57 protein-coding genes and 3 pseudogenes (2 of these 60 only partly in view) are annotated in these 54,950 nt (G+C 60.0%); 39 read left to right on the top strand and 21 right to left on the bottom strand.

From position 1 onward, the window contains the following. The 6 genes and pseudogenes from ACQY47_RS10295 to ACQY47_RS10270 form a co-directional block, all read left to right on the top strand. Positions 1–553 carry the 3' portion of a glutathione S-transferase N-terminal domain-containing protein gene (locus ACQY47_RS10295; RefSeq protein ID WP_017138266.1) on the top strand. Its footprint begins 65 nt before the window's first position, so only the last 553 of its 618 coding nucleotides appear in the window; its start codon lies beyond the left edge, outside the window; it ends in the stop codon at positions 551–553. A 17-nt stretch (positions 554–570) separates the two neighbouring features. Next, entirely contained in the window at positions 571–990 is a 420-nt protein-coding gene (locus tag ACQY47_RS10290) for a ClpXP protease specificity-enhancing factor (RefSeq protein WP_428557044.1), read from the top strand. Between the two features lie 158 nt (positions 991–1,148). After that, entirely contained in the window at positions 1,149–1,898 is a 750-nt protein-coding gene (locus ACQY47_RS10285; protein WP_170036261.1) for a FadR/GntR family transcriptional regulator, read from the top strand. 274 nt (positions 1,899–2,172) lie between these two features. Beyond that, positions 2,173–2,280, top strand: a pseudogene (locus tag ACQY47_RS10280) (GntR family transcriptional regulator); the annotation flags it as partial. 274 nt (positions 2,281–2,554) lie between these two features. Beyond that, positions 2,555–2,662 (top strand): annotated as a pseudogene (locus ACQY47_RS10275) (GntR family transcriptional regulator); the annotation flags it as partial. A 274-nt stretch (positions 2,663–2,936) separates the two neighbouring features. Further along, a pseudogene (locus ACQY47_RS10270) lies at positions 2,937–3,044 on the top strand (GntR family transcriptional regulator); the annotation flags it as partial. Between the two features lie 293 nt (positions 3,045–3,337). On the opposite strand, the gene ACQY47_RS10265 reads toward ACQY47_RS10270, so the two are convergent. Continuing rightward, positions 3,338–4,492 carry a phospholipase gene (locus tag ACQY47_RS10265; RefSeq protein ID WP_428557043.1) on the bottom strand — a complete coding sequence of 385 codons (1,155 nt, stop codon included), beginning with the start codon at positions 4,490–4,492 and terminating at the stop codon, positions 3,338–3,340. Positions 4,493–4,728: 236 nt separating this feature from the next. On the opposite strand from ACQY47_RS10265, the gene kdgD reads away from it, so the two are divergent. The 5 genes from kdgD (at position 4,729) to ACQY47_RS10240 (ending at position 11,371) form a co-directional block, all read left to right on the top strand. Beyond that, positions 4,729–5,640 carry a 5-dehydro-4-deoxyglucarate dehydratase gene (gene kdgD / locus ACQY47_RS10260; protein ID WP_138452542.1) on the top strand — a complete coding sequence of 304 codons (912 nt, stop codon included), beginning with the start codon at positions 4,729–4,731 and terminating at the stop codon, positions 5,638–5,640. 54 nt (positions 5,641–5,694) lie between these two features. After that, a complete protein-coding gene (locus ACQY47_RS10255; protein ID WP_428557042.1) occupies positions 5,695–7,140 on the top strand; it encodes an aldehyde dehydrogenase family protein in 1,446 nt (481 codons plus the stop codon). Positions 7,141–7,313: 173 nt separating this feature from the next. Further along, positions 7,314–8,678, top strand: a complete 1,365-nt coding sequence (locus tag ACQY47_RS10250) for an MFS transporter (protein ID WP_017138259.1) — start codon at positions 7,314–7,316, stop codon at positions 8,676–8,678. Between the two features lie 11 nt (positions 8,679–8,689). Then, on the top strand, positions 8,690–10,243 hold the full coding sequence (garD, locus tag ACQY47_RS10245; protein ID WP_428557041.1) for a galactarate dehydratase: 1,554 nt from the start codon (positions 8,690–8,692) through the stop codon (positions 10,241–10,243). Positions 10,244–10,429: 186 nt separating this feature from the next. Then, positions 10,430–11,371 carry an AEC family transporter gene (locus ACQY47_RS10240; RefSeq protein ID WP_017138257.1) on the top strand — a complete coding sequence of 314 codons (942 nt, stop codon included), beginning with the start codon at positions 10,430–10,432 and terminating at the stop codon, positions 11,369–11,371. Between the two features lie 112 nt (positions 11,372–11,483). On the opposite strand, the gene ACQY47_RS10235 is transcribed toward ACQY47_RS10240, so the two are convergent. The 6 genes from ACQY47_RS10235 to gatC all read right to left on the bottom strand — a co-directional run bounded on the left by ACQY47_RS10235 (position 11,484) and on the right by gatC (position 16,703). Then, on the bottom strand, positions 11,484–11,864 hold the full coding sequence (locus ACQY47_RS10235; protein ID WP_017138256.1) for a carboxymuconolactone decarboxylase family protein: 381 nt from the start codon (positions 11,862–11,864) through the stop codon (positions 11,484–11,486). After that, positions 11,861–12,907 carry a calcium/sodium antiporter gene (locus tag ACQY47_RS10230; protein WP_138449103.1) on the bottom strand — a complete coding sequence of 349 codons (1,047 nt, stop codon included), beginning with the start codon at positions 12,905–12,907 and terminating at the stop codon, positions 11,861–11,863. The genes ACQY47_RS10235 and ACQY47_RS10230 overlap by 4 nt, the downstream gene beginning before the upstream one ends. A 56-nt stretch (positions 12,908–12,963) precedes the next feature. Continuing rightward, positions 12,964–13,335 (bottom strand): septal ring lytic transglycosylase RlpA family protein, encoded by a 372-nt coding sequence (locus ACQY47_RS10225; RefSeq protein ID WP_428557040.1) that lies wholly within the window; start codon positions 13,333–13,335, stop codon positions 12,964–12,966. A gap of 156 nt (positions 13,336–13,491) precedes the next feature. Next, positions 13,492–14,937 (bottom strand): Asp-tRNA(Asn)/Glu-tRNA(Gln) amidotransferase subunit GatB, encoded by a 1,446-nt coding sequence (gatB, locus tag ACQY47_RS10220; protein WP_017138253.1) that lies wholly within the window; start codon positions 14,935–14,937, stop codon positions 13,492–13,494. Positions 14,938–14,947: 10 nt separating this feature from the next. Further along, positions 14,948–16,399, bottom strand: coding sequence for an Asp-tRNA(Asn)/Glu-tRNA(Gln) amidotransferase subunit GatA (gene gatA / locus ACQY47_RS10215; RefSeq protein ID WP_065911562.1), 1,452 nt, complete (start codon positions 16,397–16,399; stop codon positions 14,948–14,950). A gap of 16 nt (positions 16,400–16,415) precedes the next feature. Next, on the bottom strand, positions 16,416–16,703 hold the full coding sequence (gene gatC / locus ACQY47_RS10210; RefSeq protein ID WP_003188556.1) for an Asp-tRNA(Asn)/Glu-tRNA(Gln) amidotransferase subunit GatC: 288 nt from the start codon (positions 16,701–16,703) through the stop codon (positions 16,416–16,418). A gap of 210 nt (positions 16,704–16,913) precedes the next feature. Between gatC and mreB the strand changes: the two genes are divergently transcribed. The 8 genes from mreB (at position 16,914) to tldD (ending at position 28,115) form a co-directional block, all read left to right on the top strand. Beyond that, the gene (mreB, locus tag ACQY47_RS10205) at positions 16,914–17,951 is read left to right on the top strand and encodes a rod shape-determining protein MreB (protein WP_002555108.1); all 1,038 of its coding nucleotides are present in this window, start codon (positions 16,914–16,916) and stop codon (positions 17,949–17,951) included. 138 nt (positions 17,952–18,089) lie between these two features. Continuing rightward, positions 18,090–19,202 (top strand): rod shape-determining protein MreC, encoded by a 1,113-nt coding sequence (mreC, locus tag ACQY47_RS10200; protein ID WP_080593785.1) that lies wholly within the window; start codon positions 18,090–18,092, stop codon positions 19,200–19,202. After that, entirely contained in the window at positions 19,202–19,690 is a 489-nt protein-coding gene (mreD, locus tag ACQY47_RS10195; protein ID WP_017138250.1) for a rod shape-determining protein MreD, read from the top strand. Before mreC ends, mreD begins: the two co-directional genes overlap by 1 nt. A 51-nt stretch (positions 19,691–19,741) precedes the next feature. Then, the gene (locus ACQY47_RS10190; protein ID WP_017138249.1) at positions 19,742–20,338 is read left to right on the top strand and encodes a Maf family protein; all 597 of its coding nucleotides are present in this window, start codon (positions 19,742–19,744) and stop codon (positions 20,336–20,338) included. Between the two features lie 71 nt (positions 20,339–20,409). Next, entirely contained in the window at positions 20,410–21,867 is a 1,458-nt protein-coding gene (gene rng, locus ACQY47_RS10185) for a ribonuclease G (protein ID WP_010213134.1), read from the top strand. Between the two features lie 76 nt (positions 21,868–21,943). Beyond that, complete coding sequence (locus ACQY47_RS10180; RefSeq protein ID WP_428557039.1) at positions 21,944–25,759, top strand: YhdP family protein; 3,816 nt, start codon at positions 21,944–21,946, stop codon at positions 25,757–25,759. Between the two features lie 48 nt (positions 25,760–25,807). Further along, the gene (locus ACQY47_RS10175; protein WP_017138248.1) at positions 25,808–26,656 is read left to right on the top strand and encodes a carbon-nitrogen hydrolase family protein; all 849 of its coding nucleotides are present in this window, start codon (positions 25,808–25,810) and stop codon (positions 26,654–26,656) included. Between the two features lie 16 nt (positions 26,657–26,672). Beyond that, positions 26,673–28,115, top strand: a complete 1,443-nt coding sequence (tldD, locus tag ACQY47_RS10170) for a metalloprotease TldD (RefSeq protein ID WP_064450712.1) — start codon at positions 26,673–26,675, stop codon at positions 28,113–28,115. Positions 28,116–28,160: 45 nt separating this feature from the next. Here tldD and yjgA read toward each other — a convergent pair whose 3' ends face one another. Further along, positions 28,161–28,682 (bottom strand): ribosome biogenesis factor YjgA, encoded by a 522-nt coding sequence (gene yjgA / locus ACQY47_RS10165; RefSeq protein ID WP_017138246.1) that lies wholly within the window; start codon positions 28,680–28,682, stop codon positions 28,161–28,163. A gap of 108 nt (positions 28,683–28,790) precedes the next feature. Here yjgA and pmbA point away from each other — a divergent pair, with 108 nt between their 5' ends. The 6 genes from pmbA (at position 28,791) to ACQY47_RS10135 (ending at position 34,031) form a co-directional block, all read left to right on the top strand. After that, positions 28,791–30,137, top strand: a complete 1,347-nt coding sequence (gene pmbA, locus ACQY47_RS10160) for a metalloprotease PmbA (RefSeq protein ID WP_138449094.1) — start codon at positions 28,791–28,793, stop codon at positions 30,135–30,137. 134 nt (positions 30,138–30,271) lie between these two features. Next, a complete protein-coding gene (locus ACQY47_RS10155) occupies positions 30,272–30,667 on the top strand; it encodes a FagA protein (protein WP_138449097.1) in 396 nt (131 codons plus the stop codon). After that, positions 30,660–32,036, top strand: coding sequence for a class II fumarate hydratase (locus tag ACQY47_RS10150; protein ID WP_236446196.1), 1,377 nt, complete (start codon positions 30,660–30,662; stop codon positions 32,034–32,036). Before ACQY47_RS10155 ends, ACQY47_RS10150 begins: the two co-directional genes overlap by 8 nt. A gap of 27 nt (positions 32,037–32,063) precedes the next feature. Continuing rightward, positions 32,064–32,492, top strand: a complete 429-nt coding sequence (locus ACQY47_RS10145) for a hypothetical protein (RefSeq protein WP_017138243.1) — start codon at positions 32,064–32,066, stop codon at positions 32,490–32,492. A gap of 1 nt (position 32,493) precedes the next feature. Then, positions 32,494–33,105 carry a superoxide dismutase gene (locus ACQY47_RS10140; protein WP_017138242.1) on the top strand — a complete coding sequence of 204 codons (612 nt, stop codon included), beginning with the start codon at positions 32,494–32,496 and terminating at the stop codon, positions 33,103–33,105. 32 nt (positions 33,106–33,137) lie between these two features. Further along, a complete protein-coding gene (locus tag ACQY47_RS10135) occupies positions 33,138–34,031 on the top strand; it encodes a ZIP family metal transporter (protein ID WP_428557038.1) in 894 nt (297 codons plus the stop codon). A 37-nt stretch (positions 34,032–34,068) separates the two neighbouring features. Here the strand turns inward: ACQY47_RS10135 and ACQY47_RS10130 are convergent, their stop codons facing one another. The 10 genes from ACQY47_RS10130 to ACQY47_RS10085 form a co-directional block, all read right to left on the bottom strand. After that, on the bottom strand, positions 34,069–34,341 hold the full coding sequence (locus ACQY47_RS10130) for an HPr family phosphocarrier protein (protein ID WP_017138240.1): 273 nt from the start codon (positions 34,339–34,341) through the stop codon (positions 34,069–34,071). A gap of 16 nt (positions 34,342–34,357) precedes the next feature. Continuing rightward, positions 34,358–35,215: an RNase adapter RapZ gene (rapZ, locus tag ACQY47_RS10125; protein ID WP_017138239.1), complete on the bottom strand. Its 858-nt coding sequence runs from the start codon at positions 35,213–35,215 to the stop codon at positions 34,358–34,360. A 2-nt stretch (positions 35,216–35,217) separates the two neighbouring features. Further along, positions 35,218–35,682 (bottom strand): PTS IIA-like nitrogen regulatory protein PtsN, encoded by a 465-nt coding sequence (gene ptsN, locus ACQY47_RS10120; RefSeq protein ID WP_017138238.1) that lies wholly within the window; start codon positions 35,680–35,682, stop codon positions 35,218–35,220. Positions 35,683–35,694: 12 nt separating this feature from the next. Further along, positions 35,695–36,000: a ribosome hibernation-promoting factor, HPF/YfiA family gene (gene hpf / locus ACQY47_RS10115; protein ID WP_017138237.1), complete on the bottom strand. Its 306-nt coding sequence runs from the start codon at positions 35,998–36,000 to the stop codon at positions 35,695–35,697. A gap of 75 nt (positions 36,001–36,075) precedes the next feature. Continuing rightward, on the bottom strand, positions 36,076–37,569 hold the full coding sequence (locus ACQY47_RS10110) for an RNA polymerase factor sigma-54 (protein WP_428557037.1): 1,494 nt from the start codon (positions 37,567–37,569) through the stop codon (positions 36,076–36,078). A gap of 184 nt (positions 37,570–37,753) precedes the next feature. Beyond that, positions 37,754–38,479: an LPS export ABC transporter ATP-binding protein gene (gene lptB / locus ACQY47_RS10105; RefSeq protein WP_016974288.1), complete on the bottom strand. Its 726-nt coding sequence runs from the start codon at positions 38,477–38,479 to the stop codon at positions 37,754–37,756. Then, positions 38,479–39,051, bottom strand: coding sequence for a lipopolysaccharide transport periplasmic protein LptA (lptA, locus tag ACQY47_RS10100; protein WP_099548390.1), 573 nt, complete (start codon positions 39,049–39,051; stop codon positions 38,479–38,481). The genes lptB and lptA overlap by 1 nt, the downstream gene beginning before the upstream one ends. Further along, complete coding sequence (lptC, locus tag ACQY47_RS10095; protein WP_017138234.1) at positions 39,038–39,610, bottom strand: LPS export ABC transporter periplasmic protein LptC; 573 nt, start codon at positions 39,608–39,610, stop codon at positions 39,038–39,040. The genes lptA and lptC overlap by 14 nt, the downstream gene beginning before the upstream one ends. 8 nt (positions 39,611–39,618) lie before the next feature. After that, positions 39,619–40,143, bottom strand: coding sequence for a KdsC family phosphatase (locus ACQY47_RS10090; protein ID WP_017138233.1), 525 nt, complete (start codon positions 40,141–40,143; stop codon positions 39,619–39,621). Next, positions 40,144–41,118 (bottom strand): KpsF/GutQ family sugar-phosphate isomerase, encoded by a 975-nt coding sequence (locus tag ACQY47_RS10085; protein ID WP_017138232.1) that lies wholly within the window; start codon positions 41,116–41,118, stop codon positions 40,144–40,146. 287 nt (positions 41,119–41,405) lie between these two features. Between ACQY47_RS10085 and ACQY47_RS10080 the strand changes: the two genes are divergently transcribed. The 10 genes from ACQY47_RS10080 (at position 41,406) to hisC (ending at position 49,469) form a co-directional block, all read left to right on the top strand. Continuing rightward, entirely contained in the window at positions 41,406–42,215 is an 810-nt protein-coding gene (locus tag ACQY47_RS10080; protein WP_005784851.1) for an ATP-binding cassette domain-containing protein, read from the top strand. Further along, complete coding sequence (gene mlaE / locus ACQY47_RS10075; protein WP_017138231.1) at positions 42,215–43,012, top strand: lipid asymmetry maintenance ABC transporter permease subunit MlaE; 798 nt, start codon at positions 42,215–42,217, stop codon at positions 43,010–43,012. Before ACQY47_RS10080 ends, mlaE begins: the two co-directional genes overlap by 1 nt. Beyond that, the gene (gene mlaD / locus ACQY47_RS10070) at positions 43,012–43,479 is read left to right on the top strand and encodes an outer membrane lipid asymmetry maintenance protein MlaD (protein WP_010170575.1); all 468 of its coding nucleotides are present in this window, start codon (positions 43,012–43,014) and stop codon (positions 43,477–43,479) included. The genes mlaE and mlaD overlap by 1 nt, the downstream gene beginning before the upstream one ends. An 11-nt stretch (positions 43,480–43,490) precedes the next feature. Beyond that, positions 43,491–44,144: an MlaC/ttg2D family ABC transporter substrate-binding protein gene (locus ACQY47_RS10065; RefSeq protein ID WP_017138230.1), complete on the top strand. Its 654-nt coding sequence runs from the start codon at positions 43,491–43,493 to the stop codon at positions 44,142–44,144. Then, positions 44,141–44,446 carry an STAS domain-containing protein gene (locus ACQY47_RS10060; RefSeq protein WP_428557036.1) on the top strand — a complete coding sequence of 102 codons (306 nt, stop codon included), beginning with the start codon at positions 44,141–44,143 and terminating at the stop codon, positions 44,444–44,446. Before ACQY47_RS10065 ends, ACQY47_RS10060 begins: the two co-directional genes overlap by 4 nt. A gap of 114 nt (positions 44,447–44,560) precedes the next feature. Next, a complete protein-coding gene (locus ACQY47_RS10055; protein ID WP_017138228.1) occupies positions 44,561–44,800 on the top strand; it encodes a BolA family protein in 240 nt (79 codons plus the stop codon). 23 nt (positions 44,801–44,823) lie between these two features. Then, complete coding sequence (gene murA / locus ACQY47_RS10050) at positions 44,824–46,089, top strand: UDP-N-acetylglucosamine 1-carboxyvinyltransferase (RefSeq protein ID WP_017138227.1); 1,266 nt, start codon at positions 44,824–44,826, stop codon at positions 46,087–46,089. A 241-nt stretch (positions 46,090–46,330) separates the two neighbouring features. Continuing rightward, positions 46,331–46,966 carry an ATP phosphoribosyltransferase gene (gene hisG, locus ACQY47_RS10045; RefSeq protein WP_003188599.1) on the top strand — a complete coding sequence of 212 codons (636 nt, stop codon included), beginning with the start codon at positions 46,331–46,333 and terminating at the stop codon, positions 46,964–46,966. A 127-nt stretch (positions 46,967–47,093) separates the two neighbouring features. Further along, entirely contained in the window at positions 47,094–48,413 is a 1,320-nt protein-coding gene (hisD, locus tag ACQY47_RS10040) for a histidinol dehydrogenase (protein ID WP_017138226.1), read from the top strand. A 3-nt stretch (positions 48,414–48,416) separates the two neighbouring features. Beyond that, complete coding sequence (hisC, locus tag ACQY47_RS10035) at positions 48,417–49,469, top strand: histidinol-phosphate transaminase (RefSeq protein WP_428557035.1); 1,053 nt, start codon at positions 48,417–48,419, stop codon at positions 49,467–49,469. 69 nt (positions 49,470–49,538) lie between these two features. Here hisC and ACQY47_RS10030 read toward each other — a convergent pair whose 3' ends face one another. Together ACQY47_RS10030 and upp are read right to left on the bottom strand one after the other, a co-directional pair. Beyond that, positions 49,539–50,813, bottom strand: a complete 1,275-nt coding sequence (locus ACQY47_RS10030; RefSeq protein ID WP_017138224.1) for a uracil-xanthine permease family protein — start codon at positions 50,811–50,813, stop codon at positions 49,539–49,541. Positions 50,814–50,815: 2 nt separating this feature from the next. Then, on the bottom strand, positions 50,816–51,454 hold the full coding sequence (gene upp, locus ACQY47_RS10025; protein WP_017138223.1) for a uracil phosphoribosyltransferase: 639 nt from the start codon (positions 51,452–51,454) through the stop codon (positions 50,816–50,818). Between the two features lie 164 nt (positions 51,455–51,618). Here upp and ACQY47_RS10020 point away from each other — a divergent pair, with 164 nt between their 5' ends. The 4 genes from ACQY47_RS10020 to ACQY47_RS10005 all read left to right on the top strand — a co-directional run bounded on the left by ACQY47_RS10020 (position 51,619) and on the right by ACQY47_RS10005 (position 53,646). Beyond that, positions 51,619–52,176 (top strand): hypoxanthine-guanine phosphoribosyltransferase, encoded by a 558-nt coding sequence (locus ACQY47_RS10020; RefSeq protein ID WP_003216150.1) that lies wholly within the window; start codon positions 51,619–51,621, stop codon positions 52,174–52,176. A 3-nt stretch (positions 52,177–52,179) separates the two neighbouring features. After that, positions 52,180–52,647 carry a WbuC family cupin fold metalloprotein gene (locus ACQY47_RS10015; protein WP_428557034.1) on the top strand — a complete coding sequence of 156 codons (468 nt, stop codon included), beginning with the start codon at positions 52,180–52,182 and terminating at the stop codon, positions 52,645–52,647. 35 nt (positions 52,648–52,682) lie between these two features. Beyond that, positions 52,683–53,168: a hypothetical protein gene (locus ACQY47_RS10010; RefSeq protein WP_177033655.1), complete on the top strand. Its 486-nt coding sequence runs from the start codon at positions 52,683–52,685 to the stop codon at positions 53,166–53,168. Positions 53,169–53,358: 190 nt separating this feature from the next. Further along, positions 53,359–53,646: a PA4642 family protein gene (locus ACQY47_RS10005; RefSeq protein WP_428557033.1), complete on the top strand. Its 288-nt coding sequence runs from the start codon at positions 53,359–53,361 to the stop codon at positions 53,644–53,646. Between the two features lie 92 nt (positions 53,647–53,738). Here the strand turns inward: ACQY47_RS10005 and mqo are convergent, their stop codons facing one another. After that, positions 53,739–54,950, bottom strand: the 3' portion of a protein-coding gene (gene mqo / locus ACQY47_RS10000) for a malate dehydrogenase (quinone) (protein WP_428557032.1). Its footprint extends 297 nt past the window's final position; 1,212 of the gene's 1,509 nt are visible here — the last part of the coding sequence; the start codon falls outside the window, past its right edge; the stop codon is at positions 53,739–53,741.

Below are 54,950 nucleotides of genomic sequence, written 5' to 3'. Positions count from 1 at the left end.
CATCGTGCTCGCAGAGAAGGGTGTCAGCGCCGAGATCATCAGTGTGGAGGCAGGTCGTCATCCGCCGAAACTGATCGAAGTGAACCCTTACGGCAGCTTGCCCACCCTGGTCGATCGTGACCTGGCGTTGTGGGAGTCAACCGTGGTGATGGAATACCTGGATGAGCGTTACCCGCATCCGCCTTTGCTGCCGGTGTATCCGGTGGCGCGTGCCAACAGCCGCCTGCTGATCCATCGGATCCAGCGTGACTGGTGCGGGCTGGTGGATGTGATCCTGGATACGCGCAGTAAAGAAGCCGTTCGTGTGCAAGCGCGCAAGGAATTGCGCGAGAGCCTGACCGGCGTTTCGCCGCTGTTCGCCGACAAGCCTTTTTTCCTCAGTGAGGAACAAAGCTTGGTGGATTGCTGCCTATTACCCATACTCTGGCGCTTGCCGATCCTGGGCATTGAACTGCCACGGCCGGCCAAGCCGTTGCTTGATTACATGGAGCGCCAGTTTGCGCGTGAGGCTTTCCAGGCGAGTCTGTCTGGTGTCGAACGCGACATGCGCTAAGGCTTAAGGAGCCGCTGATGAACTCCAGTCGACCCTATTTGGTCCGCGCGCTCTATGAGTGGATTGTGGACAACGATTGCACCCCGCACATGCTGGTCAACTCTGAATTTCCCAAGGTTGACGTGCCGCAGGGTTTTGCCAGTGACGGGCAGATCGTGCTGAACGTATCACCGAGTGCAGTGCGTCACTTGCACATGGACAATGAAGCCGTCAGCTTCGAAGGGCGTTTTGGCGGCGTGCCGCATACGCTGTTCGTGCCGATTGGTGCCATCCTCGGGATCTATGCCCGGGAAAATGGCCAGGGCATGGTGTTTGATCTGGAATCGCCTTTCGAGGGCGACGAAACGATCGAAGGCGAGGACGGTGATGATGTACCGCCACCGGACTCCGAGCCGCCGCGTCCAAGCGGTCGGCCAAGCCTGAAAGTGGTGAAGTAAGCGGCGTTCACCCTTGGGTGAAGTCTTAAAATGCCTCGGCCTGTGCCGGGGCATTTTTTTGCGCAAAGGATATGGATGAAAGTCGTGACAGACCGGTGATCGTACAACCGCCATGGGCTATGATGCGGACTCAAGTTCGCCGAGAAAGATCATTCGTCATGGAAAACGCCAACATCGCCCCTCGTCTTCCCCGCAAGCGCCGCAGCCTTGCCCAGGAATTGGTCACGGTGTTGTCCGAGCAGATCCGCGACGGCCAGCTCAAGCGTGGCGACAAGTTGCCCACCGAGTCGGCCATCATGGAAGCCCATGGGGTCAGCCGCACGGTGGTGCGTGAGGCTATCTCACGTTTGCAGGCGGCGGGGCAGGTGGAAACCCGCCACGGTATCGGCACCTTTGTGTTGGACACGCCAAGCCCGAGCGGTTTCCGGATCGACCCGGCCACGGTGGTGACGCTGCGGGATGTGCTGGCGATTCTTGAGTTGCGTATCAGCCTGGAAGTGGAATCGGCTGGCCTTGCCGCGTTGCGCCGCAGCGACGAACAATTGGCGGCCATGCGCGCAGCCCTTGATGCGTTGAATGAAAGCGCGGCCCACGCAGGGGATGCGGTGGCGTCAGACTTTGCGTTCCATCTGGAAATTGCGCTGTCCACCGGCAACCGCTACTTCACCGACATAATGACCCACCTGGGCACCAGCATCATTCCGCGTACCCGCCTGAATTCGGCGCGCCTGGCCCATGATGACCAGCAGCACTACATGGGCCGCCTGAGCCGCGAACACGAAGAGATTTATGAGGCGATTGCCCGCCAGGATTCGGATGCGGCCCGCGCGGCCATGCGCCTGCATTTGACCAACAGCCGTGAGCGGCTGCGCCATGCCCATGAAGAGGCGCAAGCACAGCGCGGTTAACCGCCAAACACGCCCTAGCGTGGGAGCTGGCTTGCCTGCGATGGCTGAGTGTCAGGCAACTGATACTGTGTGCACGCACCGCTATCGCAGGCAAGCCAGCTCCCACATTTTGGTCTCTTTGGCCTGGAGTTGATCGTTCCCGCGCTCTGCGTGGGAATGCCGCCCTGGACGCTCCGCGTCCCGATGTGCGCGAGTATCTCAAGCCCCGTGCAAGGTGACGCAGAGCGTCACAGGATGTATTCCCACGCAGAGCGTGGGAACAATCATTCCGCGTGCCCGCCAGGATTCGGATGCGGCCCGCGCGGCCATGCGCCTGCATTTGACCAACAGCCGTGAGCGGCTGCGCCATGCCCATGAAGAGGCAGAGGCGCAGCGCGGTTAACCGCCAAACACGCTCTAGTGTGGGAGCTGGCTTGCCTGCGATGGCTGAGTGTCAGGCAACTGATACTGTGTGCACGCACCGCTATCGCAGGCAAGCCAGCTCCCACATTTTGATCTCCTTGGCCTGGAGTTGATCGTTCCCACGCTCTGCGTGGGAATGCCGCCCTGGACGCTCCGCGTCCCGATGTGCGCGAGTATCTCAAGCCCCGTGCAAGGTGACGCAGAGCGTCACAGGATGTATTCCCACGCAGAGCGTGGGAACAATCATTCCGCGTGCCCGCCAGGATTCGGATGCGGCCCGCGCGGCCATGCGCCTGCATTTGACCAACAGCCGTGAGCGGCTGCGCCATGCCCATGAAGAGGCAGAGGCGCAGCGCGGTTAACCGCCAAACACGCTCTAGTGTGGGAGCTGGCTTGCCTGCGATGGCTGAGTGTCAGGCAACTGATACTGTGTGCACGCACCGCTATCGCAGGCAAGCCAGCTCCCACATTTTGATCTCCTTGGCCTGGAGTTGATCGTTCCCACGCTCTGCGTGGGAATGCCGCCCTGGACGCTCCGCGTCCCGATGTGCGCGAGTATCTCAAGCCCCGTGCAAGGTGACGCGGAGCGTCACAGGATGTATTCCCACGCAGAGCGTGGGAACGATCATTCCGCGTGCCCGCCAGGATTCGGATGCGGCCCGCGCGGCCATGCGCCTGCATTTGACCAACAGCCGTGAGCGGCTGCGCCATGCCCATGAAGAGGCAGAGGCGCAGCGCGGTTAACCGCCAAACACGCTCTAGTGTGGGAGCTGGCTTGCCTGCGATGGCTGAGTGTCAGGCAACTGATACTGTGTGCACGCACCGCTATCGCAGGCAAGCCAGCTCCCACATTTTGATCTCCTTGGCCTGGAGTTGATCGTTCCCACGCTCTGCGTGGGAATGCCGCCCTGGACGCTCCGCGTCCCGATGTGCGCGAGTATCTCAAGCCCCGTGCAAGGTGACGCAGGGCGTCACAGGATGTATTCCCACGCAGAGCGTGGGAGCGATCAGTGGCAGGTCGGTTGGTACGATCAGTGTCAGGCCGGCTGGTTGGGCTTGTAGTCCTTGAGCAGCAGGTAAGTGCTCCAGCCCCACCAATCATTGGTCCAGTGCTTGTCGTTCAGGTCATTCACGTCCTTGCGGCGCAGCACCTTGTCACCCTCCATCTTGAACAGCGGCGAAAAGTTGTTCGCCGGGTTCTGCGCAGCATTCAGGTCCGGCACATACAGCGGTGCCTTGAAGCTGGCCGGGGAGGGCGCAACACCGCTGATAAAGGTCTCGAAGATCTCATCGGCCGAGGCCTGCACTGCACGTTTAACCATGGCCCGATTGTCCGCGTCGATCGCATCGAAGTAGCGCTTGTCCCCATAGGCCTGCCATTGATCACCCTTGGCATTTCGTACCTTGAGCCCGAACTTGCTGTCTTCGTCGTGCATGAAGCGGCTGATCAGTGAGCCCAACTCTCCTGGCGTGACCACCGCCGCCAATTGCTTGCGCGGCACGCGCAGGTGGCCGGCAGAAAACAGATCGGTCAAAAAGTGATCGGCAAAGCTGTTCATTGCATACGCCAGTTCCAGCGCCTGGTCGGTGCCAGTCTGGTGCGCGATGACCGCCTGTTGCAGTGCCGCCGTATGGCCGGCCAGGTACGCCGACAGCGCCCATTCGCCAAAGTGGTCGGCGTTGTCTGCTGCCAGCTTCAAGTAACGCCCCAGTGGAATCAGCGCCGAAACCGCACTGCCGCCGCCGGTAATGCGGTTCCATTCTTCGGACAACGTATCACCCAGCGCGTCATAGGCTTCATGGGGTTGTTTGCCGTCGCGGATGGCCTGGTTGACCGCGTTGATCTCCTTTTGCATGACTGCGAGGATTTTCCCGGCTTCTTCACGCGAGGCCGGTAGCACCGCCAGTGAGTTGAAAGCGGCGGTAAAACGTTGCACACGCTCGGCCGGGGAGGCGCCATCGCTGATGGCCTGGCCGGGAATGCCATAGAAATCACCGCCCAGGGCAATCACTTGGCCGTAGGTCAGCGCCAGGCCGTTGGGCAGGTGCAGTTCGACTTGCCGCGCAGGAATCGCCGGGGCGTCCTTGACGAAACGCAGCAGCGTGTCATCGCCGATGGCAGTGTGTTCACCGCCTTCAAAACGTAGGGTGGGCGGTGTTTTTTCGGGTGCTGCGAGTTCAAGACCTGACATGTTAGCTCCTTGCTATGTCGTAGGAATCTTCCGTAATAACTGTATATGCATACAGTCATTCAGAGCATAGAGGAATAATTTCCTACGTCAAGAAGCTGCGTTTAAACACGTGCCTGCGGATGAAGCCCGATGAATTGCAGTTGACGAATCATTTTATAGTTGTACGATGACGTACGACATCATCAAAACCAACAACAACCTTTCGACAGAAAGTCTTCATCCAGGGTGTTCGAATAATGAATCCACAAGAACTGAAGTCCATCCTCTCCCACGGTCTGCTGTCTTTTCCGGTAACCGATTTCAATGCCCAGGGTGACTTCCACCAGGCGGGCTACATCAAGCGTCTGGAATGGCTGGCCCCTTATGGCGCCACCGCCTTGTTCGCCGCCGGCGGCACCGGTGAGTTTTTCTCCCTGGCCGCCAGCGAATATTCCCAAGTGGTGAAGACCGCCGTTGATACCTGCGCCACCAGCGTGCCGATCCTCGCCGGTGTCGGCGGTTCGACCCGTCAGGCCATCGAATATGCGCAGGAAGCCGAGCGTCTTGGCGCCAAAGGCTTGCTGCTGTTGCCGCACTACCTGACCGAAGCCAGCCAGGACGGCGTCGCCGCCCACGTTGAGGCCGTGTGCAAGTCGGTCAAAATCGGCGTAGTGGTCTACAACCGCAATGTTTGCCGCCTGACTGCACCCTTGCTCGAACGCCTGGCCGAGCGCTGCCCGAACCTGATCGGCTATAAAGATGGCCTGGGTGATATTGAGCTGATGGTGTCGATTCGCCGCCGTCTCGGCGACCGTTTCAGCTACCTCGGCGGCCTGCCGACTGCCGAGGTTTACGCCGCTGCCTACAAGGCCCTGGGCGTGCCGGTTTACTCCTCGGCGGTGTTCAACTTCATCCCGAAAACCGCGATGGACTTCTACCACGCGATTGCCCAGGACGATCACGCCACTGTTGCCAGGATCATCGACAACTTCTTCCTGCCTTACCTCGATATCCGCAACCGTAAAGCCGGTTACGCGGTGAGCATCGTCAAGGCGGGCGCCAAAATTGCTGGTTACGACGCAGGCCCGGTGCGCACGCCGCTGACCGACCTGCTGCCGGAAGAATACGAAGCCCTGGCCGCGCTGATCGACAAGCAAGGTCCGCAGTAACTTATCAACAAGGCCGCTGAGTAATCAGCGGCCTTTTGCGTCAGGAGAAGATTTGTGTCCCAAGCCAAACGTTTTGAAAACTACATCAACGGCGAGTGGGTGGCCGGTGCCGACTACTGCAATAACATCAATCCGTCGGAGTTGTCCGATGTCATTGGCGAATACGCCAAGGCCGATGTAGCCCAAGTCAACGCTGCTATCGATGCTGCCCGCGCCGCGTTCCCGGCCTGGTCGACGTCCGGCATCCAGGCACGCCACGATGCACTGGATAAAGTCAGCAGCGAAATTCTCGCCCGCCGCGAAGAACTTGGCACCTTGCTGGCTCGGGAAGAGGGCAAGACCCTGCCCGAAGCCATCGGCGAAGTGACCCGCGCCGGTAACATCTTCAAATTCTTTGCGGGCGAATGCCTGCGCTTGTCTGGCGATTACGTGCCTTCGGTGCGCCCAGGCGTGAATGTGGAAGTCACCCGTGAAGCCCTCGGTGTGGTCGGCCTGATCACGCCGTGGAACTTCCCGATTGCCATCCCTGCGTGGAAAATCGCTCCGGCCCTGGCCTACGGCAACTGCGTGGTGATCAAACCGGCAGAACTGGTGCCGGGTTGCGCCTGGGCCTTGGCCGAAATCATCTCCCGCGCCGGTTTCCCGGCCGGTGTGTTCAACCTGGTGATGGGCAGCGGCCGTGTGGTCGGCGATGTGTTGGTCAACAGCCCGAAAGTCGACGGCATCAGTTTTACCGGTTCGGTTGGCGTCGGGCGTCAGATCGCGGTCAGCTGCGTGTCGCGCCAGGCCAAAGTACAGTTGGAGATGGGCGGTAAAAACCCGCAGATCATCCTCGATGACGCCGACCTCAAACAGGCCGTCGAGCTGTCGGTACAGAGCGCGTTCTACTCCACCGGCCAGCGTTGCACGGCCTCCAGCCGCTTGATCGTCACCGCCGGTATCCACGACCAGTTCGTCGCGGCCATGGCCGAGCGCATGAAGTCGATCAAAGTCGGCCACGCGCTCAAAAGCGGCACAGACATTGGCCCGGTGGTCTCCCAGGCCCAGTTGGACCAGGACATGAAGTACATCGACATCGGCCAAAGCGAAGGCGCGCGGCTGGTCAGCGGTGGCGGCCTGGTGACCTGTGACACCGAAGGTTACTACCTGGCGCCGACGCTGTTTGCCGACAGCGAAGCCGCCATGCGTATCAGCCGTGAGGAGATCTTCGGCCCGGTGGCCAATGTGGTGCGTGTTGCGGATTACGAGGCGGCGCTGGCCATGGCCAATGACACCGAGTTCGGCCTGTCGGCGGGCATCGCCACCACCTCGCTCAAGTACGCCAACCACTTCAAGCGCCACTCCCAGGCCGGGATGGTGATGGTCAACCTGCCGACCGCCGGTGTGGACTACCACGTGCCGTTCGGTGGGCGTAAGGGTTCATCCTATGGTTCGCGTGAGCAAGGTCGCTATGCGCAAGAGTTCTACACAGTGGTGAAAACCAGCTACATCGGTTCGTAATACCTGGGAGCCCTGCTTGTGTGGGAGCTGGCTTGCCTGCGATAGCATCACTGCGGTGTACCTGACACACCGCGGTGCCTGTATCGCAGGCAAGCCAGCTCCCACACAAAGCCGGTCCCGCATACAACAAGACCATTACCCGCAAAAAAAATAATTAGTGGGAGTACATCTTCATGCAAGCGACCAAGCCGACTCACGTCCGCTATTTGATCCTGCTCATGCTGTTCCTGGTGACCACGATCAACTACGCCGACCGAGCCACTATCGCCATCGCCGGCTCCAGCCTGCAAAAAGACCTCGGCATCGACGCGGTCACCCTCGGTTATATCTTCTCTGCATTCGGTTGGGCCTACGTGGCCGGGCAAATCCCCGGTGGCTGGCTGCTGGACCGGTTCGGTTCAAAAAAAATCTACGCGCTGAGCATCTTCACCTGGTCGCTGTTCACCGTGCTGCAAGGCTATGTGGGTGAGTTCGGGGTTTCCACCGCGATTGTTGCGCTGTTTATGCTGCGCTTTTTGGTGGGCCTGGCTGAGGCGCCTTCGTTTCCCGGAAACGCCCGTATTGTGGCGGCGTGGTTTCCTACGGCCGAACGCGGCACTGCTTCGGCGATTTTCAACTCGGCGCAGTACTTCGCTACGGTACTGTTTGCACCGCTGATGGGCTGGATCGTCTACAGCTTCGGCTGGCAGCACGTGTTTATCGTGATGGGCGGCATCGGCATCCTGTTCTCGCTGATCTGGCTGAAACTTATCCACAGCCCGCGCCAGCATCCGATGATCAACGAAGCCGAGTTCAACCACATCGCGGCCAACGGTGCGATGGTCGACATGGACCAGGACAAGACCAAAGGCCAGAAAACCGACGGGCCGAAGTGGGATTACATCCGCCAACTGCTCACCAACCGCATGATGCTCGGCGTGTACCTGGGCCAGTACTGCATCAATGGCATCACCTATTTCTTCCTGACCTGGTTCCCGGTGTATCTGGTGCAGGAGCGTGGCATGACCATTCTCAAGGCGGGGTTCATTGCATCCTTGCCGGCCATCTGTGGGTTTATCGGCGGCGTGTTGGGCGGTTTGATTTCCGATTACCTGTTGCGCCGGGGGCATTCGCTGACCTTCGCGCGCAAGGCGCCAATCATTGGTGGCTTGCTGGTGTCGTGCAGCATCGTGGCGTGCAACTACGTGGATATCGAATGGATGGTGGTGGGCTTCATGGCTTTGGCCTTCTTCGGTAAAGGCGTTGGCGCACTGGGTTGGGCGGTGGTGTCCGACACCTCGCCGAAACAAATCGCCGGGCTCAGTGGCGGCTTGTTCAATATGTTTGGCAACCTGGCGTCCATCAGCACGCCGATCGTGATTGGTTACATCATCGCCACCACCGGCTCGTTCAAGTGGGCGTTGGTGTTCGTCGGCGCCAACGCGCTGTTGGCGGTGTTCAGCTATTTGGTGATCGTCGGCCCGATCAAGCGCGTGGTGCTCAAAGAGCCGCCAAGCAAAGGGCCGGAACTGACTAACCTTACCCAAGCGCACTCCTGAGGGGCGATGTAATGCAGTTGATTGAACATGCCGACTCGCCGCGCTCGATTCGTTTGCACGCGCGCGACAACGTGGTGATCGTGGTGAACGACCAGGGCGTGCCGGCCGGCACCGAGTTTCCGGACGGCCTGGTCACCGTGGATTTCATTCCACAGAGCCACAAGGTGACCCTGGAAGATATCCCCGAAGGCGGTGAGATTATTCGCTACGGCCAGACCATCGGCTATGCGCTGGCGCCGATTCCGCGTGGCAGTTGGGTGCAGGAAGACCAATTGCGCATGCCCACTGCGCCGCCGCTGGACAGCTTGCCGCTGTCGACCGAGGTGCCAGCAACCCAGGTGCCGTTGGAAGGCTTCACGTTTGAGGGCTACCGCAACGCTGACGGCACCGTGGGCACGCGCAATATCCTCGGCATCACCACCACGGTGCAATGCGTCACTGGTGTGCTGGACCATGCGGTCAAGCGCATCAAGGACGAGTTGCTGCCCAAGTACCCGCACGTTGACGACGTGGTGGCGCTGACCCACAGCTACGGCTGTGGCGTGGCCATCACCGCGACCGATGCCCACATCCCGATCCGCACCGTGCGCAACCTGGCGCGCAACCCGAACCTGGGCGGCGAAGCGCTGGTGATCAGCCTGGGCTGCGAAAAGCTGCAGGCCGGGCAGGTGATGCACGACAACGACAGTTCTGTCGACCTCAGTGAGCCTTGGCTGTACCGCTTGCAGGACTCCAGCCACGGGTTTACCGAAATGATCGAGCAGATCATGGCGCTGGCCGAAACCCGCTTGAAGAAACTTGACCAGCGTCGCCGGGAAACCGTGCCGGCGTCCGAGCTGATCCTGGGCATGCAATGCGGCGGCAGTGATGCGTTTTCCGGCATCACCGCCAACCCGGCGTTGGGCTATGCCTCGGATTTGCTGCTGCGGGCCGGGGCGACGGTAATGTTTTCCGAAGTCACTGAAGTGCGCGACGCCATCTACCTGCTGACGTCGCGCGCCGAGAGCAAGGAAGTTGCCCAGGAACTTGTCAGGGAAATGGACTGGTACGACCGTTACCTGGCCAAGGGTGAGGCGGATCGCAGCGCCAACACCACGCCGGGTAACAAGAAGGGCGGGTTGTCGAACATTGTCGAGAAGTCCCTGGGCTCCATCGTCAAATCCGGCAGCAGCGCGATCAATGGCGTGCTTGGCCCGGGTGAGCGGTTCAAGGGCAAGGGCCTGATCTTTTGCGCCACGCCGGCCAGCGACTTTGTCTGTGGCACCTTGCAACTGGCGGCCGGGATGAACCTGCATGTGTTCACCACCGGGCGTGGTACGCCGTATGGGCTGGCGATGGCGCCGGTGGTCAAGGTCTCAACGCGCACGGAACTGGCGCAGCGCTGGCCGGACTTGATCGATATCGACGCCGGGCGTATCGCCACCGGGCGTGCGACCATCGAGGAGCTGGGCTGGGAGCTGTTCCACTTCTACCTGGATGTGGCCAGCGGCAAGAAACAGACGTGGGCGCAGCGGCATAAACTGCATAACGACATCACCCTGTTCAACCCCGCGCCCATCACCTGAGACCAGCACGGACTCTGTGGGAGCTGGCTTGCCTGCGATGGCGGTGTATCAGTAACGAATGCATCGACTGACACTGCGCCATCGCAGGCAAGCCAGCTCCCACATTTGCTCGGGGTTGCCCAGACGAACCGGGCTGCATGGCTTATCATTAGCCACCTGACGACACCCACCAAGGTTCTCCCCGGCATGCTGGCTATCTTCCTCACCACCCTGACCATCACCGCGCCGGTGTTTGCCATGCTGTTTTTGGGGGTGCTGCTCAAGCGCATCAACTGGATCAACGACAACTTCATCCACGTTGCATCGTCGCTGGTGTTCAACGTCACCATGCCGGCGCTGCTGTTTCTCGGCATCCTCCACGCCGACCTGCATTCGGCGCTCAAGCCCGGTTTGTTGATCTACTTTGCCGTTGCCACGCTGCTGAGCTTTGCCCTGGCCTGGGGCTGGGCGATCTTTCGCTGCCCGCGTGAAGACCGTGGCATCTATGCCCAAGGCGCGTTTCGCGGTAATAACGGCGTGATCGGCCTGGCGCTGGCGGCCAGCATGTACGGCGACTACGGCATCTCCCTTGGCGCGATTCTCGCGGCGCTGGTGATCCTGTTCTACAACACGCTGTCGACCATTGTGCTGGCGGTGTACAGCCCGGTGATCAAGTCCGACCCGTGGAGCATTTTCAAAAGCGTGATAGCCAACCCGCTGATCATCAGTGTGATCGTCGCCGCGCCGTTCGCGATCTTCAAGATCGGCTTGCCGGGGTGGCTGGAGTCGTCCGGGCAGTATCTGGCGGACATGACCTTGCCGCTGGCGCTGATCTGCATCGGCGGCACCTTGTCATTGGCGGCCTTGCGCAAAAGCGGGAGCATGGCCTTGAGTGCCAGCCTGGTGAAGATGATCGGCCTGCCGCTATTCGCGACATTGGGCGCGTGGCTGCTGGGCTTTCGTGGGCCGGAATTGGGGATTTTGTTTCTGTATTTCGGCGCGCCGACGGCGGCGGCGAGTTTTGTCATGGCCAGGGCGGCTGAGGGCAACCATGAGTTGGCGGCGGCGATTATTGTGATCACCACGTTGATGGCGGCGGTGACCACCAATATCGGGATTTTTGTGTTGCAGGCGGGTGGTTGGATCTAGGGTTTGTGGTGTGCTTGAGGGCCAATCGCAGGCAAGCCAGCTCCCACACTTGAACTGTGAATACATTCAGAATGTGGGAGCTGGCTTGCCTGCGATTGCGATCTAACAGTCACTACTGGTCTGCCTGATACGCCTCTATCACTTCCTGCGCCGCCCGAAACGCATCAATCGCCGCCGGCACACCCGCGTACACCGCGCAATGCAGCAGCGCTTCGCGAATCTCCTCCACCGTGCAGCCATTGTTCAGTGCGCCGCGCACGTGGCCCTTGAGTTCCTGTGGGCACTTGAGTGCGGTCAGGGCTGCAAGGGTGATCAGGCTGCGGGTCTTTAAGGGCAAACCCTCGCGATTCCACACGCTGCCCCAGGCATGTTCGTTGACAAAATCCTGCAGCGGCTGGGTGAACTCGGTGGCGTTGCCCAGGGCGCGATCGACGAACACGTCGCCCATCACCTGGCGACGCATCTCAACCCCGGGCTTTCTCTGATCGGTCATTGCGCTTCCCTCTTGTGTTGGCGACGCCAGGCTCGCAGCGTGCTGAGTACCAGAAACGCCACCAGCGCCGGCAGGACGTAATACAGCATCAGTTTTTCCAGCCGGGTAGCCAAGGGCATGCCGAACGTGAACGAGACCACATGCAATGCGTACACCAGGTACAGGCCCAGAAAGACCAGGCCTTCGGCGCGGGTGACTCGGTAACCGGTGTAGAACACCGGCAGGCACAGCGCCACCACGCCGAGCATTACCGGCAAATCGAAATCGAGGGCGTTGGGCGATACCGACAGCGGTGACGGCGCTACCAACGCGGTAAACCCCAGCACACCGAGCAGGTTGAACAGGCTGCTGCCGATTACATTGCCCACGGCAATCTCGCGCTCGCCGCGCACTGCGGCAATCAGCGAAGTGGCCAGGCACGGCAACGAAGTGCCGACGCCGATCAAGGTCAGGCCGACGATGCGCTCCGACAGGCCCAGGTCGCTCGCCACGTCCACCGCCGCGCCCAGCAGCAAATGCCCGGCCAGCACCAGAATCAGCAGCCCGCCGAGCATCAGCAGCACGCTGCTCAACCACGGCGCTCTGGCCACGGTGTCCAGCGTCCGCGGGCGCCGGGAATGGCGGGTCTGGTAATGCAGCACACCCAGGTAGGCCACCAGCGCTGCGAGCAGTACCAGCCCGTCAACGGGCGTTAAACTTTCATTGGCCGACAGGGTAAACACCAGCAGCGCGGCGCAAATCATCACCGGGATGTCCAGGCGCACCAGTTGTCGCGACACCCGCAGCGGGATGATCAGCGCAGACAGGCCCAGGGTGACGAGGATGTTGAATATGCTGCTGCCGATCACGCTGCCCACGGCGATATCGGTATTGCCGGCCAGTGTGGCTTGCAGGCTGACGGTCATTTGTGGCGCGCTGCTGCCGAAGGCGACGATGCTCAAGCCGATGATCAGCGGCCGCACCTTGAGGCTGGCCGCCAGGCGCACGGCGGCGCGCACCAGGATTTCGGCGCCGAGAATCAGCAGCAGCAGGCCGCTGACCAATTCGAGCAGGCTGAAGGGCGAGAGGGCGGTGAGTACGGAAATGGCCAAGGCTCCTGTCAGTTGCTCAGCGCTTGCACGCGAACCCGTGCGGTGCCGCTGCCCAGCATACCGAGTTGCTCAGCCGCTTTGCGGGAAACATCGATCAGACGGCCACGGGTGTGCGGGCCGCGATCATTGATGCGCAGCACGACGGATCTGTTGTTGTCGAGATTGGTCACCTTGACCCGCGTGCCGAAGGGCAGGCGCCGATGGGCGGCGGTCAGGGCGTATTGGTTGAAGGGTTCACCGCTGGCGGTTCTATTGCCATGGTGCTTGGCGCCGTAATAGGAGGCGGTGCCGGTTTCGTCGTAGCCGTTGGGGTCGATGAGGCCGCTGGCGCAACCGGCCAGCAGAGAGAACAGGGCCAGGAGGCCGAGTAGACGCTTCATGTTCAACAAACCCCCAATTTGAATGTGGGAGCTGGCTTGCCTGCGATGCAGGCACCTCGGTATTTCAGTGGCACCGAGGTGATGCTATCGCAGGCAAGCCAGCTCCCACATGAGGCCGAAGTGTTTATGGAATCCCACTCCGACCGTTCACCGCTGTCAGCCTTCGAGCTTGCTTTTGAGCAGTTCGTTCACCTGTTGCGGGTTGGCTTTGCCTTTGGAGGCTTTCATCGCCTGGCCGACAAAGAAGCCGAACATCTTGCCGCGCTTGGCTTCGTCTGCCGCACGGTATTGTTCAACTTGCTCGGCATTGGCGGCGAGCATCTCATCGAGCACGGCCGAAATAGCGCCGCTGTCGGTGACTTGCTTGAGGCCACGCTTCTCGATGATGTCGTCGGCGCTGCCTTCGCCTGCGGCCATCGCTTCAAACACGGTCTTGGCGATTTTGCCGGAGATAGTGTTGTCTTTGATGCGCAGCAGCATGCCGCCCAACTGCTCGGCGGTCACCGGGGCTTCGTCGATCTCCAGGCCCTGTTTGTTCAACAGGCTGCCCAGCTCAACCATCACCCAGTTGGCCGCCAGCTTGGCGTCGCCGGCAATGCTCACGACTTTTTCGAAGTAGTTGGCTTGCTCACGGCTGGAGGCCAATACGCTGGCATCGTAGACCGACAGGCCGAACTGTTCCTGGAAACGCTCGCGTTTTTGCGGCGGCAGTTCCGGCAGGGTGGCACGCACGTCATTAAGGAACGAGTCCTCGATGATCACCGGCAACAGGTCCGGGTCGGGGAAGTAACGGTAGTCGTTGGCTTCCTCTTTGCTGCGCATGGCGCGGGTTTCGTCTTTGTTCGGGTCGTACAGGCGCGTTTGCTGGATCACCTTGCCGCCGTCTTCGATCAGCTCGATCTGGCGACGCACTTCGGTGTTGATCGCCTTCTCGATGAAGCGGAACGAGTTGACGTTCTTGATCTCGCAGCGTGTGCCGTACTCGGCCTGGCCTTTTGGCCGCACCGACACGTTGCAGTCGCAACGCAGCGAGCCTTCGGCCATGTTGCCGTCGCAGATACCCAGGTAACGCACCAGCGCGTGGATGGTCTTGACGTAGGCCACGGCTTCCTTGGCGCTGCGCATGTCCGGCTCAGAAACGATCTCCAGCAGCGGTGTGCCGGCACGGTTCAGGTCGATGCCGGTGGCACCGTTGAATTCTTCATGCAGGCTCTTGCCGGCATCTTCTTCCAGGTGCGCACGGGTCACGCCGACACGTTTGATGGTGCCGTCTTCCAGCGGGATGTCCAGGTAGCCCTTGCCGACGATCGGCAATTCCATCTGGCTGATCTGGTAGCCTTTGGGCAGATCCGGGTAGAAGTAGTTTTTGCGCGCAAACACGTTGTGCTGGCCGATTTCGGCGTCAATCGCCAGGCCGAACATCACCGCCATGCGCACCGCTTCCTCGTTCAGCACCGGCAGTACGCCGGGCATGCCCAGGTCGACCAGGCTGGCCTGGGTGTTGGGTTCTGCGCCGAACGTGGTGGCGCTACCGGAGAAAATCTTCGATTGGGTGGCGAGCTGGGTATGAATCTCCAGCCCGATCACAACTTCCCATTGCATAGTGTTCTCCTCAGAAGCCGGTAGGGGTGCGAGTGTGCCAGTCGGTGTTCAACTGGTACTGGTGCGCCACATTGAGCAGGCGGCCTTCCTGGAAATACGGGGCGAGCAATTGCACGCCGACCGGCAGGCCATCGACGAAACCTGCGGGCATGGACAAGCCCGGCAAGCCTGCGAGGTTGGCGGTGATGGTGTAGAGGTCTTCCAGGTACTCGGCGATCGGGTCGCCGGTCTTGGCGCCGATCTTCCAGGCCGGGTTTGGCGTGGTCGGGCCGAGGATCACGTCGACTTCTTCAAAGGCGGCCATGAAGTCGTTCTTGATCAGGCGACGGATCTTTTGCGCCTTGAGGTAGTACGCGTCGTAGTAACCGGCGGAAAGTGCGTAGGCACCGACCATGATCCGGCGTTGTACTTCGGCGCCGAAGCCTTCGCCACGGGAGCGTTTGTACAGGTCGGTAAGGTCTTTCGGGTTTTCGCAGCGGTAGCCGAAGCGCACGCCGTCGAAACGCGACAGGTTCGAGGAGGCTTCTGCCGGCGCGATCACGTAGTACGCAGGAATCGCGTGCTGGTTGTTCGGCAGGCTGATTTCCTTGATCACGGCACCGAGCTTTTCCAGCTCTTTAATGCTGTTGTGCACCAGTTCGGCGATACGCGGGTCGAGACCGGCGCTGAAATACTCTTTCGGCACGCCGATACGCAGGCCTTTAAGCGAGGTATTAAGGCTGGCGCTGTAGTCCGGCACCGGCTCATCGATGCTGGTGGAGTCCTGTTTATCGAACCCGGCCATACCTTGTAACAATATTGCGCAGTCTTCAGCCGTGCGTGCCAGCGGGCCGCCCTGATCGAGGCTGGAGGCATAGGCAATCATGCCCCAACGGGAAACGCGACCGTAGGTCGGCTTCAAACCAGTGAGGTTGGTGAAAGCGGCGGGCTGGCGGATCGAGCCGCCGGTGTCGGTGGCCGTGGCCGCCGGCAGGAAACGCGCGGCAACAGCAGCAGCCGAGCCGCCGGAGGAACCGCCGGGCACGTGCTCCAGGTTCCACGGGTTTTTTACCGCACCGTAGTAGCTCGACTCGTTGGCCGAACCCATGGCGAATTCGTCCATGTTGGTCTTGCCCAGGGTCACGGCCCCGGCGGCCGCCAGCTTGGACACTACGGTGGCGTCGTAGGGTGCCTTGAAGTTGTCGAGCATCTTCGAGCCGCAGCTGGTGCGAATGCCCTGGGTGCAGAACAGGTCTTTGTGGGCGATGGGTGCGCCCAGCAGTGCGCCGTTTTCACCGTTGGCGCGACGTGCGTCGGCGGCCTTGGCCTGGCTCAGGGCCAGTTCCTCGGTGAGGCTGATAAAGCTGTTGACCTTGGGGTCCAGCGCGGCAATTCGCGCCAGCAGGGTCTGGGTCAGCTCTTCGGAAGAAAACTTTTTGTCGGCGAGACCGCGGGCGATCTCGGCCAGAGTCATGTGATGCATGAAAGGCTCTTTCCCTTTAGTCGATGACTTTCGGAACCAGGTACAGGCCGTTTTCGACCGCTGGCGCGATGGACTGGTAGGCCTCGCGATTATTTCGCTCGGTCACAACGTCTGCACGCAGGCGCTGGCTGGCTTCCAGCGGGTGAGCCAGGGGCTCGATGCCGTCGGTATTTACGGCCTGCATTTGGTCGACCAGCCCGAGAATGCTGTTCAGGGCTGCGGTGGTCTGTGGAAGATCGGCGTCATTAAGGCCAAGCGAGGCCAGATGCGCGATTTTTTCCACGTCGGAGCGTTCAAGCGCCATGGGTTTCTCCAGTGGAAAACAGAACGGAGGGCATCCGTGTGTTAGATTGTCGGAACACTACCGCATTTCTACGGTCATAAGGCCGCGATTGTGGGGGTTGGTGCACAGAAAGTCGGCCAATTTAGCACATTGGCGCCTTGCCCAAAATCCCTGTCGTTGTTAGAGTTTGCCGCACTTTTTTACCCACGCGTTGCCTAGGGTCCTTTCCCCATGTTCAAGAAACTGCGTGGCATGTTTTCCAGCGATCTTTCCATTGACCTGGGCACTGCCAACACCCTTATTTACGTGCGCGAGCGCGGTATCGTTCTGAATGAGCCATCGGTTGTGGCCATTCGGACCCATGGTAATCAGAAAAGTGTCGTTGCCGTAGGCACCGAGGCCAAGCGCATGCTCGGCCGTACACCAGGCAATATTGCTGCCATTCGTCCGATGAAAGACGGCGTGATCGCCGACTTCAGCGTCTGCGAAAAGATGCTGCAGTACTTCATCAACAAAGTTCACGAAAACAGTTTTCTGCAGCCCAGCCCACGTGTGCTGATCTGCGTTCCGTGCAAGTCCACCCAGGTGGAGCGTCGTGCCATCCGTGAATCGGCCCTTGGCGCCGGTGCCCGCGAAGTGTTCCTGATCGAAGAGCCTATGGCTGCCGCAATCGGCGCCGGCCTGCCGGTTGAGGAAGCGCGCGGTTCGATGGTGGTGGATATCGGTGGTGGTACTACCGAGATCGCCCTGATTTCCCTGAACGGTGTGGTGTATGCCGAATCCGTGCGTGTAGGCGGCGACCGTTTCGACGAAGCGATCATCACGTATGTACGCCGTAACTACGGCAGCCTGATCGGTGAGTCCACTGCTGAGCGCATCAAGCAGGAAATCGGCACCGCTTACCCGGGCGGCGAAGTTCGCGAAGTGGACGTTCGTGGTCGCAACCTGGCCGAAGGCGTTCCACGTGCCTTCACCCTGAACTCCAATGAAGTGCTGGAAGCTCTGCAAGAGTCGCTGGCCACCATCGTTCAGGCTGTGAAAAGCGCCCTGGAGCAATCGCCGCCGGAACTGGCTTCCGATATCGCCGAGCGTGGCCTGGTGCTGACCGGTGGTGGCGCCTTGCTGCGCGACCTCGACAAGCTGCTGGCCCAGGAAACCGGCCTGCCGGTGATCGTCGCCGAAGACCCGCTGACCTGCGTTGCCCGTGGCGGTGGTCGTGCACTGGAAATGATGGATAAACACACCATGGACCTGCTCTCCAGCGAATAAGATCGTTGGTTGCGCCATGCTTCGTCCGCAGGCAGCACTTTGCAGTGCTGCCTGTTGGCGTTTATCTTCTTCAATCTGCATCCAGGCCGGTTTGATGCCGTATGAATAAAGAGAACATTTGCCTGGGAGGAGCGGCTTATTAAACCGCTTTTCGCCAAAGGCCCCTCATTGGGCGTGCGCTTATTGGTGCTGGTCGTGCTTTCGGTCGCGCTGATGGTGGTCGATGCCCGCTTTGCACTGCTCAAGCCCGTGCGCAGCCAGATGTCGCTGGTGTTGATGCAGACTTACTGGATCACCGACCTGCCGCAACGTCTCTACCAGGGCGTGGCCAGCCAATTCGGCAGCCGCACCGAGCTGGTCGCCGAGAACGAAAAACTCAAGACTGAAAACCTGCTGCTGCAGGGGCGCATGCAAAAGCTCGCGGCCCTCACCGAGCAGAACGTTCGGCTGCGCGAGTTGCTCAATTCTTCGGCACTGGTCAACGAGAAGGTCGAAGTGGCCGAGTTGATCGGCATGGACCCCAACCCCTTTACCCATCGCATCATCATCAACAAGGGTGAGCGCGACGGTGTCGTGCTGGGCCAACCGGTGCTTGATGCCCGTGGCCTGATGGGCCAGGTGGTGGAGCTTATGCCCTACACCTCACGGGTATTGTTGCTGACGGACACCACCCACAGCATTCCGGTACAGGTCAACCGTAACGGCCTGCGGGCGATTGCCAGCGGCACCGGCAACCCGGAGCGTCTGGAGTTGCGTCACGTTGCCGACACCGCCGATATCAAGGAAGGCGACCTGCTGGTCAGCTCCGGTTTGGGTCAGCGCTTCCCGGCGGGTTACCCGGTGGCGACGGTCAAGGAAGTGATCCACGATTCCGGCCAGCCTTTCGCTATCGTGCGTGCCGTGCCAACCGCTGCCTTGAACCGCAGCCGCTATCTGTTGCTGGTATTCAGCGACAATCGCACTCCGGAAGAGCGCGCCAACGACGCCGCCCAGGCCCAGGAAGCGGAAGACAAGCAGAACGGTATAACGCCGATCGTTCCCGCAACGGTGCCCAAGCCCGCATTTGTTGGGCCGCCTGCACCGGTGGCAACTCCGGCAGCACCGGTGGCGACGCCCGTTAAACCTGCCACCCACAACGCCCGCCCGGCGAAACCCGCCGCAACCAAACCGCCTGCGTCGACGCCTGCCGCCACACCAGCCGCTCGACCAGCGGCCGCTGCCCCGGCAACCACGCGGCAGAGGGAGGAATAATGGCCGGTACTCATTCACGCAATGGTTGGATCGTCTGGCTGACCTTCGCCATCGGCTTATTGCTCAGCGTCTCGCCGCTGCCGCAATTCATGGAGATCCTGCGACCGCTCTGGCTCGCGTTGTTGCTCGCGTTCTGGTCGCTGACCCTGCCGCATAAAGTCGGGATGGTCACGGCGATGTGCCTGGGCTTGGCGGAAGACGTGCTCTATGGCACCTTGCTGGGTCAGAACGCATTGATCCTCACGCTGATTACTTTCCTGGTGCTGTCGTTGCAGCAGCGTTTGCGCATGTTCCCGATGTGGCAACAGTGCCTGGTGATCCTGGTGATCTTCGGCCTGGCGCAGTTGGTGCAACTGTGGCTCAGTGCCTTGACCGGCAACCGCCAACCGACCTTGGCGCTGGTGTTGCCAGCGTTGGTCAGTGCGCTGCTGTGGCCTTGGGTCAGTTTCGGCCTGCGTGGGTTACGTCGTCGCTATAAAATCAATTGAATGGATTGCGAGGCTCTGCCTGGTTATCAAACTCTACAGGGAGAGTCTGCAATGAATTCGCTTTACCTGGCCTCGGGCTCACCGAGGCGGCGTGAACTGTTGACCCAGATCGGTGTGCCTTTCACCGTGGTCAGCGCCGCCATTGATGAAACCCCTCTTACTAATGAACCCGCCGTTGCCTACGTCGAGCGCCTTGCGCGCGGCAAGGCCGAGGCGGGTTTTGCTGCGCTTGAACAAAGTGTGCAGGCCTGTGTGCTGGGTGCGGACACGGCGGTGATCGTGGATGGCCAGATCCTTGGCAAGCCCGTGGACCAAGCCGATGCCTTGGCGATGCTGATGGCGCTTTCAGGTCGTGAACATGAAGTGCTCACTGCCATTGCCCTCACCGACGGCCATCGTTGCGAAACGCGTTGTGTAAGCAGTCGTGTACGTTTTCGCGCTATTTCTGTCCAGGAAGCTACATCCTACTGGCACAGTGGCGAACCTGCGGACAAGGCCGGCGGCTATGCTATCCAGGGGCTGGGTTCGGTGTTTGTCGCCGGGCTCAATGGCAGCTATTCCGCTGTGGTCGGCCTGCCGGTGTGCGAAACCGCGCAACTGCTCGGCCAATTCGGCATACCCTGTTGGCAAAACCTTACCGCGCGCTGAACGCCTTTATTTGCGCGCCAAGCCTTAAGCGATCGGTCACTATTGTGAAAACGCCTGAACGAGACCCAGCCATGAGTGAAGAGATTCTGATCAATATCACGCCGATGGAATCGCGCGTGGCGGTGGTAGAAAACGGTGTTCTGCAGGAAGTGCACGTCGAGCGCACCCAGAAGCGCGGTATTGTCGGCAATATCTATAAAGGCAAGGTGGTGCGCGTATTACCGGGCATGCAGGCGGCTTTCGTCGACATCGGCCTGGACCGTGCCGCGTTTATCCACGCCTCGGAAATTTCCCTGCGTGAAGGCCCTGCGGTGGAAAGCATCAGCGCCCTGGTGCACGAAGGGCAGAGCCTGGTGGTGCAAGTCACCAAGGATCCGATCGGTTCAAAAGGCGCGCGGCTGACTACGCAACTGTCGATCCCCTCGCGCTATCTGGTGTACATGCCGCGTACCGCGCATGTGGGTATTTCCCTCAAGATTGAAGACGAAGCCGAGCGTGAGCGCCTCAAAAAGGTGGTCAGCGACTGCGTGGCGGCCGAGGGCATCAAGGAAGCGGGTGGGTTTATTTTGCGTACTGCGGCAGAAGGCGCCGGTGCAGACGAAATCCTCATGGACATCCGCTACCTGCGCAGGCTCTGGGACCAGATCGGCGCACAGATCAAAACCATTGGTGCGCCGAGTGTCATTTATGAGGACCTCGGTCTGGCGTTGCGTACCTTGCGTGACCTGGTCAGCCCGAAGATCGAGAAAATTCGCATCGATTCGCGGGAAACCTTCCAGCGCACTACGCAATTCGTGGCCGAGCTGATGCCGGAAATTGCCGACCGCCTGGAGCATTATCCTGGCGAGCGGCCGATCTTCGACCTGTATGGCGTCGAAGATGAAATCCAGAAAGCCCTGGAGCGCAAAGTGCCGCTCAAGTCCGGCGGCTATCTGGTGGTCGATCCGGCGGAAGCCATGACCACCATCGACGTCAACACCGGCGCGTTCGTGGGCCATCGCAACCTCGAAGAAACCATCTTCAAGACCAACCTCGAAGCGGCCACCGCGATTGCCCGTCAGCTGCGCCTGCGCAACCTGGGCGGCATCATCATTATCGACTTCATCGACATGGAAGACGAAGAGCATCAGCGCCAGGTGCTGCGCACCCTGGAGAAGCAACTGGAGCGTGACCACGCCAAGACCAACATTATCGGGATCACCGAGCTTGGTCTTGTGCAGATGACCCGCAAGCGCACCCGCGAAAGCCTTGAGCAAGTGCTGTGCGAGCCGTGCAGCAGTTGCCAGGGACGCGGCAAACTGAAGACCCCGGAAACGGTTTGCTACGAGATTTTCCGCGAAATCTTACGGGAGGCACGTGCCTATCAGGCGGAAGGTTATAGAGTGCTTGCCAACCAGAAAGTGGTCGACCGATTGCTGGATGAAGAGTCCGGTAACGTTGCTGAGCTTGAGGGTTTTATCGGGCGCACCATTCGTTTCCAGGTCGAAACCATGTATTCCCAGGAACAATACGACGTGGTGCTGCTCTGATCCCCAATCGCTTTCTTTATTCGAGACCGGCAGGCATTGATCTGCCGTCCGCTAACTGCCTTGAGGGTCGCCTGACATGGAGCGTCTGACACGCTTTTTTGCCGCCTTGACCCGTTGGGGCCTGGGCCTGTGCGCCTTGCTGCTGGTGCTGGCGGCGGTGTACGTGAGCCTGGGTCGTGAGTTGGTCCCACTGGTGGCGGAGTACCGCGCCGAAGTTGAAGCCAAGGCGCAGGCTGCGGTGGAGATGCCCCTGCACATCGGCAGCCTCGAAGGGCGCTGGAGTGGTTTCGCGCCGATATTGCTGGCCCACGACGTGATGGTCGGCGAAGGCAACAGCGCCTTGCGCCTGGATCAGGTTGAAGTGGTGCCGGATATCTGGGCCAGCCTGATGGCGCGCGAAGTGCGCATCGCCCACCTGGAAGTCAGTGGCCTGCAGTTGAGTGTCAAGGAAGACCAGGACGGCCACTGGGCGCTGCAAGGTTTGCCGGTGCAGGACGACCAGCCGATGGACCCGCAGCAGGTGCTCACGCGCATGCAGATGGTCAAGCGCGTGTCGTTGCTCGACAGCCAGGTGACATTGCAGCCGTTCGAGCAAGCGCCGTTGACCCTGACCTATGTGGGCCTGAGCCTGCATACCGGCAACACCCGCCAACGCCTGGATGCACGCCTCACCCTGCCGGACGGCCAGCCTTTGGCGCTGAGCCTTCGTAGCCGTATTCGTGCAAGCGCATGGAAAGAGGGCGAAGTCGAAGCCTACCTGAGCCTGCCTCAAAGTGACTGGGCCAAATGGATTCCCGTCAGGCTGACCCAGCAATGGAAGCTCACTCAGTTCAAAGCCGGTGGCGAGTTCTGGCTCAATTGGGGCAAAGGCACCGTCCAAAGTGCCGTGGTGCGCCTCAACTCACCGCAAGTAAAGGGCAGTTACGCCGACCGCAAACCTGTGCATATCGAAAACCTCGCCCTGACCGCCTACCTGCAACGCAGTGACAGTGGCCTTAAGGTGTTGTTCGATTCACTGGCGATGAACATCGGCGATACCCGCTGGGAATCACACCTGCAACTGCAACAAAGCGTGGCGACCGACAAAGACCAGGAAACCTGGAAGCTTCAGGCTGACCGCCTTGACCTGACCCCTGTTACCCCGCTGTTGAATGCCTTGGCGCCATTGCCGGAAGGTTTTGCCAAAACCATCGAGCACCTCAAGGCCACGGGCGTGTTGCGCAATGTGTTGGTGGATTTCCGTCCGCAGGACGCCACCGATAAAAAACTCAGCTTCGCCGCCAACCTTGAACGCATCGGTTTTGACGCGTACTTCGGTGCGCCAGCCGCACGGAACGTATCCGGGAGTATCAGTGGCGATTTGGGCCAAGGTGAGTTGCGTATGGACAGCAAGGATTTTTCCCTGCACCTGTACCCGATCTTCGCCAAGCCCTGGCAGTACATCCAGGCCAACGCGCGCCTGACATGGAAGCTGGATAAAGAAGGCTTCACCCTGATTGCCCCTTACATCAAGGTGCTGGGCGAGGAGGGCAAAGTGGCTGCCGACTTCCTGATTCGCCTGCACTTCGACCATGCCCAGGAAGACTACATGGACCTGCGGGTCGGTATGGTCGATGGCGATGGTCGTTTCACGCCCAAGTATTTGCCGGCCGTGTTGAGCCCGTCCCTGGATGAATGGCTGCGCACCGCAATTCTTAAAGGCGCCGTGGACCAAGGGTTCTTCCAGTACCAGGGTTCGCTCAACCATGACGCGCTGCCCGCTGCGCGCAACATCAGCTTGTTCTTCAAGGTGCATGACGCCGAACTGGCCTTCCAGCCGGGTTGGCCGCATGTGAGCAAGGTCAATGGCGAAGTGTTTGTCGAGGAGAGCGGCGTGCGCATCCTGGCCAGCAAGGGCCAATTGCTCGATACCAAGGTCAAGGACGTCTACGTCAATATTCCCCACGCGCCGGCTGGTAAAGACAGCCACCTGCTGATCACCGGTGGGTTTGCGGGCGGCCTGGGTGATGGTTTGAAGATCCTTCAGGACGCGCCGATAGGCACGGGTTCAACCTTTGCCGGCTGGAAGGGCGACGGCGACCTGCAAGGCAATCTGGACCTGGACATTCCGCTGGTCAAAGGCACCGAGCCCAAGATCGTGGTGGACTTCAAGACCGACAAAGCCCGTCTGCAATTGGCGGAGCCGACCTTGGACTTGACACAGCTCAAGGGCGATTTCCGCTTCGACAGCAGCAAGGGCTTGAGTGGCCAGAACATCTCGGCCCAGGCATTCGATCGACCGATCACCGCGCAAATTGTTGCCGATGGCAAGCCAGGCAACATCAGTACCCGCGTCACCGCCAAGGGCCAGGTCACGGTCAAGCGCCTGACCGATTGGTTAAAAATCAGCCAGCCGTTGCCAGTGTCCGGTGATATTCCGTACCAGCTGCAACTCACACTGGACGGCGCCGACAGCCAACTGATGGTCAGTTCCAATATGAAAGGCGTGGCGGTAGACCTGCCGGCGCCCTTCGGCATGCCGGCCAGCCAAGGCCGTGACAGCGTGTTCCGCATGACCTTGCAAGGCCCGGAGCGGCGTTACTGGTTCGATTATGGCGAACTGGCGAGCTTTACCTTTGCCTCGCCGCCGGACAAATTCAATGACGGGCGCGGGGAGTTGTTCCTTGGCGCCGGCAATGCTGTGTTGCCCGCAGCCAAAGGCTTGCGTATTCGCGGTGTGCTGTCGGAACTGGATATTGACCCATGGAAAAAACTCGCCAACCGCTACGCCGGTAACGACCCAGGCGGCAGCGCCAAACAGTTGCTCAGTGGTGCCGACTTCAAAGTGGGCAAACTGATCGGTTTTGGCACCCAGCTTGATCAGGCCAACCTTCAGCTGGACCGCAAGCCTGCCGCCTGGGGTTTGCAGCTCGACAGCCAGCAGGCCAAGGGCACGGTCAACCTGCCGGACGCCAAGGGCGCGCCGATTGCGATCAACCTGCAATACGTGAAGCTGCCGGCGGTGGACCCGACCGCGCAGGCCGACGAAAACGCACCGGACCCGTTGGCGGATATCGACCCCAAGGACATCCCCGCGCTGGATATCGCAATCAACCAGCTGTTCCAGGGCCCCGACCTGGTGGGCGCCTGGTCGCTGAAGATCCGCCCGACTGCCAAAGGCCTGGCCTTCAACAACCTCAACCTCGGCCTCAAGGGCATGCAGCTTAATGGTGCCGGCGGTTGGGAAGGCGCGCCCGGCGCCAGCAGCAGCTGGTACAAGGGCCGCCTGGACGGCAAGAACATTGCCGACGTGCTCAAGGGCTGGGGTTTTGCGCCGACCGTGACCAGCGAAGACTTCCATCTGGATGTGGATGGCCGTTGGCCGGGTTCGCCGGCCTGGGTTGGCCCCAAGCGTTTCTCCGGTAGCCTGGATGCGTCATTCCGTAAAGGCCAGTTTGTCGAAGTGGAAGGTGGCGCCCAGGCCTTGCGGGTGTTTGGTTTGCTCAACTTCAATTCGATCGGTCGCCGTTTGCGCCTGGACTTCTCGGACCTGCTCGGCAAGGGCTTGAGTTATGACCGGGTCAAAGGCTTGCTGGCCGCCAGTGATGGGGTGTTCGTCACCCGTGAACCCATCACCATGACCGGCCCGTCCACCAACCTGGAGCTCAATGGCACCCTGGACCTGGTGGCTGACCGTGTCGACGCCAAGCTGCTGGTCACGTTGCCGGTGACCAACAACCTGCCGATTGCCGCGCTGATTGTCGGCGCGCCCGCCATTGGCGGCGCGTTGTTCCTGATCGACAAGCTGATCGGTGACCGTGTTTCGCGCTTCGCCAGCGTGCAATACAAGGTTCAAGGCCCGTGGAAGGATCCAAAAATCACCTTCGACAAGCCATTTGAAAAGCCAAACTGAGAGCCTGTGGAGTAGCATGGCCGCATGCCTATTATGGAGTGTCGGCCCATGCCCTTTGCGGTAATTCAAATGGTCAGCCAGAGCGATGTGCTGGCCAACCTGGCCCAGGCCCGGCGCTTGCTGGAGCAGGCGGCAGCGGGCGGTGCGAAGCTTGCGGTACTGCCGGAGAACTTCGCTGCCATGGGTCGCCGCGACGTGGCCGATATCGGTCGCGCCGAAGCCTTGGGCGAAGGCCCGATCCTGCCCTGGTTGAAACAGACCGCCCGCGACCTCACCTTATGGATAGTGGCCGGCACTTTGCCGTTGCCGCCCAAGGACCAACCGCACGCCAAGTCCAACGCTTGCTCGCTATTGATCGATGATCAGGGCGAAATCGTCGCCCGGTACGACAAATTGCACCTGTTTGATGTCGATGTTGCAGATGCCAGGGGGCGTTATCGCGAATCTGACGACTATGCTTTCGGGAGCAATGTGGTGGTGGCGGATACGCCGGTGGGGCGCTTGGGCTTGACGGTGTGCTACGACTTGCGGTTTCCCGAGCTGTACAGCGAGCTGCGTGCGGCGGGGGCGGAGTTGATTACTGCGCCTTCGGCCTTTACGGCGGTGACCGGCGCGGCACATTGGGATGTACTGATTCGAGCGCGAGCCATCGAAACCCAGTGCTATTTATTGGCCGCCGCTCAAGGCGGTGCGCACCCGGGGCCACGGGAAACCTTTGGCCACGCAGCCATTGTCGACCCTTGGGGGCGTGTGCTGACACAACAGGATCAAGGCGAAGCGGTGTTGTTGGCCGAACGCGATAGCAGTGAACAAGCGTCGATACGGGCGCGCATGCCGGTGGTCAATCATCGGCGCTTTTTCTCGCAGGGCGCGCAGCGGCCTGCTTCAGAACGATGAATTTAAGGCCAAACCTATGAGCGAGTTGTTGTCCTCAGTCAGTGAACACCTCCTGGCACCCGGTGGCGTGACCATCGAAAGTTTGCAAACCGTGCTCGGTGATCTGGCCGGGCCGGGCATCGACGCGGCCGACCTGTATTTCCAGGGCCAGATTTCCGAGTCGTGGGCCCTCGAAGACGGCATCGTCAAGGAAGGCAGTTTCAACCTTGACCAAGGCGTAGGCGTGCGCGCGCAATCCGGTGAAAAGACTGGTTTTGCCTACAGCAACGCCATCACCCTTGAAGCCCTCGGCCTGGCGGCGCGCGCGGCACGCTCGATTTCCCGCGCCGGCCAGAACGGCACTGTGCAGGCTTTCAGCACTCAGGACGTGGCCCAGCTGTACGCGCCGGATAACCCGCTGGAGGTGATCAGCCGCGCGGAAAAGGTCGATTTGCTCAAGCGTATCGATGCGGCCACTCGTGCGCTCGACCCGCGTATTCAGCAAGTAACGGTGAGCATGGCTGGCGTGTGGGAGCGCATTCTGGTGGCGTCCACGGACGGCGGGCTGGCGGCGGACGTGCGGCCGCTGGTGCGTTTCAACGTGAGTGTCATTGTTGAGCAGAACGGCCGCCGCGAGCGCGGTGGCCACGGCGGTGGCGGGCGTACCGACTACCGTTATTTCCTCGCTGAAGACCGCGCCATGGGTTACGCCCGTGAAGCGCTGCGTCAGGCGCTGGTCAACCTGGAAGCCATTCCGGCGCCGGCCGGTACCTTGCCGGTGGTGTTGGGCTCGGGCTGGTCTGGCGTGCTGCTGCACGAAGCCGTGGGCCACGGCCTGGAAGGCGACTTCAACCGCAAAGGCAGTTCGGCCTACAGCGGGCGCATGGGCGAAATGGTTGCATCCAAACTCTGCACCATTGTCGATGACGGCACCCTGGCCGGCCGGCGTGGCTCGTTGAGTGTCGACGACGAAGGCACGCCGACCGAATGCACCACGCTGATTGAAAACGGCGTGCTCAAGGGCTATATGCAGGACAAGCTCAACGCCCGCCTCATGGGTGTGGCGCGTACCGGTAACGGCCGTCGCGAGTCTTACGCGCACCTGCCGATGCCGCGCATGACCAACACCTACATGCTCGGTGGCGAAAGCGACCCCGCAGAAATCATCGCCTCGGTAAAACGCGGGATCTACTGCGCCAACCTCGGCGGCGGCCAGGTCGATATCACCAGCGGCAAGTTTGTGTTCTCCACCAGCGAAGCGTACCTGATCGAAGACGGCAAGATTACCGCGCCGGTCAAAGGGGCGACGTTGATTGGCAATGGGCCGGAAGCCATGAGTAAGGTGTCGATGGTCGGTAATGACCTGTCGCTGGACAGCGGCGTGGGCACCTGCGGTAAGGATGGGCAGTCGGTGCCAGTCGGCGTCGGTCAGCCAACCTTGAAAATCGATGCGATCACCGTGGGTGGCACGGGGTCGTAATGGCCGGAGCTTCGGGTGGCGAAGACCGCCACCCGGGGAAGAGGGTCAACGCAGGCCGCGTTGAGTCTCGTCCAGCTCACGGATGTATTTGAAGATTTTACGGCTGGTGGCCGGCGCCTTGTTATGCGCCTGCTCGTGCTGGGCCTGACGGATCAGGGAGCGCAGTTGCTGGCGGTCCGCGTCCGGGTAGTCCAGCACGAATTTCTCCAGCACCGCGTCATCGCCCGAGATCAGGCGGTCACGCCAGCGCTCCAGGTTATGGAAGCGTTCGTTGTACTGGCGAGTGGAGGCATCGGTTTGATCGAGCAAGGCCAGAATGGCATCAGTGTCCTGATCGCGCATCAGCTTGCCGATAAACATGATGTGCCGTTTACGCGCGATATTCGCGGTGTGCTTGGGAGCATCCGCAAGCGCCCGGCGCATTTCGTCGGTCAGTGGCAATTTGGCAATCAAGTCTTTCTTGAGCGTTGTAAGGCGCTCGCCGAGGTCAACCAGCGCATGCAGCTCGCGTTTGACCTGGGTTTTGCTTTTCTCCCCATCGAGGGAGTCGTCGTAAGAATCAACCATGGTGGCAGTCCGCAAAGAAACGCCGCCATGATAACCAGTCGGGGGCCGCTTGTCCGGCCCGGTCGCTCGATGGCCTTAACCGAAAGCAGAATTTGAGTGGAGAAAACCATGAGTGCAGCCCAAAGCGTCGGTCCGCAAGCGTTACCGGCACTGCAGGAACAAGTCGAGCAGATCCTTGCCGAGGCCAAGCGCCAGGGGGCCAGCGCCTGTGAAGTAGCCGTGTCGCTGGAGCAGGGGCTGTCGACGTCGGTGCGCCAGCGTGAAGTGGAAACTGTTGAATTCAATCGCGACCAGGGTTTTGGTATCACGTTGTATGCCGGGCAGCGCAAAGGCTCGGCCAGTACTTCCGCCAGTGGGCCGGAAGCAATTCGTGAAACCGTCGCAGCGGCGCTGGCGATTGCCAAGCACACCTCCGAGGATGAAAGCTCGGGCCTGGCCGACAAAGCGCTGATGGCCAAGGACTTGAAGGATTTCGATCTGTTTCACGCCTGGGACATCACGCCCGAGCAAGCGATCGAAAAGGCACTGATCTGCGAAGCAGCGGCGTTTGATGCCGATGCCCGCATCAAGAACGCTGATGGCACCACGTTGAGCACTCATCAAGGCTGCCGTGTCTACGGTAACAGCCATGGTTTTATCGGTGGTTATGCCTCCACTCGCCATAGTTTGAGCTGCGTGATGATCGCCGAAGCCAATGGCCAGATGCAGCGCGATTACTGGTACGACGTGAGCCGCCAGGGCGAATTGCTCGCCGATCCAGTCAGCATCGGTCAGCGCGCGGCGCAACGTGCAGCGAGCCGCCTGGGCGCACGCCCGGTACCAACGTGTGAGGTGCCGGTGCTGTTTTCGGCCGAGCTGGCTGGCGGTTTGTTCGGCAGTTTCCTGGGCGCGATTTCCGGCGGCAACCTGTACCGAAAATCTTCGTTCCTTGAAGGCGCGATTGGCCAGAAACTGTTTCCTGAATGGCTGACGATTGATGAGCGGCCGCACCTGATGCGTGCCATGGGCAGTTCCTCATTCGATGGTGATGGCCTGGCCACCTATGCCAAGCCGTTTGTCGAAAAGGGCGAGTTGGTGTCCTACGTGCTGGGCACTTACGCCGGTCGCAAGCTGGGCTTGCCAAGCACGGCGAACGCCGGTGGCGTGCACAACCTGTTCGTCACCCATGGCGATGAAGACCAGGCAGCGCTGTTGCGTCGTATGGGCCGAGGCCTGCTGGTCACCGAGCTGATGGGCAGTGGCCTGAACATGGTGACCGGTGATTATTCACGCGGTGCGGCGGGTTTCTGGGTAGAAAATGGCGAGATTCAATTCGCCGTCCAGGAAGTGACTATTGCCGGCAACATGCGCGATATGTTCAAGCAGATCGTCGCAGTGGGTAACGACCTGGAGCTGCGCAGCAACATTCGCACCGGTTCGGTGCTGATTGAGCGGATGACCGTCGCCGGCAGTTAACGGCGCGACGCTTCATCAAAAAGGCACGCCATCCTCAAGATGGCGTGCCTTTTTTAATGGCTGCAATTTGCTGCTCTTGTTTTGATTCTCAATATCATTTAATAATAAATATCATTACCGAATGAGCGTGGATCATGAGTTCTGTCCTGCATGAGGATCCGTACCTGGAAAGTTGGCGTTGGATGAGTCGTCAGATTCGCTGCGGCCTTGATCCCAATGAACCGCGACTGATCGAACATTACCTCAACGAAGGGCGATACCTGGCGTGCTGCACCGCGACCCATCCGTGGACGATCGCCGAAACGTCATTCCGCCTTTTGATCGACACCGCGGGCGACATCGCCTTGCCCTGGCACTGGCGATCCATGTGCCTGGACCAGGCCTGGCGCCCACTTCGCGACCTGGAAAAACTTTCCCACTGTGCCTGCCGCCTCAAGCGCTGGCAGACCTTTGCCTGGCAATTGGCGACCTGCGAATTGCTGCCGTCTATTTCTCACTCCGACCTGGTGCAAGGATCAAACGATGAGTAACACCCGTATCGAACGCGACAGCATGGGCGAGCTGCAAGTGCCTGCCGAGGCTTTGTATGGCGCGCAGACCCAGCGCGCGGTGAACAATTTTCCGATCAGTCATCAACGCATGCCGGCGCAATTCATTCGCGCCCTGATCCTGGCCAAGGCCGCCGCCGCGAAGGTCAATGTCGACCTCAAGCAAATCAGCGAAGGGCAGGGCAAGGCCATCGTTGACGCGGCCCAGGGCTTGCTCGAAGGCAACTTCATGCCGCACTTCCCGGTGGATATTTTCCAGACCGGCTCCGGCACCAGCTCGAACATGAATGCCAACGAAGTGATTGCGACCTTGGCCAGCCGTTTGCTGGGTGAAGCGGTTAACCCCAATGATCATGTGAACTGTGGCCAAAGCAGCAACGACATTATCCCAACCACCATCCACGTCAGCGCAGCCTTGGTGCTGCATGAGCAAACGCTGCCGGCCTTGCTGCACTTGGTGCAAGTCATCGAGCAAAAGGCCGAAGAAGTCCACCCGTTCATCAAGACCGGCCGAACGCACCTGATGGACGCCATGCCGGTGCGCATGAGCCAGGTGCTTAATGGTTGGGCGCAACAGCTCAAGGCCAATATCGGCCATTTGCAGGATTTGCTGCCGAGCTTGCAGGCGCTGGCACAGGGTGGCACGGCGGTTGGCACCGGGATCAATGCGCACCCCGAATTTGCTGCGCGTTTCAGTCAGCAACTGAGCATCCTTAGCGGGGTGAAATTCACCCCCGGCAAGAACCTGTTCGCGCTGATTGGCTCCCAGGACACCGCCGTTGCCGTTTCCGGCCAGTTGAAAGCCACTGCGGTATCGCTGATGAAAATCGCCAACGACCTGCGCTGGATGAACTCCGGCCCGCTCGCAGGCTTGGGTGAAATCGAATTGGAAGGCTTGCAGCCAGGCTCCTCGATCATGCCGGGCAAGGTCAATCCAGTGATTCCGGAGGCCACCGCCATGGTTGCCGCCCAGGTCATCGGCAATGACACGGTGATCACTGTGGCGGGTCAGTCCGGCAACTTCGAGCTGAACGTGATGCTGCCGATCATCGCCCAGAACCTGCTCAGCAGCCTCGAATTGCTGGCCAATGCCAGCCTCCTGCTGGCCGACAAAGCCATCGCCAGCTTCAAGGTCAACGAAGCCAAGCTTAAGGAAGCGCTGTCGCGCAACCCGATCCTGGTCACCGCACTCAACCCGATCATTGGCTACCAAAAGGCCGCTGAAATCGCCAAGAAAGCCTATCAGCAAGGCCGCCCGGTGATCGATGTCGCTCTTGAGCACACCGACTTGTCACGTAGCCAACTGGAGATCCTGCTGGACCCGGAAAAGCTCACGGCCGGCGGCGTGTAATCACCGACCCTGCTTTGGAGGCGCACCATGGAGCACTGGAAACGCACGATCGAACGGGCCAATCGCTGTTTTATGGCGGGCGAGCTGGTCGACGCTCGTGAGGCCTATTTGCAAGCCCTGGCCCTGGCGCAAGTGTTGTTCGAGCGTTGGGCGGATGCCGACGAAGCAGTGGCGGCTTGCGTCATTTCCCACCACAACCTGGCGGACCTGCACCTGCGCCTGAACCAGCCGGAGGAAAGCGCGGAATACCTGTGTGCCATTCACCAACGGCTGTTGCAGACCATGCAGGACCCGCGTCTGAACCCGCAATTGCGCGAGGCGGCGTTGCGCCAGAGCAGCAAGACCTACGTCGAACTGTTGAATTTCATCAGCGATCACGGCGAATACCCGCGTACCCATCGCCTGCTGGGCGGCACTGCGGCGCAACCGATCACTCCACACTACGGAGCACATTGATATGACCTACACCTTGCCTGCCCTGCCTTACGCCTACGACGCCCTGGAGCCGCATATTGATGCGCAAACCATGGAGATTCACTACACCAAGCATCACCAAACCTACATCAACAACCTCAATGCAGCGGTCGAAGGCACGGAGTTTGCGGGTTGGCCGGTAGAGAAGTTGGTGTCCAGCGTGCAGCAACTGCCGGAAAAGCTGCGTGCTGCCGTGATCAACCAAGGGGGTGGTCACGCCAACCACTCGTTGTTCTGGGCGGTGATGTCTCCAAAGGGCGGCGGTAAACCTGACGGCGCGCTGGGCAAAGCCATCGACGAGCATTTGGGCGGCTTCGACAGTTTCAAAGAGGCCTTCACCAAGGCCGCCTTGACCCGCTTCGGCAGCGGCTGGGCATGGCTGAGTGTCACCCCGCAAAAGACGCTGGTGGTGGAAAGCAGTGGCAATCAGGACAGCCCGTTGATGAGCGGCAACACGCCAATCCTGGGCCTGGACGTGTGGGAGCACGCCTATTACCTGCTGTATCAGAACCGTCGCCCGGAATACATCAACGCCTTTTATAGCGTGATCAACTGGCCGGAAGTCGCCGCACGCTACCAGGCCGCCCTGGCCTGATATTCAACCTATAACAAGATCTAAGGCCGACTATGGGCACTGAAACACTGGCGATCAGCAGCGGGCGAATGTTTCGTTATGCGTTTGGCTCGCTGTTGCTGTTGGCAGGGACTGCATTGCTGGTGGCCCATGGGCTGGCCTGGCTAAACCTTGAACCGCGTATCCTGCGCGCCTTGCAGGGCGGCGCTATCTGCGCGCTCGGCACGGCACTGGGCGCGGTGCCCGTGCTGGTCATACGCCGCATGCCGGTAGCGCTGAGCGATACCTTGCTGGGCTTTGGTGCCGGGGTAATGTTGGCGGCGACGGCTTTCTCGCTGATCGTACCGGGCATTGCGGCTGCCGAAGGCCTGGGGCTCTCGCCTTGGGGTGCCAGTGGTTTGATCAGCTTCGGCATCATGCTGGGGGCGTTCGGGCTGTATCTGGTAGACCGCAAGGTTTCCGGCGCGAGCCCGGAGATGCTGGTGGGCACGTCGGGTAAACCCGTGATTGCGCCGCGTATCTGGTTGTTTGTGTTCGCCATCATTGCTCACAACATTCCGGAAGGTATGGCAGTGGGCGTTTCTGCCGGTGGTGGCATGCCGGACGCCGACAGCCTGGCCATGGGCATTGCCTTGCAGGATGTGCCGGAAGGTTTGGTGATTGCACTGGTGCTGGCTGGGGCGGGCATGTCGCGGGTCAAGGCGTTCTTGATCGGCGCCGCGTCAGGCTTGGTCGAGCCGGTGTTTGCCGTGCTGTGTGCGTGGTTGGTGAGTCTGGCTGAGGTTCTATTGCCATTGGGGCTTGCGCTGGCGGCGGGGGCCATGTTGCTGGTGGTGACTCACGAAGTGATCCCGGAATCGCGCCGCAACGGTCACGAAAAGCTTGCCAGCCTGGGGTTGTGCATCGGGTTTTGTTTGATGATGGTGATGGATACCGCATTAGGGTGAGGCCATTGCAGCCTCACACCTGTCTCAAAGGGTGGGTTTACTCACCCTCGTCAAAGTAGTTGTTGATCAACTTGACCAGGGCGTCCATCGCTTCCTGCTCTTGTTCGCCTTCCGTCTTCAAGTGAATCTTGGTGCCCTTGCCCGCAGCCAGCATCATCATGGCCATGATGCTTTTGCCGTCGACCATCGATTCCGGCGTGCGCCCGGCGCGGATCTGGCAAGGGAACTGCCCGGCAACGCCGACAAATTTGGCCGAGGCGCGGGCGTGCAGGCCCAGCTTGTTGATGATTTCAATTTCCAGAGCGGGCATCGCGGGGGTGTTCCTTTCAGCTAAGGTCGCGGTGGCGAACCTGGACGTTCTTGAGGGTTTGTTGCAGCACCTGGCCGAGGCGTTCGGTCAGGTAGACGGAACGGTGGTGGCCGCCGGTGCAGCCGATGGCAATGGTGACATAAGCCCGATTACTTGCAGCAAAGCGCGGTAACCATTTGAGCAGGTAGCTGGAGATATCCTGGAACATCTCCTCGACATCCGGTTGCGCAGCCAGGTACTCGGCTACTGGCTGGTCCAAACCAGACTGGTCACGCAGCTCCGGCTTCCAGTAGGGGTTGGGCAGGCAGCGCACGTCGAACACCAGGTCGGCATCCACCGGCATCCCGCGCTTGAACCCGAACGACTCAACCAGAAAGGCCGTGCCTGGCTCCGGCTGGTTCAGCAGGCGCAGCTTGATGGCATCGCGCAACTGATACAGGTTGAGGTCCGTGGTGTTGATCTTGAGATCCGCGAGGTCAATGATCGGCCCCAGCAGCGTGGTCTCATCCTCTATGGCTTCGGCCAGGGAGCGATGCGGACTGCTGAGGGGGTGACGTCGACGGGTTTCGGAGAAACGCTTGAGCAGCGTCTCCTCGTCGGCATCCAGGTACAGCACATCGCAATGAATATGCTTGGCGCGTACTTCCTCGAGCAGTTGCGGGAAGCGCTCGAGGTGGCTGGGCAGGTTGCGGGCGTCAATCGAGACGGCCACCAGTGGCTGCGGCAGTTCAGTGTGGATCAGGGCGCGTTCGGCCAACTCCGGCAGCAAGCCCGCCGGCAGGTTGTCGATGCAGTAGAAACCGTTGTCCTCAAGGACGTTGAGGGCGGTGCTTTTACCCGAGCCGGAGCGGCCGCTGACGATGATCAAACGCATGGTTACTGCCCGCTTTGCTCATCGAGTACAACCTGATAAAGCGCCTCGTTGCTGCTGGCACTGCGCAGTCTGTCGCGTACTTCTTTGCGGTCGAGCATGCTGGCTATCTGCCGAAGCAGTTCCAGGTGCGCATCGGTGGCGGCTTGCGGGACCAGCAGAACGAACAGCAGGTCAACCGGGGCGCCGTCGATGGCGTCGAAATCGATGGGGGCTTCGAGGTGGAGCAGGGCGCTGACGGGGGTCTCGCAGCCTTTGAGGCGGCAATGAGGAATGGCGATGCCGTTGCCAAAACCGGTTGAACCGAGTTTTTCACGGGCGATCAGCGCGTCGAATACATCCTGCATCTCCAGATCCGGCACTTCGCGCGCGATCAGGTTGGCAATTTGTTCGAGGGCTTTCTTTTTGCTGCCGCCCGGCACGTTCACAAGGGAACGGCCGGGGGTCAGGATAGTTTCAAGTCGGATCATGGGTGGGGAGTGTTAGCGGCCTGTGCCTTGAAGAAGGCTCTGCTGCTTTTCCTTATGCTTTTTAAGTTGGCGGTCAAGCTTGTCAGTCAAGGCATCAATTGATGCATACATGTCTTCATGCTCGGCATTGGCGACTACTTCGCCACCGGGTATCTGGAGAGTCGCCTCAATTTTCTGCTGAAGCTTGTCGACCTTCATGATGACTTGCACATTGGTGATTTTGTCGAAATGACCCTCAAGCCGTTTCAGCTTCTGCTCGACGTATTCGCGCAATGGAGGGGTGACTTCTACATGGTGTCCACTGATGTTGACTTGCATACAGCTTCTCCTTCGTTGCCAGTGCATAAAGCGGTGGGTAGGAATACCCACCACTGGAACGCTATGGCCCGCCCGTCACATCAAACGCTTACGCTCGCTGGAAGGCGCGATCCCGAGGGACTCGCGGTACTTGGCGACGGTTCGACGGGCGACCTGAATGCCTTGTGCCTCCAGTAAACCAGCGATCTTACTGTCACTCAATGGCTTTTTCTGATTTTCCGCCGCAACCAGTTTTTTGATGATCGCGCGGATCGCCGTGGACGAGCATTCACCGCCTTCGGAGGTGCTGACGTGGCTGGAGAAAAAGTATTTCAGCTCATAAATACCCCGTGGGGTATGCATGAATTTCTGCGTGGTTACCCGTGAAATCGTCGATTCATGCATACCTACCGCTTCGGCAATGTCATGCAGAACCAGTGGCTTCATCGCCTCGTCGCCATATTCCAGGAAGCCGCGCTGGTGCTCGACGATCTGGGTGGCCACTTTCATCAGGGTTTCGTTACGGCTTTGCAGGCTCTTGATGAACCAGCGCGCTTCCTGCAACTGGTTGCGCATGAAGGTGTTGTCGGCACTGGTGTCGGCGCGGCGCACAAAGCCTGCGTATTGTGGGTTGACCCGCAGGCGAGGCACCGATTCCTGGTTCAACTCCACCAGCCAGCGTTCGTTGTCTTTGCGCACGATCACGTCGGGCACGACATATTCGGCTTCGCTGGACTCGATCTGCGAGCCGGGGCGCGGGTTGAGGCTCTGTATCAGCTCGATGACCTGGCGCAGGTCGTCTTCCTTGAGCTTCATGCGGCGCATCAACTGGCTGTAGTCGCGGCTGCCCAGCAGGTCGATGTAGTCGGTGACCAGGCGCTGGGCTTCGGCGAGCCACGGGGTCTTGGCCGGCAGTTGGCGCAGTTGCAGCAACAGGCATTCGCTTAAGGTGCGAGCGCCAATGCCGGCAGGCTCGAACTGTTGGATGCGATGCAGGACGGCTTCGATTTCGTCCAGTTCGATGTCCAGTTCCGGGTCGAAGGCTTCAAGAATCTCGTCGAGCGTCTCGTCCAGGTAGCCCTGATTGTTGATACAGTCGATCAGGGTTACGGCGATCAGGCGATCGGTATCGGACATCGGCGCCAGGTTCAGTTGCCACAGCAAGTGGCTCTGCAGGCTCTCACCGGCGGACGTGCGAGTGGTGAAGTCCCACTCGTCGTCGTCATTGCTGGGCAGGCTGCTGGCGCTGGTCTGGTAGACGTCTTCCCAGGCGGTGTCCACGGGAAGCTCGTTGGGAATGCGTTCGTTCCATTCACCTTCCTCAAGGTTGTCCACCGTAGGGGCGGTTTCCTGATAGGACGGTTCCTGCACGTCGGGGTTGGGTTTTTGCTCGATGTTGTCGGCCAGCGGGTCTGCATTGTCGAAGTCGTCGCCTTCTTCCTGGCGTTCGAGCATCGGATTGGACTCCAGGGCCTCCTGGATTTCCTGTTGCAGGTCCAGGGTCGACAATTGGAGCAGGCGGATGGCCTGTTGCAGCTGCGGTGTCATCGTCAGCTGCTGGCCCATTCTCAGGACTAGCGATGGTTTCATGGCAGGGGCTTAACACCTTATTCGCCGGCGCAATGCGCCATCCACGACAGGGCGCGTGAGCGCCAAACATAAGCAAATTATATGCCTGATATCAGGGGCTTTGCCTAGAGCGCGGTAACAATAAAAAAACTGAGGTTTTTATTGACTTGCACGCGCCCCGAGCAATGGCCTGATACCACCGTGTTTACAGGCGGAACTCGTGACCCAGGTACACTTCCTTCACCAGTTCATTGGCCAGGATAGTGGCGGAGTCACCTTCTGCAATCAGTTGCCCATCGTTAACGATATAGGCGGTTTCGCAGATATCGAGGGTCTCACGCACGTTGTGGTCGGTGATCAGTACACCGATACCCTTGGCCTTGAGGTGATGGATGATCTGCTTGATATCGCCAACCGAGATCGGGTCAACACCGGCGAAAGGTTCGTCCAGCAGGATGAACTTCGGCGCGGTAGCCAGTGCACGTGCGATTTCCACACGGCGACGCTCGCCACCGGACAAGCTCATGCCGAGGTTGTCGCGGATGTGGTTGATATGGAACTCCTGCAACAGGCTTTCCAGCTCTTTGCGACGGCCGTCACGGTCGAGTTCCTTGCGGGTCTCGAGGATCGCCATGATGTTGTCGGACACCGACAGTTTGCGGAAGATCGATGCTTCCTGGGGAAGATAGCCGATACCTGCGCGTGCACGACCGTGCATGGGCTGGTGGCTTACGTCCAGGTCGTCAATCAATACACGGCCCTGATCCGCCTGGACCAGGCCAACAATCATATAGAAGCAGGTGGTCTTGCCGGCGCCGTTGGGGCCGAGCAAGCCGACGATCTGGCCGCTGTCGATCGACAGGCTGACGTCGCGTACGACCTGACGGCTTTTATAAGCTTTGGCCAGATGCTGGGCTTTCAGGGTTGCCATCAGTTCGTCTTCTTCGCAGCGGGTTTTGGCGCAGGGGCGGCAGCGTCTTTCTGCTTCGGCTGGATAACCATGTCGATGCGCGGCTTCGGTGTGCCGATTTTTGTGCCATTGGCGCGACCGGCGGTAGCGATCTGCTTGACGGTGTCGTAGGTGATTTTTTCACCTTCGGTGGTATTGCCGTCAGTACTGACAACCCGTGCCTGGTCAATCAGGATAATGCGGTTCTGCTGGGCGTGATACTGGATGGTCTTGCCGTAGCCTTTCATCGGTGCCGGGTCGGCAGCCGCCTGCTTCTGTTCGAAGTAAGCCAGGTTGCCCACCGAAGTCACCACGTCGATGTCGCCAGCCGGGGTGCGAGTCAGCGTTACCGTGTTGCCGGTAATCTTCATCGAGCCCTGGGTGATGATCACGCCACCGGTGTAGGTCGCGACGCCTTGTTTATCATCCAGCTGCGCATCGTCAGCCGAGATATGGATCGGTTGCTGGCTATCGTTCGGCAGAGCCCAGGCGCTCACGCTTCCCAGTGCTGCGCCCAGACCGAGCAAAATAGGGAGGGTTTTAACGAGCCTCATACTGTCCTCTTACGTTCGATAGCAGGTGTATCCTGCTTTCTTTCAAATACGCTTTCATTCCCTTGCCAGTCGATACACCGCCAGCGCCGTCAATTCTAACGTCTTGCTCGGTCTGCGCATATTGCTGTTGTGGGAAAACGGTCATGCGACTGCTGGTGATGATGGTGTCACGCTTGTGTTCATCGGTGCGCGCAACGCGTACCGAGTCGATCAACTCAACCTGGGTGCCGTCCGCATTGACCTCGCCACGTTTGCTGGTGACGTGCCACGGAAAGTCGGTGCCGCGGAACAGGTTCAGGTCCGGGTTGGTCAGCAAGCTGACGTCGGAGGCTTTGACGTGCTCCACCTTATCGGAAGTCATCTCGTATTGGACCTTGCCGTCAGGCATGAACTGCACCGTATAGGCATTGGTGGCGAAATTGTCGATCAGCCCCTCGTCAACCTGTGCTACAGGCTTGTCGAGAAAGCGCTCCGGGCTGATATTCCAGTAGCCCACCGCCAGGAACAGCGCGGCGATGACCCCGAATAACAGGAAGTTGCGAATCTTTTTGCTCAGCATAAAACGCTCTATAAGTAGGCGGCGTGGGCCGCTTCAAGACTGCCTTGGGCACGCAGGATCAATTCGCAGAACTCGCGGGCAGCGCCTTCACCGCCACGTGCGACAGTAATGCCATGGGCGTGTTCACGAACAAATGCCGCTGCATTGGCGACGGCCATGCCCAGGCCCACTCGGCGAATGACCGGCAGGTCAGGCAGATCATCACCCAGGTACGCAACCTGCTCATAGCTTAGGTTGAGTTGGCCAAGAAGCTCGTCCAGAACCACCAGTTTATCCTCACGGCCTTGATACAGGTGAGGAATCCCCAGGTTTTGTGCGCGGCGTTCCACAACCGGTGTCTTTCGACCACTGATAATTGCCGTTTGCACACCGGCGGCCATCAACATTTTGATGCCCTGGCCGTCGAGGGTGTTAAAGGTCTTGAATTCGCTGCCATCTTCGAGAAAGTACAGGCGGCCGTCGGTCAGCACGCCGTCCACGTCGAAAATCGCCAGTTTGATGTGTTTGCCGCGTTGCATCAGGTCGCTGGTCATTTACATCACTCCCGCACGCAGCAAGTCGTGCATGTTCAGGGCGCCGATCGGGCGGTCGTCACTATTGACCACCACCAGCGCGCCAATCTTATGGTCTTCCATGATCTTCAGCGCTTCGGCTGCAAGCATCTCGGGGCGGGCGGTCTTGCCGTGGGGCGTCATCACCGCATCAATGGTCGCGGTGTGGATATCGATGGTGCGGTCCAGGGTGCGGCGCAGGTCGCCGTCGGTGAAGACTCCGGCCAGACGCCCGTCGGCTTCCAGGATTACGGTCATGCCCAGGCCCTTGCGGGTCATTTCCATCAGCGCGTCTTTGAGCAAGGTGCCGCGTTGCACGTGGGGCAGCTCATCCCCCGAGTGCATGACGTTTTCCACTTTGAGCAGCAGGCGACGACCCAGCGCGCCGCCCGGGTGCGAAAACGCGAAGTCTTCAGCGGTAAAGCCACGAGCTTCCAGCAACGCCACGGCCAGGGCGTCGCCCATGACCAGGGCGGCGGTGGTGGAGGAGGTCGGTGCCAGGTTAAGCGGGCAGGCTTCGTGGGCCACGTGCACGTTCAAATTGACTTCGGCAGCCTTGGCCAGCGTGGATTCCGGGTTGCCGGTGAGGCTGATCATCTTGATGCCCAGGCGCTTGATCAAGGGCAGCAAGGTCACGATTTCGTTGGTGGTGCCCGAGTTCGACAGCGCCAGGATAATGTCATCCTTGGTGATCATGCCCATGTCACCGTGGCTGGCTTCGGCCGGGTGCACGAAAAACGCCGTGGTCCCGGTGCTGGCCAGGGTGGCGGCGATCTTGTTGCCGACGTGGCCGGATTTGCCCATGCCGACCACCACCACGCGGCCCGTGCTGGCCAGAATCATCTCGCAGGCGCGTACGAAATCTGCGTCGATATGGGCCAGTAAACCTTCTACGGCTTCAAGCTCGAGGCGGATGGTGCGTTGTGCGGATTGAATAAGGTCGCTGGATTGGCTCATGTCTGAAATCGTATAGCCTGACGAAAAGTCGGCGATTATAGCGGTAATGATCAAATCCCTCACGCTAGTTATTCTGCAGGTGCCTGGGATTTATGCTCAGCCACGTGTTTTCCCTGTCCCGAATCTGAACAAGCGCTGTTCCGGCCTTGGGGGCTCTGTACCAGCAGTGATATAGTTCGCCGCCAGTTCGGTCGGCCCACCCCATGCCGCTAACTTTTGTGCATCTGTTGCAAACGAAAGTCGCAAGCATGGTGTCTGAGTGAAAGGCTGCATCCCAAGGAGATTAGATGAGTGCCGATAACGCCTACGCGGTCGAGCTGAAGGGCCTTACCTTCAAGCGCGGTTCGCGCAGCATCTTCAATAACGTCGATATTCGCATTCCCCGCGGCAAAGTCACGGGCATCATGGGGCCTTCCGGTTGCGGCAAGACCACTTTGTTGCGCCTGATGGGCATGCAATTGCGGCCCAGCGCCGGCGAAGTGTGGGTCAACGGCCAGAACCTGCCGACCCTGTCGCGCAGCGATCTGTTCGATGCGCGCAAGCATATGGGCGTGCTGTTCCAGAGCGGTGCCCTGTTTACCGACCTCGACGTTTTCGAAAACGTAGCGTTTCCGCTGCGGGTGCATACCCAGCTGTCCGATGAAATGATTCGTGACATTGTGCTGCTCAAACTGCAAGCCGTGGGCTTGCGCGGTGCCATCGACCTGATGCCCGACGAGTTGTCCGGTGGCATGAAGCGTCGTGTTGCGCTGGCGCGGGCTATTGCTCTCGATCCGCAGATCCTCATGTATGACGAGCCGTTCGTAGGCCAGGACCCGATCGCCATGGGCGTGCTGGTGCGCCTGATCCGCCTGCTCAACGATGCGTTGGGGATCACCAGCATCGTGGTTTCCCACGACCTGGCCGAAACCGCGAGCATTGCTGACTACCTTTATGTGGTCGGCGATGGCCAGGTGCTGGGGCAGGGTACGCCTGAAGAACTGATGAACGCTGATAACCCGCGCATTCGCCAATTCATGACCGGCGATCCCGATGGCCCGGTGCCTTTTCATTTTCCGGCAGCGGACTACCGCTCAGATCTTCTGGGGAAGCGCTGATGCGCAAGACATCTTTACTCGAGAAGGTTCGCCTTTTCGGCCGTTCCGGCATCGACTTGGTCGAGGTCCTGGGGCGTTCGACAATTTTTCTGTTTCACGCGCTGCTCGGGCGTGGCGGCATTGGCGGCGGTTTTGGTCTGTTGTTGAGACAGCTGCATTCGGTGGGCGTGATGTCCCTGGTCATCATCGTGGTGTCCGGGATATTCATCGGTATGGTGCTGGCGTTGCAGGGGTTCAATATCCTATCCAGCTACGGTTCGGAGCAGGCAGTCGGGCAGATGGTTGCCCTGACGCTGCTGCGTGAGCTGGGGCCGGTGGTCACCGCTTTGCTGTTCGCTGGCCGTGCGGGTTCTGCATTGACCGCCGAAATCGGCAACATGAAGTCCACCGAGCAGTTGTCCAGCCTGGAAATGATCGGCGTGGACCCGCTCAAGTATATTGTTGCCCCGCGCCTGTGGGCCGGCTTCATATCCCTGCCGCTGCTGGCGATGATTTTCAGCGTGGTGGGCATCTGGGGTGGTTCGTGGGTGGCGGTTGACTGGTTGGGCGTCTATGACGGCTCCTACTGGGGCAACATGCAAAACAGCGTGACCTTCAGCGGCGACGTGCTCAATGGCATCATCAAAAGCATCGTTTTCGCCTTTGTAGTGACCTGGATCGCCGTATTCCAAGGCTATGACTGTGAGCCCACTTCAGAAGGGATCAGTCGCGCCACCACCAAGACCGTTGTGTACGCCTCGCTGGCGGTACTGGGCCTTGACTTCATTTTGACCGCCTTGATGTTTGGAGATTTCTGATGCAAAACCGCACTGTGGAAATCGGTGTCGGCCTTTTCTTGCTGGCTGGCATCCTGGCTTTACTGTTGCTCGCCCTGCGAGTCAGCGGCCTTTCGGCCAGCCCCACCGCCGATACTTATAAGCTTTACGCGTACTTCGACAATATTGCTGGTTTGACGGTCAGAGCTAAAGTGACCATGGCCGGTGTAACCATCGGCAAGGTCACGGCAATCGATCTGGATCGCGACAGCTTCACTGGCCGGGTGACCATGCAAGTCGACAAGAAGGTAGATAATCTGCCGACTGACTCCACTGCATCTATCCTCACTGCTGGGCTGCTGGGCGAGAAGTACATCGGCATCAGCGTGGGTGGGGAAACAGCCCTGCTCAAGGATGGTTCGACAATCCACGACACACAGTCGTCGCTGGTGCTTGAAGACTTGATCGGTAAATTCCTGCTCAATACGGTCAATAAAGACGCCAAATGAGGAACCTTTTCATGATCTCTACCTTGCGACGTGGCCTGCTGGTGCTGCTGGCAGCGCTGCCGCTGATGGCTAATGCCGCTGCCGGCGGTTCTGCGCACGATCTGGTGCAGGACACCACCAACAAGATGTTGGCTGACCTGACTGCCAACAAAGAGCAGTACAAGCAAGACCCGACCAGGTTTTACGAAGCACTGAATACCATTGTGGGCCCGGTGGTCGATGCCGAAGGCATTTCCCGCAGCATCATGACGGTCAAGTATTCGCGCAAGGCTACCCCTGCGCAAATGCAAACATTCCAGGAAAACTTCAAGAAGGGCCTGTTCCAGTTCTACGGCAACGCCCTGCTGGAGTACAACAACCAAGGTATTACCGTCGCCCCAGCCGGGGATGAGTCGGGTGATCGCACCAGCGTTAACATGAGCGTCAAAGGCAACAACGGCGCCATCTACCCTGTGCAGTACACGCTGGAGAAGGTCAACGGCGAGTGGAAACTGCGCAACGTGATCATCAACGGCATCAACATCGGCAAGCTGTTCCGCGATCAGTTCGCTGATGCGATGCAGCGTAATGGCAATAACCTGGACAAAACCATCAATGGTTGGGCCGGTGAAGTCGCCAAAGCCAAGGAAGAAACCGACAAACAAGCCGGGAAGCCTGCGCAATGACCGAGTCGGCTGTTCGTCTGGGTGACGCCGGCGAGTTGTTCCTCAGTGGCGTGCTGGATTACCGCACCGGGCCTGACCTGCGCAAGCAGGGTCAGGTGCTGATCAACAGCAGTAACGCACCTGCGTTGGTGCTTGATTGCTCGGCGGTGACCAAGTCCAGCAGCGTCGGCTTGTCGTTGTTGCTGTGCTTCATGCGTGATGCGCAAGCCGCCAAGAAGCCGGTCAGCATTCGCTCAATGCCCGAAGACATGCGTGAAATCGCTCAGGTTTCCGGTATTACCGAACTGTTGGCGCATCCTTAATACACATTATTAAAGAAGCCCCCCGTCAGAGTCCTGCTATGCGGGGTTCGCAGGCGCGGGGCTTTTTTGTATGATGTGCGACCCGTGCGCACTGGGCGCCGATAGAGGTTGAGCATGCAGGCCCTAGAAGTTAAAAGCTTCCTTGAAGGAAAGCTGCCGGAAACGATCGTAGAAGTTGAAGGCGAAGGCTGCAATTTCCAGCTGAACGTGATTAGCGATGAACTGGCGAAATTGAGCCCGGTCAAGCGTCAACAGCAGATCTATGCCCATTTGAACCCGTGGATCACCGATGGCAGCATCCACGCGGTTACTATGAAATTTTTCAGCCGCGCGGCCTGGGCCGAGCGTACCTGAGCCCCCAAGGCGTCGAGATTCTTATGGATAAATTGATTATTACCGGTGGTGCCCGCCTCGATGGCGAGATCCGCATTTCCGGTGCAAAAAACTCCGCCTTGCCGATCCTGGCAGCGACCCTGCTGTGCGATGGCCCGGTAACTGTGGCCAACCTGCCGCACCTGCACGACATTACCACCATGATCGAGCTATTCGGTCGCATGGGTATTGAGCCGGTGATCGACGAGAAGCTGTCTGTCGAAATCGACCCGCGCACCATCAAGACCCTGATCGCGCCGTACGAACTGGTGAAAACCATGCGTGCCTCGATCCTGGTGCTGGGCCCGATGGTTGCCCGTTTTGGCGAAGCTGAAGTAGCACTGCCTGGCGGTTGCGCGATTGGTTCGCGCCCTGTCGACCTGCACATCCGTGGCCTTGAAGCCATGGGCGCGGTCATTGACGTAGAAGGTGGCTACATCAAGGCCAAGGCGCCGGAAGGCGGTTTGCGCGGTGCCAACTTCTTCTTTGATACCGTCAGCGTCACCGGTACCGAGAACATCATGATGGCTGCCGCCCTGGCGAACGGTCGCAGTGTGCTGCAAAACGCAGCGCGCGAGCCTGAAGTAGTCGACCTGGCCAACTTCCTGATCGCCATGGGTGCCAACATCACCGGCGCCGGCACCGACACCATCACTATCGACGGTGTGAAGCGTCTGCACTCGGCCACCTACAAAGTGATGCCGGACCGTATCGAGACCGGCACCTATCTGGTTGCCGCTGCCGTTACCGGTGGCCGCGTCAAGGTCAAGGACACCGATCCGACCATCCTGGAAGCCGTGCTGGAAAAACTCAAGGAAGCCGGTGCTGAAATCACTACCGGTGAAGACTGGATCGAGCTGAACATGCACGGCAAGCGGCCAAAAGCCGTAAACGTGCGTACGGCTCCTTACCCGGCGTTCCCGACCGACATGCAGGCGCAGTTCATTTCCTTGAACGCGATTGCCGAAGGCACAGGCGCCGTGATCGAGACCATCTTCGAAAACCGCTTCATGCACGTGTATGAACTGCACCGCATGGGCGCCAAGATCCAGGTCGAAGGCAACACCGCCATCGTTACCGGCATCGACAAGCTCAAGGGCGCGCCAGTGATGGCGACCGACCTGCGTGCCTCGGCCAGCCTGGTGATTTCGGCGTTGTGCGCCGACGGCGACACCTTGATCGACCGCATCTACCACATCGACCGTGGTTACGAGTGCATCGAAGAAAAGCTGCAGATGCTCGGCGCTAAAATCCGCCGCGTACCGGGCTAGCTCCTGGAACTGTAAACACCGTCACCTGTGGCGAGGGAGCTTGCTCCCGCTGGACTGCGCAGCAGTCCCGTTCTTGGGGGCCGCTTCGCGACCCAGCGGGAGCAAGCTCCCTCCCCACAGGGTTGTGTTTTCAGCTAATCCTGCTGAATTTGTTTCAAGTCGAGGCTGTAATGGCCTCGATCTGTGTCTGGCGCCGTTTGCGACCGGGCAGCAATAGCCTGATGAAGGACTGACGTTTCCCATGTTGACCATCGCACTGTCCAAGGGCCGCATCCTTGACGACACTTTGCCGCTTCTGGCTGAAGCGGGCATCGTGCCAACCGAGAATCCGGACAAGAGCCGCAAGCTGATCATCCCCACGACCCAGGACGACGTTCGCCTGCTGATCGTGCGGGCTACCGACGTGCCGACCTACGTTGAGCATGGCGCCGCCGACCTCGGTGTTGCCGGTAAAGACGTGTTGATGGAGTACGGTGGCCAGGGCCTTTACGAGCCGTTGGACCTGCGTATTGCGCTGTGCAAGCTGATGACCGCCGGCCGTGTCGGTGACGTTGAGCCTAAAGGCCGCCTGCGCGTGGCCACCAAGTTCGTCAACGTCGCCAAGCGCTACTACGCCGAGCAAGGCCGTCAGGTCGACATTATCAAGCTCTACGGCTCGATGGAGCTGGCGCCGCTGATCGGCCTGGCTGACAAGATCATCGACGTGGTCGACACCGGCAACACCCTGCGCGCCAACGGCCTCGAACCCCAGGACTTCATTGCCGACATCAGCTCCCGCCTGATCGTCAACAAAGCTTCGATGAAGATGCAACATGCCCGTATCCAGGCGTTGATCGACACCCTGCGCAAGGCAGTGGAGTCTCGACACCGCGGTTGACTCACCCGCGCGGCCTTAGGCCGCGCCCGTCTATCCGCCTCATAGCCAGAATTCTCAGGTGCCCAAGCGGAAATGACTGCTAGTTTAGGGCGCCTGAGTTTTTGCCAATTCTATTGAGGCCCTCGCTATGACCACGTCCACTGCAATTGCCCGACTCAACGCTGCCGACCCGGATTTCGCCCATCATCTGGATCATCTGCTGAGCTGGGAAAGCGTGTCTGACGACTCGGTCAACCAGCGAGTGCTCGACATCATCAAGGCCGTGCGCGAGCGCGGTGATGCGGCGCTGGTGGATTTCACCCGTCAGTTCGATGGCCTGGACGTGAAGTCCATGGCCGACCTGATCCTGCCCCGTGAACGCTTGGAGCTGGCGCTGACACGCATCACTGCACCCCAGCGCGAAGCCCTGGAAGTGGCGGCGGCGCGGGTGCGCAGCTACCACGAAAAACAGAAACAGGATTCCTGGAGCTACACCGAAGCCGACGGCACCGTGCTGGGCCAAAAAGTCACGCCGCTGGACCGCGCCGGTCTGTACGTGCCCGGCGGCAAGGCCTCGTACCCGTCATCGGTACTCATGAACGCGATTCCGGCCAAAGTGGCGGGCGTGACCGAAGTGGTCATGGTGGTGCCGACCCCGCGTGGTGAAATCAACGAGCTGGTGCTGGCCGCTGCCTGCATCGCCGGCGTCGACCGCGTGTTCACCATTGGGGGTGCGCAAGCCGTTGCAGCCCTGGCCTACGGCACCGAAAGCGTGCCGAAGGTCGACAAGGTGGTTGGCCCCGGCAACATCTATGTCGCCACCGCCAAGCGCCACGTGTTTGGCCAGGTCGGTATCGACATGATCGCCGGCCCTTCGGAAATTCTCGTGGTGTGTGATGGCCAGACCGACCCGGACTGGATCGCCATGGACCTGTTTTCCCAGGCCGAGCACGACGAAGACGCCCAGGCGATTCTGGTCAGCCCGGACGCCGAGTTCCTCGACAAGGTCGCCGCCAGTATCAATAAGCTGCTGCCGACCATGGAGCGCGCCGAGATCATCGAGAAGTCGATCAATGGCCGTGGTGCGCTGATTCTGGTGCGTGACATGGAACAGGCCATCGAAGTGGCCAACCGCATTGCGCCAGAGCACTTGGAGTTGTCCGTAGCCGACCCACAGGCCTGGCTGCCGTTGATCCGCCACGCCGGTGCGATCTTCATGGGCCGTCACACCAGCGAAGCCCTGGGCGACTACTGCGCCGGCCCCAACCACGTGCTGCCGACGTCCGGCACCGCGCGGTTCTCGTCGCCGCTGGGGGTGTATGACTTCCAGAAGCGCTCGTCGATTATCTTCTGCTCGCCACAAGGCGCCTCCGAACTGGGCAAGACTGCCTCGGTGCTGGCCCGTGGTGAATCGCTGAGCGCTCACGCGCGTAGCGCCGAATATCGCATCCTTGAAGAGGGGAAATGAGGCATGAGCAAATTCTGGAGCCCCTTCGTCAAGGACCTCGTGCCTTACGTACCCGGCGAACAACCGAAGCTGACCAAACTGGTCAAGCTCAACACCAATGAAAATCCCTACGGCCCATCGCCCAAGGCGCTGGCGGCGATGCAGGCCGAGTTGAACGACAACCTGCGTTTGTACCCGGACCCCAACAGCGACCTGCTCAAGCAGGCCGTGGCCAAGTATTACGCGGTCGACGCCAGCAAGGTGTTCCTCGGCAACGGTTCCGACGAAGTGCTGGCGCACATCTTCCACGGCCTGTTCCAGCACGACTTGCCGCTGCTGTTCCCGGACATCAGCTACAGCTTCTACCCGGTGTATTGCGGACTTTACGGCATCAAGTGCGCCCCGGTGCCGCTGGACGAGCAATTCCAGATCCGCGTGGCCGACTACGCCAAGCCCAACGGCGGGATCATCTTCCCCAATCCGAACGCGCCGACTGGCTGCGTACTGGCGCTGGACGCGGTGGAGCAGATCCTCAAGGCCAGCCCGGATTCGGTGGTGGTGGTGGATGAAGCCTATATCGACTTCGGCGGCGAAACCGCCATCAGCCTGGTGGATCGCTACCCGAACCTGCTGGTGACCCAGACCCTGTCCAAATCGCGCTCACTGGCCGGTTTGCGTGTAGGCCTGGCCGTGGGCCACCCGGACCTGATCGAAGCGCTGGAGCGGGTCAAGAACAGCTTCAACTCCTACCCGCTGGATCGCCTGGCGATTGTCGGGGCGGCGGCGGCGTTTGAGGACCGTGAGTATTTCGAGAAGACCTGCAAGCAGGTGATCGACAGCCGCAACACGGTGGTCGCGCAATTGGAGGGCAAGGGTTTTGAAGTGTTGCCTTCAGCGGCCAACTTCATCTTCGCGCGTCACCCACGGCACGACGCCGCGGGTTTGGCCGCAAAGCTGCGTGAGCAAGGCGTGATTGTGCGGCACTTCAAGCAGGAGCGGATTGCCCAGTTCCTGCGGATCAGCATCGGTACGCCAGAGCAGAACCAGGCGCTGATCGATGGCCTCGGTGAGCTTTAAGCCACACTGAAGATAAAAAAATGTGGGAGCTGGCAAGCCAGCTCCCACATTTTTTTTGCGTTGAGCCAGTTAGATCAACGGCTCATCCGGCTTCTTGTTCTTCCAGCCATCATTGCCCGGCAGCAGCAGGTTCAAACCAATCGCTACCACCGCACACAGGGCGATGCCCTTGAGGCCGAAATCATCCGGGCCAGTGCCGGTGCCGACCAGCACACCGCCAATCCCGAACACCAAAGTCACCGACACAATCACCAGATTGCGCGCCTCACCCAGGTCGATCTTGTGGCGGATCAACGTGTTCATGCCAACCGCCGCAATCGAGCCGAACAGCAGGCACAGAATCCCGCCCATCACCGGTACCGGGATGCTTTGCAGCAACGCGCCGAACTTGCCGATAAACGCCAGGCTGATGGCAAACACTGCCGCCCAGGTCATGATTTTCGGGTTGTAGTTCTTGGTCAGCATCACTGCGCCCGTCACTTCGGCGTAAGTGGTGTTTGGCGGGCCGCCGAACAGGCCGGCAGCGGTGGTGGCAATCCCGTCACCCAGCAGGGTGCGGTGCAGGCCGGGCTTCTTCAGGTAATCGCGACCGGTCACGCTGCCCACCGCAATCACACCGCCGATATGCTCGATCGCCGGGGCCAGGGCCACCGGGACGATAAACAGGATGGCCTGCCAGTTGAACTCCGGCGCGGTGAAGTGGGGCAGGGCGAACCACGGCGCGGCGGCGATCTTCGCCGTGTCGACCACACCAAAGTAGAACGACATGGCAAAGCCGACCAGCACGCCGGAGATAATCGGCACCAGGCGGAAAATGCCTTTGCCGAATACCGCGACGATCAAGGTGGTCAGCAGCGCCGGCATCGAAATCAGCATCGCCGTCTGGTAATGGATCAGCTCGCTGCCATCGCCGGCTTTGCCCATTGCCATATTGGCGGCAATCGGCGCCATGGCCAGACCGATGGAAATGATCACCGGGCCAATCACCACCGGCGGCAGCAGGCGGTCGATGAAGCCCGTGCCTTTGACCTTAACAGCCAGGCCCAGGAAGGTATAAACGAAACCGGCCGCCATCACCCCGCCCATGGTCGCCGCGAGGCCGAACTGGCCTTTGGCGAGAATGATCGGGGTGATAAACGCAAAGCTCGATGCCAGGAATACCGGCACCTGCCGCCCTGTCACCACCTGGAACAGCAGCGTGCCCAGGCCTGCGGTGAACAGTGCGACGTTTGGATCAAGACCTGTGATCAGTGGCATCAACACCAGCGCGCCAAATGCTACAAACAGCATTTGTGCGCCAGACAGGATCTGGCGCCAAAGCGGGTCGTTGAATTCATCCTGCATGCTCACGCGTCCTTCTGCTTGGTGCCGAAGATCTTGTCACCGGCATCGCCCAGGCCTGGGATGATGTAGCCGTGTTCGTTCAAGCGCTCGTCGATGGAGGCGGTGTAGATCTGCACGTCCGGGTGAGCCTTTTCGACGGCAGCGATGCCTTCGGGTGCAGCCACCAGCACCATGGCGCGGATGTCCTTGCAGCCAGCTTTTTTTAGCAGGTCGATGGTGGCAACCATGGAACTGCCGGTGGCGAGCATCGGGTCGATGATCATTGCCAGGCGTTCGTTGATTTCCGGGACGAGTTTTTCCAGGTAGGTGTGCGCCTGCAAGGTTTCTTCATTGCGAGCCACGCCCACGGCGCTGACTTTGGCGCCCGGGATCAGGCTGAGCACGCCTTCGAGCATGCCGATACCGGCGCGCAGGATAGGCACTACGGTGATTTTCTTACCGGCGATTTTCTCTACTTGTACGGGACCGGCCCAACCGGGGATCTCGTAGGTTTCCAGCGGCAAATCCTTGGTCGCTTCATAAGTCAGCAGCGCTCCGACTTCCTGAGCAAGCTCACGGAAATTCTTCGTGCTAATGTCGGCACGGCGCATAAGGCCGAGTTTGTGTCGGATCAGCGGGTGGCGGATCTCGCGAGTGGGCATGGGAAAGGCTCCGGCGGCGGGCAAAAAAACCGGCCTAGATTAATCTATCCGAGGGTGTTGTCCTATAGACATCTAGTACGTTAGTCCATTAAGGCTTGATCGTTGCGCCTCACATGCGTACCTTTGCCCGCTTTTCTTGCCACAGCACCCCCTTGGAGAGCGCCATGTCCGCTGATCTCGAGCATATCCGTCAAATCATGCGCGAGGCTGACTGCCTGTACACCGAAGCGCAAGTCGAAGAAGCGATCGCCAAGGTCGGCGCACACATCAGCCGCGAAATGGCCGACACCAACCCGGTGGTCTTCTGTGTGATGAACGGCGGCCTGATTTTCGCCGGCAAATTGCTGACTCATCTGCAATTCCCGCTGGAAGCCTCCTACCTGCACGCCACCCGTTATCGCAACGAGACCAGCGGCGGCGACCTGTTCTGGAAAGCCAAGCCGGAAGTGTCGTTCATCGACCGCGACGTGCTGATCATCGACGACATCCTCGATGAAGGTCACACCCTGGGCGCGATCATCGACTTCTGCAAACATGCCGGCGCGCGCAAAGTGCACACCGCCGTACTGATCGACAAAGACCACGACCGCAAAGCCCGTCCGGACCTCAAAGCCGATTACGTCGGCCTGCCGTGCATCGACCGCTACATCTTCGGTTACGGCATGGACTACAAAGGCTACTGGCGTAACGCCAATGGCATCTATGCGGTTAAAGGGATGTAAACCATGGTGCGCTTTCTTGATCAGACGCTGTTCGCGCAATTGGCCGAGAAAGCCGCCGCCAGCCCTCGCGGCCGGCACCATCACAACTTCCATCAGATGGAAGAACCCTGCCATCGCCTGGCCGTTGGCCTGCAACCCGACACCTATGTGCCGCCGCATCGGCACCTGCGTGCCGACAAGGCGGAAACCCTGTTGGTGCTCAAGGGCAGCCTCGGCTTACTGGTGTTCAGCGATACCGGCGAGGTGATTGCCAAGCGCATTCTGCAGGCGGGCGGTGAGTGTGCAGGCGTCGATCTGCCGCCAGGCGTGTTTCATGGCCTGGTGGTTCTGGAGCCTGACAGTGTGATGTTTGAATGCAAGGCCGGGCCGTATCGCCCGATAGGCGAGGGCGAGTCACCCGACTGGGCGCCCCGCGAAGGCGATGCCGGTGTGGCCGAGTATCAACGCTGGATGCTCGCCCAGTTCGATTGAGCTACAGTGCTCGGCCTTCTTCTACGGAGCGGCCCATGAGCCTGTTGACACGCACCTGCGCCGCCCTGGCGTTGACTCTCAGTTTGCCACTGGCTGCCGCGCCCGCGCCGATGCACAGCCAGTTCCTGCCGCCCGATGACCTGACCCTGCGTGCGCAAACGCCCGACCAGCAGCAACTGCTGCAAGTTACCGAATATGCGGTGGTGGTGGGTAACCAGCGGCAGTCGACGCAACAGCCGATTCCGGTGACCTCGCCGTTGATGATCCGCCTCAAGGGGAAATCCCTGAACAAGGGCGCGACGATCAGTCAGGTGGTGCTCAATTTTGATGCCGAAAGCAAAAGCCTGAAAAAGCCGATGTTCGATGACGCCAGCAAAACCCTGACCCTGTCTTACCCAATGGCGCAATATCGAGTGATTGTCGACCTGCTGCGCAATGACACGGTGTATGTGCAGTTCCTCAGTTATGCCAATGGGCATATCTGGGCGGATCTGCATACCGGCGCCGTACGCGCAAAGTAATTAAGCCGAATGCAGTCAATGTGGGAGCTGGCTTGCCTGCGATGGCGGCGGGTCAGTTGGCCCAACTGTCACTGATGCACCGCTATCGCAGGCAAGCCAGCTCCCACATGAGTGTTTGGTTGTTTTCGAAGGTGGTGTCTGGCAGGTAGACTCCCAATCCCGTGTAAATGTCTGCAGGCTGGAGTCGGTAATGCGTAAAGATAAGAAACAGGTGATTGGTGACGAGATCGGCGACGACCAGATCAAGTTGTTCCTGGATTTTGAGCCAGTCGACGCGACTTCACCGTCCCTGCACAAGCTGATCAAGGCCTACCGTGGCCTGCGTATCGACGACTTCGAGCGCTTCCTGGGCTTTTTCAAGGAAGCTGGCCTGGACCTGGATGGTAAGGACGAGCACGGCAAGACCTTCGTCGAGCTGATCAAGGACCAGCGCAACGCGCCTGAGTACATCGCGCTGATCGAAAACGCTCGCGGCTGATTATCCCGGCCACAAAAAAACGCCCCGAGGGGCGTTTGATCGTTCCCACGCACCGCGTGGGAATGCCTGCAGTGACGCTGCGCGTCACGACCTCAAGCGTAGCTCTCGGCCTCGTTGCTTTGCTCAACCAGCTCCAGGCTGATGTTGTTCTGCGCATTGATCTTGCGATACAGCTCAGCGTCCGTCTCCAGCACTTTTTCCCTCGCCGGGAAGATCTCGTGCAGCTTGGCCGCCCACTCACCAGCAGCCTTGGCCGGGAAGCAGCGCTCGATCAGTTCCAGCATGATCGAAACCGTCACCGAAGCACCTGGGGATGCGCCCAGCAGGGCTGCCAGCGAGCCGTCTTTGGCTGCGACCAGCTCGGTGCCAAATTGCAGCACGCCGCCTTTTTTCGGGTCTTTCTTGATGATCTGCACCCGTTGGCCGGCCACTTCCAGGCGCCAGTCTTCGGCTTTGGCTTCAGGATAGAAGCGGCGCAGGGATTCCAGGCGCTGCTCCATGGACTGCATCACTTCGCTGACCAGGTATTTGGTCAGGTCCATGTTGTCGCGAGCGACCGCCAGCATCGGGCCGATGTTGCCGGCGCGAACCGACAGCGGCAGGTCGAGGAACGAGCCGTGCTTGAGGAACTTGGTGGTAAAGCCGGCGTATGGCCCGAACAGCAGGGATTTCTGGCCATCGACCACGCGGGTGTCCAGGTGCGGCACCGACATCGGTGGCGAGCCCACGGCGGCCTGGCTGTAAACCTTGGCCTGGTGGTGCTTGACCACTTCCGGGTTGTCGCAACGCAGCCACTGGCCACTGACCGGGAAGCCGCCGAAGCCTTTGCTTTCTTCGATGCCCGAAGCTTGCAGCAGCGGCAGGGCCGCGCCACCGGCGCCGAGGAACACGAACTTGGCGTCGACTTCGCGGGTGTTGCCGCTGTTGACGTCCTTGATGCTCACGGTCCAGCCCGCGCCATTGCGCTTGAGGCCGGTAACGCGCTTGCTGTACTTGACCTGGGCATCCGGTGCGCTGGTCAGGTGCGACAGCAGTTGGTTGGTCAGGGCGCCGAAATTGACGTCGGTGCCGTTCATCACGCGGGTGGCCGCGATTTTTTCGTCGAGCGGGCGGCCCGGCATCATCAGCGGCATCCACTCGGCCATCTCATTGCGGTCTTCGGTGTAATGCATGTCCGAGAACGCATGGTGCTGGCTGAGGGTTTCAAAGCGTTTCTTGAGGAAAGACACGCCTTTGTCGCCTTGCACGAAGCTCAGGTGCGGCACCGGGCTGATAAAGGACTTGGACGAGCCAAAGGTGCCCTT

This window comes from Pseudomonas edaphica (assembly GCF_965277385.1).
Lineage (GTDB): Bacteria > Pseudomonadota > Gammaproteobacteria > Pseudomonadales > Pseudomonadaceae > Aquipseudomonas > Aquipseudomonas edaphica.
Note: the sequence above shows the minus strand (reverse complement) of the source record. Positions and strands in the feature narration are given on the sequence as shown.

What these genes read in the sequence shown, in the direction of transcription:
- ACQY47_RS10145 (WP_017138243.1), top strand. Translation starts at nt 32,064, where the DNA reads ATGGAGCACTGGAAACGCACGATCGAACGGGCCAATCGCTGTTTTATG.
- ACQY47_RS10155 (WP_138449097.1), top strand. Translation starts at nt 30,272, where the DNA reads ATGAGTTCTGTCCTGCATGAGGATCCGTACCTGGAAAGTTGGCGTTGG.
- ACQY47_RS10085 (WP_017138232.1), bottom strand. Translation starts at nt 41,118, where the DNA reads ATGAGCCAATCCAGCGACCTTATTCAATCCGCACAACGCACCATCCGC.
- ACQY47_RS10240 (WP_017138257.1), top strand. Translation starts at nt 10,430, where the DNA reads ATGCTGGCTATCTTCCTCACCACCCTGACCATCACCGCGCCGGTGTTT.
- ACQY47_RS10250 (WP_017138259.1), top strand. Translation starts at nt 7,314, where the DNA reads ATGCAAGCGACCAAGCCGACTCACGTCCGCTATTTGATCCTGCTCATG.
- ACQY47_RS10235 (WP_017138256.1), bottom strand. Translation starts at nt 11,864, where the DNA reads ATGACCGATCAGAGAAAGCCCGGGGTTGAGATGCGTCGCCAGGTGATG.
- kdgD (WP_138452542.1), top strand. Translation starts at nt 4,729, where the DNA reads ATGAATCCACAAGAACTGAAGTCCATCCTCTCCCACGGTCTGCTGTCT.
- ACQY47_RS10010 (WP_177033655.1), top strand. Translation starts at nt 52,683, where the DNA reads ATGAGCCTGTTGACACGCACCTGCGCCGCCCTGGCGTTGACTCTCAGT.
- pmbA (WP_138449094.1), top strand. Translation starts at nt 28,791, where the DNA reads ATGAGTGCAGCCCAAAGCGTCGGTCCGCAAGCGTTACCGGCACTGCAG.
- gatA (WP_065911562.1), bottom strand. Translation starts at nt 16,399, where the DNA reads ATGCATCACATGACTCTGGCCGAGATCGCCCGCGGTCTCGCCGACAAA.
- ACQY47_RS10060 (WP_428557036.1), top strand. Translation starts at nt 44,141, where the DNA reads ATGACCGAGTCGGCTGTTCGTCTGGGTGACGCCGGCGAGTTGTTCCTC.
- ACQY47_RS10150 (WP_236446196.1), top strand. Translation starts at nt 30,660, where the DNA reads ATGAGTAACACCCGTATCGAACGCGACAGCATGGGCGAGCTGCAAGTG.
- ACQY47_RS10080 (WP_005784851.1), top strand. Translation starts at nt 41,406, where the DNA reads ATGAGTGCCGATAACGCCTACGCGGTCGAGCTGAAGGGCCTTACCTTC.
- ACQY47_RS10020 (WP_003216150.1), top strand. Translation starts at nt 51,619, where the DNA reads ATGTCCGCTGATCTCGAGCATATCCGTCAAATCATGCGCGAGGCTGAC.
- rng (WP_010213134.1), top strand. Translation starts at nt 20,410, where the DNA reads ATGAGTGAAGAGATTCTGATCAATATCACGCCGATGGAATCGCGCGTG.
- mlaD (WP_010170575.1), top strand. Translation starts at nt 43,012, where the DNA reads ATGCAAAACCGCACTGTGGAAATCGGTGTCGGCCTTTTCTTGCTGGCT.
- gatB (WP_017138253.1), bottom strand. Translation starts at nt 14,937, where the DNA reads ATGCAATGGGAAGTTGTGATCGGGCTGGAGATTCATACCCAGCTCGCC.
- mreD (WP_017138250.1), top strand. Translation starts at nt 19,202, where the DNA reads ATGGCCGGTACTCATTCACGCAATGGTTGGATCGTCTGGCTGACCTTC.
- ACQY47_RS10285 (WP_170036261.1), top strand. Translation starts at nt 1,149, where the DNA reads ATGGAAAACGCCAACATCGCCCCTCGTCTTCCCCGCAAGCGCCGCAGC.
- ACQY47_RS10110 (WP_428557037.1), bottom strand. Translation starts at nt 37,569, where the DNA reads ATGAAACCATCGCTAGTCCTGAGAATGGGCCAGCAGCTGACGATGACA.
- ACQY47_RS10180 (WP_428557039.1), top strand. Translation starts at nt 21,944, where the DNA reads ATGGAGCGTCTGACACGCTTTTTTGCCGCCTTGACCCGTTGGGGCCTG.
- ACQY47_RS10265 (WP_428557043.1), bottom strand. Translation starts at nt 4,492, where the DNA reads ATGTCAGGTCTTGAACTCGCAGCACCCGAAAAAACACCGCCCACCCTA.
- ACQY47_RS10055 (WP_017138228.1), top strand. Translation starts at nt 44,561, where the DNA reads ATGCAGGCCCTAGAAGTTAAAAGCTTCCTTGAAGGAAAGCTGCCGGAA.
- lptA (WP_099548390.1), bottom strand. Translation starts at nt 39,051, where the DNA reads ATGAGGCTCGTTAAAACCCTCCCTATTTTGCTCGGTCTGGGCGCAGCA.
- murA (WP_017138227.1), top strand. Translation starts at nt 44,824, where the DNA reads ATGGATAAATTGATTATTACCGGTGGTGCCCGCCTCGATGGCGAGATC.
- ACQY47_RS10225 (WP_428557040.1), bottom strand. Translation starts at nt 13,335, where the DNA reads ATGAAGCGTCTACTCGGCCTCCTGGCCCTGTTCTCTCTGCTGGCCGGT.
- lptC (WP_017138234.1), bottom strand. Translation starts at nt 39,610, where the DNA reads ATGCTGAGCAAAAAGATTCGCAACTTCCTGTTATTCGGGGTCATCGCC.
- upp (WP_017138223.1), bottom strand. Translation starts at nt 51,454, where the DNA reads ATGCCCACTCGCGAGATCCGCCACCCGCTGATCCGACACAAACTCGGC.
- ACQY47_RS10140 (WP_017138242.1), top strand. Translation starts at nt 32,494, where the DNA reads ATGACCTACACCTTGCCTGCCCTGCCTTACGCCTACGACGCCCTGGAG.
- lptB (WP_016974288.1), bottom strand. Translation starts at nt 38,479, where the DNA reads ATGGCAACCCTGAAAGCCCAGCATCTGGCCAAAGCTTATAAAAGCCGT.
- ACQY47_RS10015 (WP_428557034.1), top strand. Translation starts at nt 52,180, where the DNA reads ATGGTGCGCTTTCTTGATCAGACGCTGTTCGCGCAATTGGCCGAGAAA.
- ACQY47_RS10175 (WP_017138248.1), top strand. Translation starts at nt 25,808, where the DNA reads ATGCCCTTTGCGGTAATTCAAATGGTCAGCCAGAGCGATGTGCTGGCC.
- hpf (WP_017138237.1), bottom strand. Translation starts at nt 36,000, where the DNA reads ATGCAAGTCAACATCAGTGGACACCATGTAGAAGTCACCCCTCCATTG.
- hisD (WP_017138226.1), top strand. Translation starts at nt 47,094, where the DNA reads ATGACCACGTCCACTGCAATTGCCCGACTCAACGCTGCCGACCCGGAT.
- ACQY47_RS10090 (WP_017138233.1), bottom strand. Translation starts at nt 40,143, where the DNA reads ATGACCAGCGACCTGATGCAACGCGGCAAACACATCAAACTGGCGATT.
- mlaE (WP_017138231.1), top strand. Translation starts at nt 42,215, where the DNA reads ATGCGCAAGACATCTTTACTCGAGAAGGTTCGCCTTTTCGGCCGTTCC.
- ACQY47_RS10135 (WP_428557038.1), top strand. Translation starts at nt 33,138, where the DNA reads ATGGGCACTGAAACACTGGCGATCAGCAGCGGGCGAATGTTTCGTTAT.
- ACQY47_RS10190 (WP_017138249.1), top strand. Translation starts at nt 19,742, where the DNA reads ATGAATTCGCTTTACCTGGCCTCGGGCTCACCGAGGCGGCGTGAACTG.
- ACQY47_RS10290 (WP_428557044.1), top strand. Translation starts at nt 571, where the DNA reads ATGAACTCCAGTCGACCCTATTTGGTCCGCGCGCTCTATGAGTGGATT.
- mreB (WP_002555108.1), top strand. Translation starts at nt 16,914, where the DNA reads ATGTTCAAGAAACTGCGTGGCATGTTTTCCAGCGATCTTTCCATTGAC.
- tldD (WP_064450712.1), top strand. Translation starts at nt 26,673, where the DNA reads ATGAGCGAGTTGTTGTCCTCAGTCAGTGAACACCTCCTGGCACCCGGT.
- gatC (WP_003188556.1), bottom strand. Translation starts at nt 16,703, where the DNA reads ATGGCGCTTGAACGCTCCGACGTGGAAAAAATCGCGCATCTGGCCTCG.
- ptsN (WP_017138238.1), bottom strand. Translation starts at nt 35,682, where the DNA reads ATGATCCGACTTGAAACTATCCTGACCCCCGGCCGTTCCCTTGTGAAC.
- rapZ (WP_017138239.1), bottom strand. Translation starts at nt 35,215, where the DNA reads ATGCGTTTGATCATCGTCAGCGGCCGCTCCGGCTCGGGTAAAAGCACC.
- ACQY47_RS10030 (WP_017138224.1), bottom strand. Translation starts at nt 50,813, where the DNA reads ATGCAGGATGAATTCAACGACCCGCTTTGGCGCCAGATCCTGTCTGGC.
- hisC (WP_428557035.1), top strand. Translation starts at nt 48,417, where the DNA reads ATGAGCAAATTCTGGAGCCCCTTCGTCAAGGACCTCGTGCCTTACGTA.
- ACQY47_RS10130 (WP_017138240.1), bottom strand. Translation starts at nt 34,341, where the DNA reads ATGCCCGCTCTGGAAATTGAAATCATCAACAAGCTGGGCCTGCACGCC.
- garD (WP_428557041.1), top strand. Translation starts at nt 8,690, where the DNA reads ATGCAGTTGATTGAACATGCCGACTCGCCGCGCTCGATTCGTTTGCAC.
- ACQY47_RS10065 (WP_017138230.1), top strand. Translation starts at nt 43,491, where the DNA reads ATGATCTCTACCTTGCGACGTGGCCTGCTGGTGCTGCTGGCAGCGCTG.
- yjgA (WP_017138246.1), bottom strand. Translation starts at nt 28,682, where the DNA reads ATGGTTGATTCTTACGACGACTCCCTCGATGGGGAGAAAAGCAAAACC.
- ACQY47_RS10005 (WP_428557033.1), top strand. Translation starts at nt 53,359, where the DNA reads ATGCGTAAAGATAAGAAACAGGTGATTGGTGACGAGATCGGCGACGAC.
- hisG (WP_003188599.1), top strand. Translation starts at nt 46,331, where the DNA reads ATGTTGACCATCGCACTGTCCAAGGGCCGCATCCTTGACGACACTTTG.